Source organism: Microbacterium sp. GXF0217, from assembly GCF_054798195.1.
Genome location: NZ_JBSJZG010000010.1, coordinates 1 through 42,971, shown reverse-complemented (window position 1 = coordinate 42,971; position 42,971 = coordinate 1). Strand labels below are relative to the sequence as shown.

48 protein-coding genes, 1 tRNA gene, 1 rRNA gene and 1 pseudogene are annotated in these 42,971 nt (G+C 66.6%); 30 read left to right on the top strand and 21 right to left on the bottom strand.

The annotated features are described in order from the left end of the window. Positions 1-72 (top strand): 5S ribosomal RNA (rrf, locus tag ACWAT3_RS16500); the annotation flags it as partial. 160 nt (positions 73-232) lie between these two features. Here rrf and ACWAT3_RS16495 read toward each other — a convergent pair. After that, positions 233-1,204 carry a hypothetical protein gene (locus tag ACWAT3_RS16495; RefSeq protein WP_460800153.1) on the bottom strand — a complete coding sequence of 324 codons (972 nt, stop codon included), beginning with the start codon at positions 1,202-1,204 and terminating at the stop codon, positions 233-235. Between ACWAT3_RS16495 and ACWAT3_RS16490 the strand changes: the two genes are divergently transcribed. From ACWAT3_RS16490 to ACWAT3_RS16410, 17 genes are all read left to right on the top strand, one after another. Continuing rightward, complete coding sequence (locus ACWAT3_RS16490; RefSeq protein WP_460800152.1) at positions 1,193-2,098, top strand: hypothetical protein; 906 nt, start codon at positions 1,193-1,195, stop codon at positions 2,096-2,098. The two genes, ACWAT3_RS16495 and ACWAT3_RS16490, sit on opposite strands and share 12 nt — an antisense overlap. Next, positions 2,098-3,129, top strand: coding sequence for an HAD-IIA family hydrolase (locus ACWAT3_RS16485; RefSeq protein ID WP_460800151.1), 1,032 nt, complete (start codon positions 2,098-2,100; stop codon positions 3,127-3,129). Before ACWAT3_RS16490 ends, ACWAT3_RS16485 begins: the two co-directional genes overlap by 1 nt. Before the next feature lie 9 nt (positions 3,130-3,138). Further along, positions 3,139-3,315, top strand: coding sequence for a hypothetical protein (locus tag ACWAT3_RS16480; RefSeq protein ID WP_460800149.1), 177 nt, complete (start codon positions 3,139-3,141; stop codon positions 3,313-3,315). Beyond that, entirely contained in the window at positions 3,312-4,109 is a 798-nt protein-coding gene (locus ACWAT3_RS16475) for a TlyA family RNA methyltransferase (RefSeq protein ID WP_460800147.1), read from the top strand. Before ACWAT3_RS16480 ends, ACWAT3_RS16475 begins: the two co-directional genes overlap by 4 nt. Continuing rightward, positions 4,106-5,026, top strand: a complete 921-nt coding sequence (locus ACWAT3_RS16470; protein WP_460800145.1) for an NAD kinase — start codon at positions 4,106-4,108, stop codon at positions 5,024-5,026. The genes ACWAT3_RS16475 and ACWAT3_RS16470 overlap by 4 nt, the downstream gene beginning before the upstream one ends. Next, positions 5,023-6,717, top strand: a complete 1,695-nt coding sequence (gene recN, locus ACWAT3_RS16465) for a DNA repair protein RecN (protein WP_460800144.1) — start codon at positions 5,023-5,025, stop codon at positions 6,715-6,717. Before ACWAT3_RS16470 ends, recN begins: the two co-directional genes overlap by 4 nt. Positions 6,718-6,731: 14 nt before the next feature. Then, positions 6,732-8,426, top strand: coding sequence for a CTP synthase (locus ACWAT3_RS16460; RefSeq protein ID WP_460800143.1), 1,695 nt, complete (start codon positions 6,732-6,734; stop codon positions 8,424-8,426). 1 nt (position 8,427) lies between these two features. After that, positions 8,428-9,015: an NUDIX domain-containing protein gene (locus ACWAT3_RS16455; protein WP_460800141.1), complete on the top strand. Its 588-nt coding sequence runs from the start codon at positions 8,428-8,430 to the stop codon at positions 9,013-9,015. 2 nt (positions 9,016-9,017) lie between these two features. Beyond that, positions 9,018-9,920 (top strand): site-specific tyrosine recombinase XerD, encoded by a 903-nt coding sequence (gene xerD / locus ACWAT3_RS16450; RefSeq protein WP_460800139.1) that lies wholly within the window; start codon positions 9,018-9,020, stop codon positions 9,918-9,920. Positions 9,921-10,019: 99 nt separating this feature from the next. After that, entirely contained in the window at positions 10,020-10,910 is an 891-nt protein-coding gene (locus ACWAT3_RS16445) for a ParA family protein (protein WP_460800138.1), read from the top strand. Continuing rightward, the gene (locus ACWAT3_RS16440) at positions 10,894-11,709 is read left to right on the top strand and encodes a segregation and condensation protein A (RefSeq protein ID WP_460800136.1); all 816 of its coding nucleotides are present in this window, start codon (positions 10,894-10,896) and stop codon (positions 11,707-11,709) included. The genes ACWAT3_RS16445 and ACWAT3_RS16440 overlap by 17 nt, the downstream gene beginning before the upstream one ends. Beyond that, entirely contained in the window at positions 11,699-12,304 is a 606-nt protein-coding gene (gene scpB / locus ACWAT3_RS16435; protein ID WP_460800134.1) for an SMC-Scp complex subunit ScpB, read from the top strand. The genes ACWAT3_RS16440 and scpB overlap by 11 nt, the downstream gene beginning before the upstream one ends. 5 nt (positions 12,305-12,309) lie before the next feature. Continuing rightward, complete coding sequence (locus ACWAT3_RS16430) at positions 12,310-13,095, top strand: pseudouridine synthase (protein ID WP_460800132.1); 786 nt, start codon at positions 12,310-12,312, stop codon at positions 13,093-13,095. Next, entirely contained in the window at positions 13,092-14,210 is a 1,119-nt protein-coding gene (locus ACWAT3_RS16425; RefSeq protein WP_460800130.1) for a prephenate dehydrogenase, read from the top strand. The genes ACWAT3_RS16430 and ACWAT3_RS16425 overlap by 4 nt, the downstream gene beginning before the upstream one ends. Beyond that, positions 14,203-14,889: a (d)CMP kinase gene (gene cmk / locus ACWAT3_RS16420; protein WP_460800129.1), complete on the top strand. Its 687-nt coding sequence runs from the start codon at positions 14,203-14,205 to the stop codon at positions 14,887-14,889. The genes ACWAT3_RS16425 and cmk overlap by 8 nt, the downstream gene beginning before the upstream one ends. Next, on the top strand, positions 14,879-16,402 hold the full coding sequence (gene der, locus ACWAT3_RS16415; RefSeq protein WP_460800127.1) for a ribosome biogenesis GTPase Der: 1,524 nt from the start codon (positions 14,879-14,881) through the stop codon (positions 16,400-16,402). The genes cmk and der overlap by 11 nt, the downstream gene beginning before the upstream one ends. Positions 16,403-16,488: 86 nt before the next feature. Next, positions 16,489-17,565, top strand: coding sequence for a Glu/Leu/Phe/Val dehydrogenase family protein (locus ACWAT3_RS16410; protein WP_460800126.1), 1,077 nt, complete (start codon positions 16,489-16,491; stop codon positions 17,563-17,565). A gap of 53 nt (positions 17,566-17,618) precedes the next feature. Here ACWAT3_RS16410 and ACWAT3_RS16405 read toward each other — a convergent pair whose 3' ends face one another. Beyond that, complete coding sequence (locus ACWAT3_RS16405) at positions 17,619-19,112, bottom strand: hypothetical protein (RefSeq protein WP_460800124.1); 1,494 nt, start codon at positions 19,110-19,112, stop codon at positions 17,619-17,621. A gap of 83 nt (positions 19,113-19,195) precedes the next feature. Here ACWAT3_RS16405 and ACWAT3_RS16400 point away from each other — a divergent pair, with 83 nt between their 5' ends. Further along, a complete protein-coding gene (locus tag ACWAT3_RS16400) occupies positions 19,196-19,798 on the top strand; it encodes a TetR/AcrR family transcriptional regulator (protein WP_460800122.1) in 603 nt (200 codons plus the stop codon). A gap of 50 nt (positions 19,799-19,848) precedes the next feature. On the opposite strand, the gene ACWAT3_RS16395 is transcribed toward ACWAT3_RS16400, so the two are convergent. Then, on the bottom strand, positions 19,849-20,406 hold the full coding sequence (locus tag ACWAT3_RS16395; RefSeq protein WP_460800120.1) for a phosphorylase family protein: 558 nt from the start codon (positions 20,404-20,406) through the stop codon (positions 19,849-19,851). Between the two features lie 77 nt (positions 20,407-20,483). Between ACWAT3_RS16395 and ACWAT3_RS16390 the strand changes: the two genes are divergently transcribed. Then, positions 20,484-21,383 (top strand): NUDIX domain-containing protein, encoded by a 900-nt coding sequence (locus tag ACWAT3_RS16390; protein ID WP_460800118.1) that lies wholly within the window; start codon positions 20,484-20,486, stop codon positions 21,381-21,383. 32 nt (positions 21,384-21,415) lie between these two features. Here ACWAT3_RS16390 and ACWAT3_RS16385 read toward each other — a convergent pair whose 3' ends face one another. The 3 genes from ACWAT3_RS16385 to ACWAT3_RS16375 are packed head-to-tail and all read right to left on the bottom strand — an operon-like array spanning position 21,416 to position 23,107. Then, positions 21,416-21,802 carry an RNA-binding S4 domain-containing protein gene (locus tag ACWAT3_RS16385; RefSeq protein ID WP_460800117.1) on the bottom strand — a complete coding sequence of 129 codons (387 nt, stop codon included), beginning with the start codon at positions 21,800-21,802 and terminating at the stop codon, positions 21,416-21,418. Next, a complete protein-coding gene (locus tag ACWAT3_RS16380; RefSeq protein WP_460800115.1) occupies positions 21,799-22,473 on the bottom strand; it encodes a lysoplasmalogenase family protein in 675 nt (224 codons plus the stop codon). Before ACWAT3_RS16380 ends, ACWAT3_RS16385 begins: the two co-directional genes overlap by 4 nt. 55 nt (positions 22,474-22,528) lie before the next feature. Next, the gene (locus ACWAT3_RS16375; protein WP_460800113.1) at positions 22,529-23,107 is read right to left on the bottom strand and encodes a GNAT family N-acetyltransferase; all 579 of its coding nucleotides are present in this window, start codon (positions 23,105-23,107) and stop codon (positions 22,529-22,531) included. A 106-nt stretch (positions 23,108-23,213) separates the two neighbouring features. Here ACWAT3_RS16375 and ACWAT3_RS16370 point away from each other — a divergent pair. Beyond that, positions 23,214-23,290, top strand: a tRNA-Pro gene (locus tag ACWAT3_RS16370). Positions 23,291-23,533: 243 nt separating this feature from the next. Here the strand turns inward: ACWAT3_RS16370 and ACWAT3_RS16365 are convergent. From ACWAT3_RS16365 to ACWAT3_RS16350, 4 genes are read right to left on the bottom strand one after another with little or no spacing between them, the layout of a single operon-like run. After that, the gene (locus ACWAT3_RS16365; protein ID WP_460800111.1) at positions 23,534-25,480 is read right to left on the bottom strand and encodes a hypothetical protein; all 1,947 of its coding nucleotides are present in this window, start codon (positions 25,478-25,480) and stop codon (positions 23,534-23,536) included. Then, positions 25,477-26,532 carry a tyrosine-type recombinase/integrase gene (locus ACWAT3_RS16360; protein ID WP_460800109.1) on the bottom strand — a complete coding sequence of 352 codons (1,056 nt, stop codon included), beginning with the start codon at positions 26,530-26,532 and terminating at the stop codon, positions 25,477-25,479. Before ACWAT3_RS16360 ends, ACWAT3_RS16365 begins: the two co-directional genes overlap by 4 nt. 11 nt (positions 26,533-26,543) lie before the next feature. Further along, entirely contained in the window at positions 26,544-27,464 is a 921-nt protein-coding gene (locus tag ACWAT3_RS16355) for a hypothetical protein (RefSeq protein WP_460800107.1), read from the bottom strand. 13 nt (positions 27,465-27,477) lie between these two features. After that, complete coding sequence (locus tag ACWAT3_RS16350) at positions 27,478-27,795, bottom strand: hypothetical protein (protein WP_460800106.1); 318 nt, start codon at positions 27,793-27,795, stop codon at positions 27,478-27,480. A gap of 158 nt (positions 27,796-27,953) precedes the next feature. Here ACWAT3_RS16350 and ACWAT3_RS16345 point away from each other — a divergent pair, with 158 nt between their 5' ends. Then, positions 27,954-28,517, top strand: a complete 564-nt coding sequence (locus ACWAT3_RS16345; RefSeq protein ID WP_460800104.1) for a hypothetical protein — start codon at positions 27,954-27,956, stop codon at positions 28,515-28,517. A gap of 42 nt (positions 28,518-28,559) precedes the next feature. Here the strand turns inward: ACWAT3_RS16345 and ACWAT3_RS16340 are convergent, their stop codons facing one another. Then, complete coding sequence (locus ACWAT3_RS16340) at positions 28,560-28,781, bottom strand: hypothetical protein (protein WP_460800102.1); 222 nt, start codon at positions 28,779-28,781, stop codon at positions 28,560-28,562. Positions 28,782-28,886: 105 nt separating this feature from the next. On the opposite strand from ACWAT3_RS16340, the gene ACWAT3_RS16335 reads away from it, so the two are divergent. The 3 genes from ACWAT3_RS16335 to ACWAT3_RS16325 all read left to right on the top strand — a co-directional run bounded on the left by ACWAT3_RS16335 (position 28,887) and on the right by ACWAT3_RS16325 (position 30,998). Beyond that, on the top strand, positions 28,887-29,201 hold the full coding sequence (locus tag ACWAT3_RS16335) for a hypothetical protein (protein ID WP_460800100.1): 315 nt from the start codon (positions 28,887-28,889) through the stop codon (positions 29,199-29,201). A gap of 79 nt (positions 29,202-29,280) precedes the next feature. Beyond that, entirely contained in the window at positions 29,281-30,039 is a 759-nt protein-coding gene (locus ACWAT3_RS16330) for a lysostaphin resistance A-like protein (protein ID WP_460800098.1), read from the top strand. Positions 30,040-30,056: 17 nt separating this feature from the next. Next, positions 30,057-30,998 carry a lysostaphin resistance A-like protein gene (locus tag ACWAT3_RS16325; RefSeq protein WP_460800097.1) on the top strand — a complete coding sequence of 314 codons (942 nt, stop codon included), beginning with the start codon at positions 30,057-30,059 and terminating at the stop codon, positions 30,996-30,998. Between the two features lie 22 nt (positions 30,999-31,020). Here ACWAT3_RS16325 and ACWAT3_RS16320 read toward each other — a convergent pair whose 3' ends face one another. Further along, positions 31,021-31,737: a TIGR00266 family protein gene (locus ACWAT3_RS16320; RefSeq protein WP_460800095.1), complete on the bottom strand. Its 717-nt coding sequence runs from the start codon at positions 31,735-31,737 to the stop codon at positions 31,021-31,023. A 114-nt stretch (positions 31,738-31,851) separates the two neighbouring features. Here ACWAT3_RS16320 and ACWAT3_RS16315 point away from each other — a divergent pair, with 114 nt between their 5' ends. Next, the gene (locus ACWAT3_RS16315) at positions 31,852-32,586 is read left to right on the top strand and encodes a lysostaphin resistance A-like protein (RefSeq protein WP_460800093.1); all 735 of its coding nucleotides are present in this window, start codon (positions 31,852-31,854) and stop codon (positions 32,584-32,586) included. A gap of 177 nt (positions 32,587-32,763) precedes the next feature. Here the strand turns inward: ACWAT3_RS16315 and ACWAT3_RS16310 are convergent, their stop codons facing one another. Together ACWAT3_RS16310 and ACWAT3_RS16305 are read right to left on the bottom strand one after the other, a co-directional pair. Next, a complete protein-coding gene (locus ACWAT3_RS16310; protein ID WP_460800091.1) occupies positions 32,764-33,141 on the bottom strand; it encodes a hypothetical protein in 378 nt (125 codons plus the stop codon). Then, on the bottom strand, positions 33,138-34,088 hold the full coding sequence (locus tag ACWAT3_RS16305; RefSeq protein WP_460800090.1) for an antitoxin VbhA family protein: 951 nt from the start codon (positions 34,086-34,088) through the stop codon (positions 33,138-33,140). The genes ACWAT3_RS16310 and ACWAT3_RS16305 overlap by 4 nt, the downstream gene beginning before the upstream one ends. Before the next feature lie 347 nt (positions 34,089-34,435). Between ACWAT3_RS16305 and ACWAT3_RS16300 the strand changes: the two genes are divergently transcribed. Beyond that, positions 34,436-35,005 (top strand): hypothetical protein, encoded by a 570-nt coding sequence (locus ACWAT3_RS16300; protein WP_460800088.1) that lies wholly within the window; start codon positions 34,436-34,438, stop codon positions 35,003-35,005. 169 nt (positions 35,006-35,174) lie between these two features. On the opposite strand, the gene ACWAT3_RS16295 is transcribed toward ACWAT3_RS16300, so the two are convergent. Both ACWAT3_RS16295 and ACWAT3_RS16290 read right to left on the bottom strand, forming a co-directional pair. Then, complete coding sequence (locus tag ACWAT3_RS16295) at positions 35,175-35,957, bottom strand: tetratricopeptide repeat protein (RefSeq protein WP_460800154.1); 783 nt, start codon at positions 35,955-35,957, stop codon at positions 35,175-35,177. A 75-nt stretch (positions 35,958-36,032) separates the two neighbouring features. Further along, positions 36,033-36,188, bottom strand: a pseudogene (locus ACWAT3_RS16290) (DUF4236 domain-containing protein); the annotation flags it as partial. 87 nt (positions 36,189-36,275) lie between these two features. Between ACWAT3_RS16290 and ACWAT3_RS16285 the strand changes: the two are divergent. Beyond that, on the top strand, positions 36,276-36,809 hold the full coding sequence (locus ACWAT3_RS16285; protein ID WP_460800086.1) for a hypothetical protein: 534 nt from the start codon (positions 36,276-36,278) through the stop codon (positions 36,807-36,809). A 55-nt stretch (positions 36,810-36,864) separates the two neighbouring features. Here ACWAT3_RS16285 and ACWAT3_RS16280 read toward each other — a convergent pair whose 3' ends face one another. The 4 genes from ACWAT3_RS16280 to ACWAT3_RS16265 all read right to left on the bottom strand — a co-directional run bounded on the left by ACWAT3_RS16280 (position 36,865) and on the right by ACWAT3_RS16265 (position 40,946). Continuing rightward, positions 36,865-38,136 (bottom strand): hypothetical protein, encoded by a 1,272-nt coding sequence (locus tag ACWAT3_RS16280; protein ID WP_460800084.1) that lies wholly within the window; start codon positions 38,134-38,136, stop codon positions 36,865-36,867. 9 nt (positions 38,137-38,145) lie between these two features. Then, complete coding sequence (locus tag ACWAT3_RS16275) at positions 38,146-39,084, bottom strand: AbiTii domain-containing protein (protein ID WP_460800082.1); 939 nt, start codon at positions 39,082-39,084, stop codon at positions 38,146-38,148. Positions 39,085-39,148: 64 nt separating this feature from the next. Further along, complete coding sequence (locus ACWAT3_RS16270; protein WP_460800080.1) at positions 39,149-40,141, bottom strand: TIR domain-containing protein; 993 nt, start codon at positions 40,139-40,141, stop codon at positions 39,149-39,151. 52 nt (positions 40,142-40,193) lie between these two features. Continuing rightward, positions 40,194-40,946 (bottom strand): hypothetical protein, encoded by a 753-nt coding sequence (locus tag ACWAT3_RS16265; RefSeq protein WP_460800079.1) that lies wholly within the window; start codon positions 40,944-40,946, stop codon positions 40,194-40,196. Between the two features lie 61 nt (positions 40,947-41,007). Here ACWAT3_RS16265 and ACWAT3_RS16260 point away from each other — a divergent pair, with 61 nt between their 5' ends. Next, positions 41,008-41,634: a hypothetical protein gene (locus ACWAT3_RS16260; protein WP_460800077.1), complete on the top strand. Its 627-nt coding sequence runs from the start codon at positions 41,008-41,010 to the stop codon at positions 41,632-41,634. A gap of 21 nt (positions 41,635-41,655) precedes the next feature. Continuing rightward, positions 41,656-41,859, top strand: a complete 204-nt coding sequence (locus tag ACWAT3_RS16255; protein ID WP_460800075.1) for a hypothetical protein — start codon at positions 41,656-41,658, stop codon at positions 41,857-41,859. 346 nt (positions 41,860-42,205) lie between these two features. Here the strand turns inward: ACWAT3_RS16255 and ACWAT3_RS16250 are convergent, their stop codons facing one another. Further along, entirely contained in the window at positions 42,206-42,805 is a 600-nt protein-coding gene (locus ACWAT3_RS16250) for a hypothetical protein (RefSeq protein ID WP_460800074.1), read from the bottom strand. Positions 42,806-42,971 lie beyond the last annotated feature (166 nt).

Here is a 42,971-nt window from a genome sequence, read left to right as displayed (position 1 = left end):
CCGGAAGCTAAGCCTCACAGCGCCGATGGTACTGCAGGGGGGACCCTGTGGGAGAGTAGGACACCGCCGGACTTCTTCTGTGAAATGGCCACCCAAGGTTGGGTGGCCATTTTGCGTTAACAGGAAGTTGAAGAGAGCAGGGATCATGCCGGATGAGGAAGAGCGTCGCCCGCGACGCAGCAACGACGACCGTTCCACGAACTCCGGGGGCGGCCGCAACGATCATTCGCGCTCAGATCGCTCCTCTTCTCGACCGACCTATCGTGAGGGCAGCAGCTCGTCGCGTGACCGCGCTCCGCGCCGTGATGGAGATCGCCCCTCGGGCGGTTACCAGCGCCGCGACGCTGCGCCGCGCCGTGACGGCGACCGACCCAGCGGTGGACAGGGCCGCGACGGTGGCTACCAGCGCCGCGACTCGGCTCCTCGTCGTGATGGCGAGCGTCCGTCCGGTAGGTATCAGAACGGTGACCGCCGTGAGGGTGGCTACCCGCGCCGTGACGGAGACCGTCCCGGCGGAGGTCAGGGCCGTGATGGCGGATATCAGCGCCGCGATTCCGCGCCGCGTCGTGACGGAGATCGCCCATCGGGCGGGTACCAAAAGCGTGATGGTGATCGTCGCGAAGGCGGTTACCAGCGTCGCGACGGAGACCGTCCCGGCGGAGGCCAGAGCCGTGATGGCGGGTACCAGCGTCGGGATTCCGCACCGCGTCGTGATGGGGACCGTCCGTCTGCCGGTTACCAACGTCGTGATGGTGACCGTCCTTCCGGTGGGTACCAGAAGCGTGACGGCGACCGTCGTGACGGTGGTGGTTACCAGCGTCGTGATGGCGATCGTCCTTCTGGTGGGTACCAGAAGCGTGACGGCGATCGCCGTGACGGTGGTGGTTACCAGCGTCGTGATGGCGATCGTCCTTCTGGTGGGTACCAGAAGCGTGACGGGGAACGTCCTTCCGGTGGCTACCAGAAGCGTGACGGCGATCGCCGCGAAGGCGGATACAAGCGCCGCGACGACCTTGGTCGCAGCCCACGGCCGACCCGCGGTGGCGCTGAGCGTCCGCGCAGCGACCGCCCCTACGACGACCGTCCGCGTCCCGAGCGGGGTCCTGACATTCCCGACGAGGTCACTGCACGCGATCTCCCGGCGGCCGCGCGCAACGAGCTCAAGACCCTGAGCAAGGAGAATGCCGAGCAGGTGGCTCGTCATCTCGCGATGGCGGCGAAGCTGATCGACGAGGACTCCGTGCTCGCCCACGAGCACGCCCTTGCGGCATCTCGCCGCGCCGGCCGCATCGCGATCGTTCGCGAGACGCTGGGCATCACGGCGTATGCAACCGGCGACTTCGCGCTGGCGCTGCGTGAGCTGCGCACCTTCCGTCGGATCTCCGGCAAGGAAGACCAGATCGCACTCATGGTCGACAGCGAACGTGGTGTCGGTCGCCCCGACCGTGCGCTCGAGGCCGGTCGCGCTGTCGATCGATCGTCTCTGCCGGTCGAGGTCCGCGTCGCGCTGGCGATCGCGATGTCGGGCGCACGACTCGACCGCGGCGAGACCGAACTCGCGCTCGGCGAACTCGAGATCCCCGAACTCGATCCGGACCGTGCATTCAGCTGGAGTCCTGCGCTCTTCGCCGCGCGTGCTGCGGTGCTCGAGGACCTCGGGCGCAATGAAGAGGCCGAGTTCTGGGCGCAGCGCGCCGAGGTCGCCCTCGAAGCGCTCGGGCTCGATGAGGAGGGCGACGAGGAGCTGATCGTCGAGGACAGCCTGATCGAAGGCGAGTTCCCCGAGGAATCGGAGGACGAGTCCGCTGCATCCGAGGATGCCGCGCCGGCAGAGGAACCGTCGGATGACGAGGCTCCGGAGCATGTGTCGGCTGAGGCTGAGACTCTGGTTCGGACTGAGGTCGAGGTCGAGGATGAGACGCCGGTCGAGACTGCAGGCGCGACTGAGACCGAGGGTGACGCTGAGATAGAGACCTCGGATGCTCCCGTCGAGTCCGCTGCTACCGAGCGCGAACTGATCGAGCAGGAGGTCGCCGAGCTCCTCGGCGAGACCGGCGACCACTCCGAGACGAGCGAGGACGAAGAGGGCCGCGCCTGATGGGCCTGTTCGCCAAGAAGCATCCCACTCCTCTCAACGGAATCGATGTCGTGCTGGCCGACCTGGACGGTGTCGTGTACGCCGGTCCTTCTGCGCTTCCGCATGCGGTCGACAGTCTGAACGCGGTCGCCGGCGAGCGGCGCCTCGGCTACATCACGAACAATGCCTCTCGCACCGACGCATCCGTCGCCGAGCACCTCACCGAGCTGGGGCTCACCGTGGCACCCCAAGAGGTCGTCACCAGCCCGCAGGCGGCGATGCGCCTGCTGTCGACCATCGTTCCCGCGCCGGCGACGCTCCTCATCGTGGGTGGCGAGGGACTCGTGGTCGAAGCGGAGAAGGCCGGCTACACCGTCACACGCAGCGCCGCGGATGCGCCGGATGCCGTCGTGCAGGGCTTCGCGCCCGATGTCGCGTGGACAGACCTCGCCGAGGCCGCGTTCGCGCTCAAGGTGCCGGAGGACGAGGGCGGGATTCCCTGGATCGCGACGAACAACGACTGGACGATCCCGCGCGAACGCGGCATCGCCCCCGGCAACGGAACCCTCGTCTCGGCCGTGCACACCGCGGTCGGTCGCCTCGCCACGGTCGCCGGAAAGCCAGAGGTCCCGATCTTCGAAGAGGCGATCGCGCGCTTCGGCGGCCAGCGCACGCTGTTCATCGGCGACCGCCTGGACACCGACATCCTCGGCGCGAACCGTGCGGGGATCGACTCGGTCCTCGTCCTCACGGGCATCGATCGTCCGAAGCACGTGCTCGCCGCACCGGAGGGGTCACGGCCGACCTTCGTGCTGTCGGATCTGCGCGAGCTGCACGAGCCGTACCCGCAGGCCGTTCGCAAGGACGGCGCCGTGACGGTCGGTGACTCGACGGTGCGCGTGAACGGCGGAGACGTCGAGATCCTCGCCGACGGCACGAGCCAGATCGACCTGCTGCGCGCCGGTGCTCTGGCGATCTGGGAATCCGGCACGCCGATCTTCGTCCTGCGGGTGCCAGAGCGCCTCTACGAGGATCCGTTCCATCGGCCGTAGGCTGATGGGGTGAGCGACGACAGCACGGCAGGTCCGACCGACGGTCTCTGGAGCCGCCTGCGCCTGATCGAGGGTCAGCCGCTCGCGGCCCGCGCCGACGCCTATGCGGGCCTGCACGACGAACTGTCGCGCCGGCTCGACTCCGGCGCGCGGATCGACCAGCGCGAGAAGTCGTCGGAACGGTGACGCGCCTGGACGCAGCCCTCGCGGCACGTGGTCTCGCCCGTTCCCGCACGCACGCGGCATCCCTCATCGCGGACGGACTCGTCCAGGTGGCAGGACGCACGGTGATCAAGGCATCCACCGCGGTCGACGACAGCGCGGAGATCACCGTCGCCGGCGCCGACCACTACGTCAGCCGCGCGGCGCACAAGCTGATCGCCGCGCTCGACGGCTTCGACGTCCCCGTCGCCGGGCGCCTCGCTCTCGACATGGGCGCGTCCACCGGCGGGTTCACCCAGGTGCTGCGCGAGCGCGGCGCGGAGCGCGTTCTGGCGGTCGACGTCGGTCACGACCAGCTGGCGCCCGTCATCGCGGCCGACCCCGGCGTCACGGCCGTCGAAGGCTACAACGTTCGGCACATGACGCCCGAGAATCTAGCCGCAGCGACGGGGGAGACCCGCGCCCCTGACCTCATCGTCGGCGACCTGTCCTTCATCTCGCTCGAGCTCGTGTTCGGAGCGGTCGCGCAGGTCGCGGCATCCGCTTCCGATGTGATCCTGCTCATCAAGCCGCAGTTCGAGGTCGGCCGCACCGCTGTGCGCGGCGGCCTCGTCACGAATCCGGTCATCAGGGCGGATGCCGTGGCGCGCACGCTCTGGCGCGCATGGGACGCCGGATTCGGCGTGCACGGAATCCTGCCCTCGCCGCTCCTCGGCACCCACGGCAACGCCGAGTACCTTGTCCACATCGCGCCCGGCCGCGGGGCGTCTCCGGCAGAATGGACGAAGCAGATCGACGAACTGGCTGGAGGACGATGAACGAGCGCTACATCCTGGTCGTCGCGCACGCCGGCCGGGAGGACACGGTCGCTGCAGCTCGTCGAGTCGTCGAATCCCTGCGCGGCGCGGGCGCGCGCCCTGTCCTCGCAGCCGATGACCGCGCAGAGCTGGCCGCTGTCGATCCGGTGTTCTCTGATGTCGAGGTCCTCGGCGACGGCATCGCGGTCGACGACCTCGAACTCGCGATCGTGCTCGGCGGCGACGGGACCATCCTGCGTGCGGCCGAACTGGTCCGCGACAGCGGTGCGCCGGTGCTCGGCATCAACATGGGCCACGTCGGCTTCCTCGCCGAGATCGAGCGCGACGACATGGACGATGCGGTCAGACGCGTCATCGCGCGCGACTACGAGGTCGAGGAGCGCATGGCGCTGGCCGTCCGCGTGAAGGACGTCGCCGGCGATGTCGTCTACGAGACCTGGGCGCTCAACGAGGCGACCGTCGAGAAGGCCAGTCGCGAGCGCATGATCGAGGTCGTCGTCGAGATCGACGGACGTCCCCTCACCAGTTACGGCTGCGACGGAATGGTGATCTCGACGCCCACCGGATCGACCGCCTACAACTTCTCCGCCGGGGGGCCGGTGATCTGGCCCGGCGTCGAGACGATCGCGGTCGTGCCGCTGTCGGCGCACGCGCTGTTCGCCAAGCCCCTCGTCGTCAGCCCACAGGCGTCCGTCGCGATCGAGATGCTCGAGAGCACGAGCGGCACGGGCATCCTGTGGTGCGACGGTCGCCGTTCGCACGAACTGCCCCCTGGCGCGCGCGTGGTCGTGCGCCGCTCGTCGCGACCCGTCCGGCTGGCGCGCCTGCACCCGGCCGCGTTCACCGACCGACTCGTCCGCAAGTTCCGCCTCCCGGTCGCGGGGTGGCGAGGCAACGGCACGGAGGCTCCCGCATGATCGAGGAGATCCGGATGCAGCACCTCGGCGTCATCGCCGACGCCGTGCTGCCGCTCGGCATGGGCTTCACCGCGATCACCGGCGAGACCGGCGCTGGCAAGACGATGGTCGTCACCGGCCTCGGCCTGCTGCTCGGGCAACGCGCCGACTCGGGCGCCGTCCGCGCCGGAGCGGCGCAGGCCTCGGTCGCCGGGGTCTGGGTCGTCCCCGAGCAGGGCGCCGTCGCCGACATCGTGACGGATGCCGGGGGAGAGCTCGAACCCGTCGGAGCTGGCCAGTCCGAGCTGTACGTCTCGCGCACGCTCAGCTCCGAGGGACGCAGCCGCGCGAGTGTCGGCGGGCGTGCGGCCCCCGCTGGCGTTCTGTCCGCCCTGGCCGAGCAGCTCGTCGTCGTCCACGGGCAGTCGGAGCAGCTGCGGCTGAAGTCCGCCGCCGCTCAGCGAAACGCCCTCGATCGCTTCGCCGGCGAACCCGTGTCCGCAGCGCTGCACGCCTACACCGAGGCGTGGGAGACCTGGCGCGCCTCGGATGCCGATCTTCGCGACCTCACCGAGAACCGCGACCGGCGGGCCGAAGAGGCATCGCGCCTGCGCGAAGCACTGGCCCTGATCGAGGCGACGTCGCCGGAGGCAGGCGAGGATGAGGCTCTCGCCGAGCGGGCCGAACGACTCGCGAACGCCGAGGAGCTGAGGCAGGCGGCTGCCCTCGCGCACGGCGCACTCTCCAGCGAGGACGATGAACCCGATGCGGCCGGCCTCGTGGCCGATGCCCGCCGGCTTCTCGAGCGGGTCTCCGACCCCGTGCTGTCCGCCGTCGCCGAGTCGCTCGCCGATGTCGGCTATCGCCTGACGGATCTCGCCGGCCAGCTGGCCGGCTATCTCGCCGACCTGGACGAGGCAGGACCGCACGAGCTGGCAGCCGTGGAAGAGCGCCGCGCGGCACTCGGCGCACTGGTGCGCGCGCACGGCTCGCTCGACGACGCGCTGACGCTCTGGGAGACGGGTTCCGCTCGCCTCGCCGAGCTGGAGGACGACAGCAGCCGCGTCGAACGGCTCGAAGCCGAGCGCACCGCCGCGCGGACGGCGCTCGATGCGGCGGCCGAGGGACTCACCGCTGCGCGCGCGGAGGCCGCTGGACGTCTGGGGGCTGCGGTGTCCGAGGAGCTCCACGCGTTGGCCATGCCCGATGCCAGACTCGAGGTCGCCGTCACGCCTGGCGCGGAGAGCGCTCATGGGCGCGACGACGTCGCGATCCTGCTCGCGCCGCACCCCGGCGCCGAACCCCGCCCCGTCGCACGCGGAGCGTCCGGCGGCGAGCTGTCCCGCGTGATGCTGGCGATCGAGGTCGTGATCGCCGGCACGGATCCGGTTCCGACGTTCGTCTTCGACGAGGTGGATGCCGGCATCGGGGGAGCCGCGGCGATCGAAGTCGGGCGGCGACTCGCCCGACTGTCCGAACGATCTCAAGTCATCGCCGTCACGCATCTCGCCCAGGTCGCGGCCTTCGCCGGAAACCATCTGTCGGTCGTGAAATCCAGCGATGGCGCGGTCACGGCATCCAGTGTGCGCCGTCTGGAGGGCGCAGATCGCGAGGCCGAGATGGCCAGACTCCTGTCCGGATTGACCGATTCGGATGCCGCACTCACCCACGCCCGAGAACTTCTCAGTCTCGGCACCGCCGCTGCCTGTTAGGATAGAAGCCCGTGATGAACTCTTCTTCTGCGGGGCCCAAGAACGACACCACCAAGCACATCTTCGTGACCGGCGGTGTCGTTTCGTCTTTGGGCAAGGGGCTTACCGCCGCAAGCCTCGGCAACCTTCTCACCGCTCGCGGAATGCGTGTCGTCATGCAGAAGCTCGACCCGTATCTGAACGTCGATCCCGGCACGATGAACCCGTTCCAGCACGGTGAGGTCTTCGTGACCGACGACGGTGCGGAGACCGACCTCGACATCGGTCACTACGAACGCTTCCTCGACATCAATCTGTCCGAGGCCGCGAACGTCACCACCGGCCAGATCTACTCGCAGGTGATCGCGCGCGAGCGCCGCGGCGAGTACCTCGGCGACACCGTGCAGGTCATCCCGCACATCACCGACGAGATCAAGCGCCGCATGCGTCTGCAGGCCGACGAATCGCCCAAGCCCGATGTGATCATCACCGAGGTCGGCGGCACGGTCGGCGACATCGAGTCGCAGCCGTTCCTCGAAGCCGCGCGTCAGCTGCGCCACGAGCTCGGCCGCGACAGCGTGTTCTTCGTCCACGTCTCGCTCGTGCCGTTCATGGGGGCGTCGGGGGAGCAGAAGACCAAGCCGACGCAGCACTCTGTGGCTGCTCTGCGCCAGGTCGGCATCCAGCCGGACGCCCTCGTGCTGCGCAGCGACCGGCCGGTGAGCGAGTCGAACCGCAACAAGATCGCTCTCATGTGCGACGTCGACGCCGAAGGCGTCATCAATACGGTCGACCTGCCGAGCATCTACGACATCCCTTCCACGCTCAACGAACAGGGACTCGACTCCTACATCGTGCGTCGTCTCGGGCTCGCCGAGAAGGCGGCCGATGTGGACTGGACGCGCTGGAACAAGGTCCTGCACGCGGTCCACAACCCGAAGCACGAGGTGACCATCGGCCTGGTCGGCAAGTACATCGACCTCCCCGACGCGTACCTGTCCGTCACCGAGGCGCTCAAGGCCGGCGGATTCGCGCAGGAGACCAAGGTCAACATCCGCTGGATCCCCTCCGACCTGTGCGAGACGCCGGAGGGCGCCAAGGAGCAGCTCGGCGCGCTCGACGGCATCTGCGTCCCGGGCGGCTTCGGCATCCGCGGCATCGAGGGCAAGCTCGGCGCGCTGAAGTTCGCGCGCGAGCAGGGCATCCCCACGCTTGGCCTGTGCCTTGGCCTGCAGTGCATGGTCATCGAGTACTCGCGCAACGTCGCGGGCATCGACGGCGCCTCCTCGAGCGAGTTCGACCCGCAGACCCCCGCGCCTGTCATCGCAACCATGGCCGAGCAGGTCGACATCATCGACCGCGGCGACCTGGGCGGCACCATGCGGCTCGGACTCTACCCTGCGCGCCTGGCCGAGGGATCGATCGCCGCCGAGGTGTACGGCTCCACCGAGGTGCAGGAACGCCACAGGCACCGCTACGAGGTCAACAACACGTACCGCGATCGCATCGCCGAGGCGGGCATGCTGTTCTCCGGGCTGAACCCCGAGCTGGACCTCGTCGAGTTCGTCGAGCTGCCGCGGGATGTGCACCCGTACTACATCGCCACGCAGGCGCACCCCGAGCTGCGTTCGCGTCCGACCGCGCCGCACCCGCTGTTCCGGGGCCTCGTGGGCGCCGCCATCGATCGGCACCGCTCGAGTGAGCTCTTCGACGTCGAATCCGAGGCGTGACGTGCACGACGCGTCCGCGCTGAAGGACGAGCCGTTCGCGCCGGAGGTGCTGCAGAGCGACCTCGTCTACAAGGGCTGGGTCTGGGATGTCCGCTCCGACCGCGTCGCCTACGGTGAGGGCGAGATCGTGCGCGAGTACGTCGCCCACACCGGCGCCGTGGCGGTCGTCGCGATCGACGCGGACGGCCGGGTCCTGCTGATCCAGCAGTACCGGCATCCGATCCGGCATCGCGACTGGGAGCTCCCGGCCGGGCTGCTCGATGTGCCCGGCGAGGAGCCTCTGCTCGCCGCGCAGCGCGAGCTCGCCGAGGAGGCCGACCTCGTGGCCGAGAGCTGGGAACCGCTGATCTCGGTGTGGACGACGCCGGGCGGCAACGACGAGATGATCCACGTGTTCCTCGCGACGGGTGTCTCGGCGGCTTCCGAGGCGCACGCGCGCGAGGACGAGGAAGCGGACATCCGCATCGAGTGGGTTCCGCTGTCGGATGCTGTGGACGCGGCGCTCCAGGGGCGCATGCGCAACGGCATCCTGTCGGTCGGCGTGCTCGCAGCCGAGCGACGGCTCCGGGGCGCAGGCACAGGGCAGTAGTCGTGCAGGTCGCACGTGCGGTCGACGCCTATCTCCGGCACGTGTCGATCGAGCGCGGTCTGTCGACGCACACGGCGGCGGCGTACCGTAGGGACCTCGAGAACTACGCGCAGTGGCTCGCGGATGCCGGGATCGACGACACCTCGGCGATCACCGGATCGATCGTGAGCCGCTTCATCGCGGATCGCTCCGCCGCCGTGCCGGCACCGGCGGCGACGAGTCTCGCCCGACTGCAGTCCTCGGTGCGCGGCCTGCACCGCTACCTGGTGCGCGAGGGCGTCGAGCCGGAGGACCCCACCGGGCGTCTTCGCCCGCCCAAGACGCCGCAGCGCCTGCCCAAGGCGCTCACGATCGATCAGGTCGAGCGGCTGCTGGATGCACCGTCGCCGGAAGAACCACTGGGGATCAGGGACCGCGCACTGCTGGAGCTGCTGTACGCCACCGGCGCGCGGGTGTCCGAGGCGATCGGTCTCGACGTCGACGACCTGTCCTACGGCGAGGTGCTGCGGCTGAGGGGGAAGGGCTCCAAGGAACGGATCGTTCCGGTCGGGTCGTATGCGCGTGCCGCGGTCGATGCGTACCTGACCCGGGTGCGCCCGGGACTCGCGGCCAAAGGGCGCGCCACGGCGAAGCTGTTCCTCGGTGCACGGGGGGCGCCGCTGTCGCGGCAGAGCGCCTGGCTGATCATCCGCGCCGCCGCGGATGGCGCAGGGATCACCTCAGAGGTGTCGCCGCACACGCTGCGTCACTCGTTCGCCACGCACCTGCTGCAGGGTGGCGCCGATGTCCGCGTCGTGCAGGAACTGCTCGGGCATGCGTCGGTCGCGACCACGCAGATCTACACCCACGTCTCGGTCGACGCGCTGCGCGACATCTACGCGACATCGCATCCGCGCGCGCGGTAGCCGCTGCGCCAGCCGATTCGGCGGGATCGCCGGGGTCGGGCCGCGTGATCCGCCCGGCGTTGACTAGAATCGAGCGAGCACAAGGGAGCAGGAGAACCGGTGGCTGACAAAGCAGCGAAGTCCAAGGGAAAGACGTCGAAGGCGGACGAACCCCCGATCGGACCCACTGGTCGTCCCTATCACGGCTTCGCGACGCCCGCGCCTCTCGATTCGCACGGACCGGCGCGCATCATCGCGCTCTGCAACCAGAAGGGCGGTGTCGGCAAGACGACGACGTCCATCAACCTCGCGGCCGCTCTCGCCGAGTACGGGCGCAAGGTCCTCGCCATCGACTTCGATCCGCAGGGGGCGCTGTCCGCCGGTCTCGGCATCAACACGCACGACATGCTGACGATCTACGATCTACTGCTGGACACCAAGCGCGACGCGCATGACGCGATCGTGCCGACGTCGGTCGAGGGCCTCGACGTGATCCCCGCGAACATCGACCTGTCGGCGGCGGAGGTCCACCTCGTCAACGAGGTCGCGCGCGAGACGATCCTGTCCCGCGTCCTGCGTCAGGTCGCCGGCGAGTACGACGTCATCCTGATCGACTGCCAGCCGTCGCTCGGCCTGCTGACCGTGAACGCGCTCACCGCGAGCCACGGAGTGCTCATCCCGCTGGAGTGCGAGTTCTTCGCTCTGCGCGGCGTCGCGCTGCTCATCGAGACGATCGACAAGGTGCGCGACCGGCTGAACCCCGCGATCCAGCTCGACGGCCTCCTCGCCACCATGTACGACCCGCGCACCCTGCACTCCCGCGAGGTGCTGGAGCGCGTCGTGGAAGCGTTCGGCGACGACGTCCTCGAGACGGTCATCGGCCGTACCGTGAAGTTCCCGGATGCATCGGTGTCCGGCGTCCCCATCACCGAGTTCGCGCCGGAGCACGCCGCCGCCCAGGCGTACCTGCGGCTGGCGCGGGAGCTGGTCGCCCGTGGCGCCGTCGCCTGACATCGAATCCACGGAGGACTCCGGATTCCGGGTCTCCCTCGGCAACTTCGACGGCCCGTTCGATCTGCTGCTGAACCTCATCTCCAAGCATGAGCTGGACATCACCGAGGTCTCGCTGAGCAGGGTCACCGATGAGTTCATCGCGTACCTGAAGGACCTCGATCCCGAAGAGGAGCTCGACCAGGCATCCGAGTTCCTCGTCGTCGCAGTGACGCTGCTCGACATGAAGGTCGCTGGGCTCCTGCCGCAGGGCGAGCTCGTCGACGCCGAGGCCGTCGCGCTGCTCGAGGCGCGCGACCTGCTGTTCGCGCGCCTGCTGCAGTACCGCGCGTTCAAGGAGGTCTCGGCGTGGTTCGCGCGGAGCCTGCAGCGCGAGGACCGCCGGCACGTCCGCGCGGTGCGCCTCGACGAGAAGCACCGCAGACAGACCCCCGAGCTGGTGTGGACTCTCAGCGCGTCCGACTTCGCCGCTCTGGCACTGCTCGCGTTCGCGCCGAAGGAGATCCCGCACGTCGGACTCGATCACCTGCACGCACCGCTCGTGAGCATCCGCGAGCAGGCCGCGATCGTGGTGACGCTGCTGCGCAACACCGAATCGCTGACGTTCCGCGAGTTGGTCTCCGGAGTGGCCGAGCCGGGCATCGTCGTGGCGCGGTTCATCTCGGTGCTCGAGCTGTACCGGCACGCGGCGCTGTCCTTCGAACAATGGGAACCGCTCGGCGAGCTGACGCTCCGCTGGGCAGCCGACACCTGGTCGGATGAGATGCTCGCGACCCTGGGAGCCGACTATGACCGATGACGTGACCGAATCCGGCTCGCTCCCCGAGCAGTCCGAAGCGGCACCGCTGACCGAGAAGCTCGAGGCGATCCTCCTCATCCTCGAGGAGCCGCTCGGCCTCGTCGCTCTCGCCGCAGCCGTCGGCGCGCCGGTCCCGGCCGTCCGACAGGCGATCGAGACGCTCGTCGACGACTACGACGGTCGGGGCGGCGGTCCGCGGCGCGGCTTCGAGCTCCGCGAGGTCGGCGGCGGCTGGCGGTTGTACGTTCGGGACGACCACGACGGTCTCGTCGCCGAGTTCGTCGGCGGTCAGGCACCGGCGCGGCTCTCGCAGGCGGCGCTCGAGACACTCGCCGTGATCGCCTACAAGCAACCCGTCACGCGCGGCCAGGTCGCGTCCATCAGAGCCGTGAACGTCGACTCCGTCGTGCGCACGCTGCTCGCCCGTGGCCTGATCACCGAACTGTTCGCCGACTCCGAAACAGGGGCGATCAACTACGGCACCACCGAGGCTCTGCTCCAGAACCTCGGCATCAACTCGCTCGACGAGCTCCCCCCGATTTCCCCGCTGCTCGACGACGGGTCGAACGGCTTCGAAGAAAGCAGTATCCGATGACGCCCATGACCGAGCCAGCCGCCGACGGCATCCGACTGCAGAAGGTCCTCGCGAATGCGGGCGTCGCGTCGAGGCGGGTGATCGAGGACTACATCGTCGAGGGACGCATCCGTGTGAACGGCGAGGTCGTCACCGAGCTCGGCCGCCGGATCCACCCCGACACCGACCTGGTCGACGTCGACGGCACGGCAGTGCAGCTCGACGTGTCCAAGCGCTACGTCATGCTGAACAAGCCGGTCGGGGTCGTCAGCACGATGCGCGACGAGAACGGTCGGCCGGACCTGCGCCGCTTCACGAAGGACTACGACGAGAGGCTTTACAACGTCGGACGCCTGGATGCCGAGACGAGCGGCCTCCTCATCCTCACCAACGACGGAGAACTGGCGCACGTGCTCGCGCATCCGTCCTTCGGCGTGACCAAGGTGTACATCGCGAAGGTCGAAGGCGAGGTGACTGCGCAGACGATCGCGAAGCTCACGAAGGGCATCGAGCTGGAAGACGGACCGATCGCGGCCGACAAGGCGCGGCTGCTCGACACGTCCCGCGGATCCAGCCTCGTCGAGCTCACCCTGCACTCCGGGCGCAATCGGATCGTGCGCCGGATGATGGCGGCGGTGGGGCATCCGGTCACCGAGCTGGTGCGCCGGCAGTTCGGCCCGCTCCACCTGGGAACCCTCCCGGCGGGGAAGTCCCGCGAACTGAGTAAAATCGAACTCGGCGCGCTGCTGACTCTGTCGCGCCAGGATTCCCCTGCGGATGCGACGCCGGGAGACGTGCAGGAGACGCAGTGACCGAACAGTTCCGTGGTGCCGTGGTGCCCCCACGGCTGTCGGGGACCGTCCGCATCGTCGGATCCGGTCTGCTCGGTGCGAGCATCGGCCATGCGCTGCGTGCCAAAGGCGTCGATGTCGTCCTCGACGACGCGTCCCCGGCGCAGCTCCGCCTCGCCATCGACTACGGTGCCGGTCGTGAAGCGCGCGACGACGATCGCCCGTCGCTCGTCGTCGTCGCCGTCCCGCCGGATGTCACGGCCGACGTGATCCAGGTCGAGCTCGATCGCTACCAGGATGCCGTCGTCACCGACGTCGCCAGCGTGAAGCTCGAGCCGTTCCGCGCGCTGCAGGAACGCGGCGTCGATCTCACGCGCTACATCGGATCGCACCCGCTCGCCGGGCGCGAACGCGGCGGCGCCATCTCCGCCAGGGCCGACCTGTTCGTCGGCCGCCCGTGGGTGGTGTGCCGCGACGAGGAGACGCGTCCCGCCGATCTCGCGCTCGTCGAGGCGCTCGCACTCGACGTCGGTGCGATGCCGCTGGAGATGACCCCGGAGGAGCACGATCGCTCGGTCGCGCTGACCTCGCACGTGCCGCAGGTCGTGGCGAGCCTGCTCGCCGGACGCTTCACCTCCGCCGACGAGGACGCCCTCCGGCTGGCGGGCCAGGGTGTGCGCGACACCACGCGCATCGCGGCATCTGCTCCGGAGCTGTGGGTCCAGATTCTCGGTGCCAACGCGCAACCGGTGGTCGAGATCCTCGACCAGCTGGCCGACGATCTCCGCGATGTCTCCGATGCGTTGCGGGAGCCGGCAGCACCCGGCGCGCGCCGCGCCGTGGCTGATGCGATTCGCAAGGGCAACGAGGGCGTGGAGCGCCTGCCGGGAAAGCACGGTCAGAACCGACGCTTCGAGCAGCTGGTCGTCATGGTCGACGACACCGCCGGACAGCTCGGTCGACTCTTCGGCGAGCTCGGCGAGCTCGGCGTCAACGTGGAGGACCTGCGCCTGGAGCACTCGCCGGGCGCACAGTTCGGCCTCGCCGAGATCAGCGTCGCTCCGGCCGCGCTGCATGGCGCGATCACCGGATTGCAGGAGCGCGGGTGGCGGATTGCAGGGACGACCAATGACTAGTGCACTCAAGTTCATCGCGATCGACGGCCCGGCAGGCTCGGGCAAGTCCAGCGTCTCCAAAGCGGTGGCCCGCTCACGCGGCTACGGCTACCTCGACACGGGGGCTGCGTACCGTGCGCTCGCGTGGCACGTCCTCGACCGAGACGCCGACACGGCGGATGTCGAGGCTGTGCGCGCCGCGGCATCCGATTTCCCCCTGGTGATCGGGCTCGACCCGGATGACCGCTCCGTGCGCGTCGGCGACGTCGACGTGACCGACGCGATCCGCGAACCGCGCGTCTCCGGTGCGGTCAGCGGCGTCGCGCGCGTTCCCGAGGTGCGCGACCAGGTCAACGAGCTGTTCCGATCGCTCGTCGCCGATGCCGCCTTCGACGCCGTGGTCGTCGAAGGCCGCGACATCACCACCGTCGTCGCCCCTGATGCCCCCGTGCGCATCCTCCTCACCGCTGCCCCCGAGGTGCGCGCCGCACGCCGGGCCGGCGAGCTCGCCGGCGAGAACGCTGCGGCGGTCGCCGATGCGCTGCACCGTCGCGACGCCGCCGACAGCACGGTCGTCGACTTCCTCAACGCCGCGGACGGCGTCGAGGTCGTCGACTCGACCGCCCTCGATTTCCCCCAGACCATCGACGCCGTGCTCGCGGTGATCGACCGAAAGCAAGGAGCGGAACATGCCCGCTGAGGACGAGTACGAAGGCGGCCCTGACCGTCTCGAAGAGAAGATGAACGACCTGGACGAGGTGCTCGCGGAACAGCGGGCTGAGGCGCTGCGCGCCGGCCTCGCCGAGTACGACCTGGACGAGGACGACGCCGCTCTCCTCGCGGGTCTCGCCGGTGAAGAGGGCGGCATCGAGTTCCTGCCCGCGCTGCCGGTCGTGGCGATCGTCGGCCGACCGAACGTCGGCAAGTCCGCGCTCGTGAACCGCATCCTCGGTCGCCGCGAGGCGGTCGTCGAGGACACCCCTGGTGTCACGCGCGACCGGGTGACGTACAAGGCCGAATGGCTGGACCGTCGCTTCTCCGTGGTGGACACCGGCGGGTGGGAGCCGGACGCCAAGGGCATCGACCGCTCCGTCGCCGCACAGTCCGAGATCGCGATCGACCTGTCGGACGTGATCCTCTTCGTCGTCGACGCGAAGGTCGGCGCCACCTCCACAGACGAGCACGTCGTGAAGCTGCTCCGCAAGAGCGGCAAGCCGGTCTTCCTCGTCGCGAACAAGATCGACGACGCTCGCCAGGAGCCCGAAGCCGCCGTGCTGTGGAACCTGGGGCTCGGGGAGCCGTACCCGGTCTCCGCGATCCACGGGCGCGGTGTGGCCGACCTGCTGGACGCCGTGATGAAGAAGCTCCCGAGTGTCTCGGCCGTCGCCAAGGCCGAGATCGGCGGACCGCGCCGCGTCGCGATCCTCGGTCGCCCGAACGTCGGCAAGTCCTCGCTGCTGAACAAGGCGGCGGGGGAGGAGCGCGTGGTCGTCAACGACCTCGCCGGCACCACTCGCGACCCGGTGGACGAGGTCGTCGAACTCGGCGGCAAGCTGTGGCGTCTCGTCGACACCGCCGGCATCCGTCGTCGGGTCCACCTGCAGCAGGGCGCGGACTTCTACGCCTCGCTTCGGACATCGGCCGCGCTGGAGAAGGCGGAGGTCGCCGTCGTCGTGCTGGACGTGTCCGAGTCGATCAGCGAGCAGGACATCCGCATCATCGACCTGGTGCTCGAGTCCGGGCGCTCGCTCGTGCTGGCGTTCAACAAGTGGGATCGCCTGAACGACATCGATCTGGAGAACCAGGATCGTCGCCGCTACCTCGAGCGCGAGATCGAGCAGGACCTCGCGCACGTGGCGTGGGCGCCGCGCGTGAACATCTCGGCGAAGACGGGCCGTCACCTCGACAAGCTCGTGCCTGCGCTCGAGACCGCACTCGAGAACTGGGACCGTCGCATCCCGACCGGCAAGTTCAATGCCTTCCTGTCCGAACTCGTCGCCGAGCACCCGCATCCGCTTCGCGGCGGCAAGCAGCCCCGCATCCTGTTCGGGACGCAGGCGTCGACGCGTCCGCCGACATTCGTGCTGTTCACGACCGGGTTCCTCGACCCGGGCTACCGGCGCTTCATCCAGCGCCGTCTGCGCGAGATCTACGACTTCGAGGGGACGCCGATCGTCATCAACATGCGCGTCAGGGAGCGCCGCCAGCGCTGATCCTCCGGGGCTAGTATGGGCGGTGGATGCCGCAGATCAGCGGCATCCACCGAGCACGCCCACAAGGCCAGCCGAAAGAGGATGCGATGACGCACACCCTGCCCCTGCCCGACTTCACCCACGAGCGCGTGGAGGTGATCACGGGACGGCGCAGCGGTCTGTTCATCGCCGTCGCGTTGCACTCCTCGGCGCTCGGATCTGCCCTCGGCGGTGCCCGTCTGTGGACGTACCCGCACTGGAGCGATGCTCTCGGCGACGCGCTGCGGCTGTCGGCCGCCATGACGCTGAAGAACGCGGCGGCCGGTCTCGACGCCGGCGGCGGCAAGTCCGTCATCGGTCTCTCCGAAGGGACGGTGCTGGATTCCGAGCGTCGTCGTGCCGCGTTCCTCGATCTCGGCGACGCCGTCGAGTCGCTCGGCGGTCTCTACCGCACGGCGGAGGATGTCGGGTCGACGACGGAAGACATGCTCACGGTCAGCGAGCGCACCACGCACGTGGTCGGGCTTCCGGATGCCGTGGGCGGCTCCGGTGAGCCGGCTGGGCCGACGAGCCTGGGCGTCTACGAGTCGCTGCGCACAGTCCTCGAGCGTCTGACCGGGTCGTCGGATGTCGCGGGCCGACGGATCACGATCTCGGGTCTCGGCCAGGTCGGTGGGCGTCTCGCCGTTCGGCTGTCGGCCGAAGGGGCCGTCCTGACGGCGACGGACGTCAACCCGGCGCGTCGCCAGTTGGCGGCGGACCTCGGCATCGCCTGGGTCGAGCCGGGCACTGAGCACCTCGTCCCCGCCGATGTCTTCGTGCCGGCCGGCATCGGCGGACTGCTGACGGATGACGTGATCGAGACGCTCGACGTGCGCGCGGTGTGCGGTCCGGCGAACAACCCGCTCGCGGCGCACGACGGCGCGCAGCGCCTGGCCGACCGCGGCATCCTGTACGCACCCGACTTCGTGGTGAACGCGGGCGGCGTGATCTATCTGGATCTCGAGGCGAAGCACATCGGCACGCGTGCCGAGATCATGGAGCGCGTCTCCGGGATCGGCGACACCGTCCGCGGCATCCTCGACGACGCGGCCGAACGCGGGATCACACCCCTGCAGGCGGCCGAGGAACTCGCCGAAGCGCGTCTGCGCGCGGCACGCACCGCGCAGAGCGTGCTGTCGTAGGCGGGTGCCGGCGCCGTCGCGTCCCTGTGGACGGCGCCGGCAACGCCCGAACGTCAGCCTCGGGAGAGCACAGCAGTCGCATAAGGCGCGAGGGTGAACGTGCCACCGACCATGCGCTCACCGCGCGGCGGGAGATTCCCGGTCGTCACATCGACGGAGCGGAGGGTCGAAGGCTCACTCCAGCTGTCGACCGCGACATCGATGGGTACACCGCGCTTGTTCACGAGCACCACAGTGCGTGACGTGCCGCTCCCCATGAAGGCCTGCGCATAGACTCGCGCATCGGGAAATCCGGGGTACCCGGTCGTGGTCGGTGCAATCGCGTCGCCGAGACGCACGCTCTCCGTCAGGAGCTTCAGCGCGTGGTATCGGGCGTTCGGTTCACCGGTCTGCCAATCGACGAGCGACGTTCCCGGGATCATGCCCGGGTAGCCGTTGAACTCGGCGATACCGAAGAGGTCAGCGCCGATCTCGAGGCTGCGGCCCCAGAGATACGACTGCACCGCCGCGCTGAGTGCCCAGTACTCCGCCGGAATCGAGGGACTCGGATTCATCACGTCCGACGGATAGGTGCCGATCTCGTTCAGCAGCATGCGCGTGTTGGGCGAGAGCCGGTCCACGATCGACCGGATATAGCGCAACTGCTCGATGAACCCCTCGGCCTGCGTAAAGAATGCGGTTTCCCATTGTGCGGCGGGCGGATTCCCCTCCGGGCCGAAGGGGTTCACGATGTCGGGGGACGCGTAGAAGTGCACGGAGAACGCGTCGAGTGGAATGCCCGCGGCGTGATGGGACGGATCGAGGAAGTGCCAGAAGTACTCGGGGTTGTGGTGGACATGGCTGAGCGACAGGCCGACGAACTCCATCTCGGGATCCAGCGTGCGCACGCGCGCTACGACGGCGTCGTAGAGACGGGTATATGTCTCGGGTGACATGCGGCGGTTCAGATCCGGCTCGCACAGCACCTCCCACTGGGCAAACCGGTACCGGTGTCCGGAATCATGGCGGACCCCGAGTTCGTCGACGAAACCACCGGCGATGTACCAACTCGCAATGCGATAGAAGTAGTCGGCGACCTCCGCAAGGCTCTCGTCACGGAATTGCACGCCCTGTTCGTAATCCCAATGGATGTGGTCGCGATCCGGACCGATCTCGATCTGGTCGCCTCCCACGAACATCCAGTGGGGAATGGTGGCGAAGTTCGCCACCACCGGTCGTCCCTCTGCCGCGTTCATGAAATCCTCGACGTACGGGTCGAGTCGCGAGAAGTCCCACGACGTGCTCGTCGCTGTCGGCGCCGACAGTGCTGGCACCGAGACCAGCGGGTTCGAGAACCAGGGGAGGAAGCGCGCGTAGTCGACCTTGAGGTCGCGGAGGGCGCGGAATGCGCGATCATGCGCAGGTGCGTCGCGTTCGAGGGGCGGAGCCGCCCACAGGTGGGTCGTGAGGACCGTCGTGAGTGTACGGGATCGGTCCTCCCAGTCGATCGTGATCGGGATCGCAGGCGCATGCTCCGGCGGTGCAAGCAGCGAGTGGTCTTCGGCCATGGTGCACTCCTTCGGGAATATATACATATGTACAAAACACATGTATAGCACGCTTGTACATGAGCTGCCATAGGATCGAGTTCATGGGACAGCGAGATCAGTTGCTCGAAGGAGCGCGAATCTGCCTCGTGGAGCGCGGGTTCGCACACACCACGGCGCGCGACATCGTCGCCGCGTCGCCTGGCGCCAACCTCGCCTCGATCGGCTATCACTTCGGCTCGAAAGAAGCGCTGATGAACGCCGCGGTGATCCAGCTCATCGAAGGCTGGGGTGATCGCATTGCCGAAGCTGCCGACCACGTCGGCCAGGGAACGCCCGCAGATCGGATGGAACACTTCCTCGCCGCTGTGCTGGCGGCCGATACGGACGAGCGCCGTGTGGTCGCGGCGAGTGTCCAGGCCTATGCGCAAGCCGAGTTCTCGGACGAGGTGCGCGAACAGTATCGCGCCACCTATGAACGCGCGCGAGTGGACCTCGCGGGGATCGCCCTCGGCATCGACCGTGACCGGGTGACCGAATCCGACGCGGCGATGGTCGGATCAGTGTGTCTCGCCCTGCTGAACGGAGCCGTTCTCCAGTGGCTCATCGATCCGTCGGCGAGAGACGGTTTCGAGTCTCTCTCGACGACTCTGGCCGTCCTCGCGCGGCATGCGGGCGGCCACCACACGTTGGAACCTGTGGACTGAACGCCCTCCTCGATCACACGCGTCGCAGGAGTGGTGTCGCTGGTGGCTGATCAGGCGTCGATCTCAGCCTGCAGCCGCTTCCACAGGTCGCGGCTGCAGGCCGCGACAGTGGCTTCCCAAGTCTGGTTCGCTCCGCCCTGGGCGGTGTCGGAGACCGCCTTCCAGATCCGGATCGGGACGCCGAACTGCTGGGCGACCCAGGTGTAGACGTACGCCTCCATGTCGACGAGGTGCCCGCCGAGGGCGTGGATCGCGCGCACGGTGTCCGCATCGTCGACGAAGCTGTCGCCCGTGGCGATGACCACGTCGCCGTCGCCGAGCGTCAGGCTCTGCGGCATCGACACGTGGTGGCCGGCGACGCCGTTGTCGTCGATGACGTCGTACTGGAACGCGCGGTCGATGGAGTGCACACCCGGGGCGATCTCCTGGTCGATCGCCCCGGCGGTCCCGACCACGAGCACCTCGTCGTAGTCGCCGTTGTCGAGCGCGCGGGTCAGGGCGTACGCGGCCTTGATCTTGCCGGGTCCGGTCACCAGGCGTTCGTAGCCGGGCACCTGATCGGGGAAGGCGCTGAGTTCGGAGGCGAGGGCGGCGACGAGAAGCTTCACACGTCAATCTTCGCAGAGGCGTTACGCCGCTGGTCGCGCCGGGTGCCCCGATCGGGATGCTGTGACAGGCTGGACGGGTGACGATCGTTCCTCCGCAGCCAGGCGAACCGCGCAGACCACAGGGTCCGCGAGACCCGGGAGACGCCTGGGTCGTCGCCGACACCGGCGAGCGGTACTGGGGGCGCTTCGGTGCCGCAGGACTGCTCGCGCGGGATGCCGAGCGCGGCGTGCTGTTGCAGCACCGGGTCTCATGGAGCCACTTCGGCGGGACGTGGGGTCTGCCCGGCGGTGCCCTGCACGAAGGCGAGTCGGCGATCGACGGCGCGCAGCGCGAAGCGACCGAGGAAGCGGGCGTGCCGGATGGCGCGCTGGCGCCGCGGTTCACGAGTGTGCTCGACCTCGACATCTGGACCTATACGACCCTGGTCGCCGATGTGGTCACGCCGTTCGAACCGGTGATCAGCGACCCCGAGAGCGTGGCTCTGGAATGGGTGCCGCTGAACGAGGTCGCGGGCCGACCGCTGCATCCGGGCTTCGCGGAGGCGTGGCCGCGGCTGCGCTCTCTGCTCGAGGTGCGGCCGGCCGTCGTCGTGGACGCCGCGAATGTCGTCGGCAGCGTGCCGGACGGATGGTGGCGCGATCGGGCCGGCGCTGCGGCACGGCTGCACGCCGCGCTGATCGGGCTGGCCGTTCCGGCTGCGGATCTCGGTCTCGAGGGAGATGAGTGGTTCCCCGCCGTCAGCTTCGTCGTCGAAGGTCAGGCCAAAGCGTTCGCGCCGGATGCCGAGGACGATGCGCTGCGGGTCGTGCGCGCGCCGGGCGAGGGCGACGATGAGATCGTCGCCGAGGCGTCGCGGCTGATCGACGCAGGGCGTGCGGTCACGGTCGTCACCAGCGATCGCGAACTGCAGGCGCGTGTGGAAAGAGCCGGAGCGCGCGTGCAGGGAGCGGGCTGGCTGCGTGGACTGATCGGCTGAGCGGGGTGGACGGCCCGGGGTCCGTCGGGGCTCTAGTCGTCGCGACCGCGCAGGCGGTCGATGTCTCGTCGCTCTCGCTTGGTCGGGCGCCCGGCACCGCGGTCGCGGACGCCGAGGGCGGCGACGGGATCACGCGGCGGCGTGCGGTCCTCGTAGGCGAGCGCTGCCACGGGCGCTCCGACGCGCTTGACCAGCGTCTGACGGACGACGAGGATGCGGTCGAAGCCGCTGATGCGCACACGCAGCTCGTCACCCGGCTTCACGGTCTGCGCCGCTTTCACCTTGTCGCCGTTGACGCGCACATGCCCGGCGCGGCAGGCGGTGGTCGCGGCTGAGCGCGTCTTGTAGACGCGGATCGCCCACAGCCAGCTGTCGACACGGACCGGCTTCGAGAGCGCCGGGTTGGCGGCATCCGTCATCGTTGGATCTTCCCTTCACGCAGGGTCGTGAGGGCCCCCGCCACGATGAGTCCCTGACCGAGCGCGTACGTCGCCATGACGACCGGGCTGGTCCAGTCCGGCATCGCATCGGGCAGAAAGAGCCGGAACGCGAGGACCGTGTCACTGATGAGGAAGAACACTCCGCCCACCATCACCAGAGGGTGGCAGCGGGTGGCCAGGGCGGCGGTGGCGCCGAGCACGAGTCCGTAGCCGCCGACGGCGATCAGCAGATTCCCGGTGTGCGGTCCGAGGAAGACGATCATCGCCGCCCACCAGGCGGCGTACACGAGCGCCCACCACGGCATCCGTCGGCGACGGAGCACGCGCAGGAACAGCACGATGTACGCGACGTGCGCGATGCCGAAGAAGCCGAGCATGAGGGGGAGTTCCGGCGCTGACGGGAAGAAAGCGCCTGCACCGTCGCCGAGCCACGAGAACAGCAGCGCGGCGAGGAGCAGGATGATCGCGAGGAGCGGGCGGAGCCGGGCCGACACCAGAACCGGGATCGCGAGCAGCGGCATGAGCCAGAGCTTGGTCGGGGGAGCGAGGTCGCTGCCGACGGCGAGGGCACCGACGTGCAGGACGGACATCAGCGCGTAGGGGAGGAACGTCCACCAGATGGTGGGCCGACCGAAGACGCTGCGTTGCATCCTCTCATCGTATGTTCGCTCGCGTGCGGTTGCGCGTCTTTGCGCGGTTCGCGAGTCACAGCTCCAGGGCGACGATCGCGCGCCCTGGCTTGTGTTCGGCCGTCCGGGTGAATCCGGCGGCCAGGAACGTCGACAGCGCGCCGTGGTACAGGTCGTTCGGCGGGACCTTTCCGGCGGACGTGTCGATCGGGTACGCCTCGACCGTGCGCGCTCCGGATGCTCGGGCGAGGTCGACCGCTGACCGCAGCAGCTCGGCGTTCAGGCCGAGCCCGCGGTGCTCCTTGCGGACGACGAAGCAGGTGATCGCCCAGACCGATTCATCATCGAGGGGTTCCGGGGTGCTGGTGACGATCATGCGGGTACGGGCGATGCGCCGCTGGGCGGGACGCGGACCGACGCGCACCCAGCCGGCGGGCGCGCCGTCGACGTACGCGACGAGGCCGGGCGGCGGCGAAGCGTCGACCTCGTCGTGCAGCAGTTCGCGGCGCTCATCGACGGTCGTGCGGTCGAACTCAGCGTTGGTCAGCGTGAACCAGGCGCACTGGCAGCTGCGTCCGTCGCCGCCTCCGGAGAGGGCGTGCTGCACATCGTCCCAGCGTTCGGCCGTGGCGGGTTCAGTGGTGATTGCGGGCATGACGGCACCGTACGCCTCGCCTCCGACACGGACAAGGGATGCTGGTTCGCGAACGCCAGTTCGTGCGGCTAAGATAGGGGAGTTGCCTGCGCGAGAGCGAAGACAACGGGCTGTGGCGCAGCTTGGTAGCGCACTTGACTGGGGGTCAAGGGGTCGCAGGTTCAAATCCTGTCAGCCCGACCATTGGGCTGTTGGCAATACTGATTGCAGAACAGCTAAAGAAAAGGGAAGGGCACCTGCTTCGAGCAGGTGCCCTTCCCTTTTCTGCGTCTGCGAGACCGATTCTGGGTTCAGATGGTCAAGTCCGAACGATTCTGGGGACGAAAACAAGAACGCGCCCGGTTTTCGGGCGCGTTCGATTGTCCTGGTGTAGCGGGGAGCGTGCCGGGTGTGCCGCCGGCGGGCGTCGTCAGTGAACGGAGCCGTTCAGGTGCGCATTGGTGTCAGCGCGAGCTGGTCCCGTTGGTCAGGCGGTGTGTTCGTCGGCGACGAGGCTCGACCGCCTCGAGGGATGCTGAGGTCGCCGTTGCCTGTGGTCTTCGTGTAGCGGTTGGCCCAGACTCGGTCTCGTCGGCGGATGGTGTGGACACGTGGAGTCGTGCGCGCTCGTTCGATCTCTTGGTCGCTGAGGAACGCCGCGATCTTCCGGATGTTGTGGGCCACGATGAGGAGTGTGACTAGGATCTGTGCGGCGGCGATTCCGCGGACGCGGCGGCGACCGGCGGTTTCGATGTCTGCGTCGCCTGATGCCTTGAGCTGATGGTTTCCGGACTCGACAGTGTTGCGGGCGTGGTCGTGAAAGGTCTCCCACTCTTCGGTGCCGTAGTCGAAAGCCTGCTGTGGGGCCTGCATCTCAGTGAGGTCGAACGCGGCCGAGTGCTTCTTGCAGATGGTGTCGAGGAACTCTTCTTCCAGCGTCTCGGGCTCGACCTCGGGGCGGGCCTTCTTGGCCGCGCTGAGCATCATCTCGCGGAGAGGGCAGACGACGGTCGGACTGGGGCCGAGGGCTGGGCAGCGCAGCATTACCTTTCCGTCAGGCGTCTTCGCCTTGTCCTTGACGTGCAGCTGGAAGGCCTTCCGCTCTTCGATGCGGGCTCGATGCGTTGCGACGTCGATCACGTCGCCGAGACGATCCGGCGTGGCGTTCAGCAGGGGCTTTGGCGTGCTCGGGCAGTACGCGTCGCCTTCGACGAACAAGGCGCCGTGCTGGCCACCCTTGACTCCGACGCGGTCGGATCGGTAGTCCGTGGACGGAGTGAACCCGGTCTTCAACGCCGGCTTCAGGAGTCGGAAGGGCTTGGCGTTGGCCCAGTACTGCTTGTCCGCGTCGGCGACACCAGGGGCGAGGTCGAGCATCGCTGCGGCTTCAAGGAGGTGCGCGGCTTCTTCGGCGACCTCCATGTTCGGGATGCTGAGCGACGCGGCGACCACGAGGCTCGGGAACCGCTTTGAGCTGGGCTGTTCGGCATCGACGCGGACGGCCAGGTTCGCCACCCACCCCCAGTCATAGTCCGCCGACTTCCCACGTTCGGGCGAGGTCTGGTCGACCTCGCCCTTCTGGTTGTCGACCCGCTCAGCTCTTCCGCTCTTCACATGCCACCCCGCGAAGGCATCCACGGGCCCCGGCGAGAGCTCGCCGAAGTTGGCTCCCTGCTCAGCCTTGACCTTGCTTTCGAGGTGCTTGCGGCTGTACCCCTTGGTCGTGGGGGTGCCGATGTAGGTCTGGTCGAAGGAGAGATCCAACTGCTTCGAGGCCCGACGCACATCTCGCGACTGGAGCATGAACGTCATGCGAATGAACAGTCGGGTGTACTCGTCCAGACGCGCCTTGTACTTCTCCGCGCGCTCCGCGTCGTGATTGCGAAGGATCTCCTGGATCTGAGTGTGGGTCTTGGCGGTGTAGAGCTCCTGCGGGTACGGGTCCATCAACGCCTTCATCCGGTGGAACGCGCGAATCGTGTTCGTGTACCAGCGCTTCGTTGAGGCGACATGGGTAGCGAAGCTCGTCGGCGTCTCGGGCAGGTCGAGCAGCTCACTGGACTTCGTTGAGAGCCTGTGCTGCAGCACGTACGCGGCCCGCCTGATGTGCAGAGGCGCCCCCTCCTGGGCAAGAAGGAGAAGCGCGGTGAGCAGCGCGCGGTATGAGATCCTCGCGGGTCGGCCGCCCATTCCGTCGCGGTTGGCATCCTCGGCGGCCCAGCGGTCGAGCTGCTCGAGGATGCCGGACTGCCGCACGCGGGTTTCTGCCAAGGTCACAGTGGCGTCGTCGAACTGCTGAAGGTCGCGGCCGCGGCCGAGGACCTCACGCTCGGTGATGCCGCATTCGTCGTTGTCGTCGAAGGCGCGGTAGTAGTCGATGTCGATGGAGGTCATCGGGTGACCTCCGCTCCGACGAGCTGGCCGGTGAAGTCAGCGACATTGAGAACGTTCGCGTGCTCGTAGTACCGAACGAGGGTCGAGTAATGCTCGAAGCCCGCCACCTCGCGAAGAACGGGCAGCGGCACGTGGTTGTTGATGTGGTGCAGCAGCCATGCCGCACGAAGCGCTGCCGGGGTAGGACGGACGGGCGCGGGATGGTCGGTGAGGAAAGACTGGATGATGCGGGGCGGGTACTCGGCGATCCACGGGCCACGGAACACCCGCGCACTGGCATCGACGCGGCCGTCGATGCTACGCAGCAGTACGCGAGCCCAGGCATGCCGCACGGGGACCCGTCGAGCCCTCTTGCCGACAACATCTACGAAGACGACATCACCATCCCTGTGGATATCGCAGACGCGGACCTCGACGATCTCGGCCGCAGTCAGCCCGGCACCGCCGGCCAACCCAAGAAGCGCCTGAGCGTTCTGACGCTTCTTCAAGGTGGTGAGCGAGTTCGCCCAGCTGTGCATCGACGCGATCTGCTTCGTCGTGAACGGCGAGCGGACCATCCCGTGTGGTGCTGCGATGGTAATGAGATCGGCATCGGCGAGCTCGCGGCCGATCTTCACGAGCTGGCGAGACACGCCCCACCGGTGACCCTCGGAGCGGTTCTTGTGAACCGTCGCGAGGAACCGGTCGATGTTGCTCTGGGTGTAGACGCGAGGGATAGTCAGCTCGCTGCCTGTGCGCGCCCAGACCCACATGTGGAAGGAGGCGGACATCGTCATCAGGCGACGGGTCACATCGAACGAGTGCGGCAACATCAATGCGGCGGTCTCGACGGTGAAGGACCGTGTGGCCGCCCAGGCGCCAGCCATCGTCGCGCTGTTCGGGCGGAATTTGACGATGATGGGCGCTGCCAGCTCGGGCAGCTGCGGGTTAGCGGCGAGCAGCTCTGCAGTCTCGGCGACGATGTCGCTGAGTCGGTGGTTTGGATTCATGACCACCCTGTACGCGGCCAGTCGCCAGAGTGTGCGTACGGCGTGTCGCACTTCCCACAGCACGGCGCACCGGCCTAGTCCCGTGGGTGCGTGAAGCCCGGCTTCGATGGTGGAAGCGGTGCCCGTGACGGAAGGAACTGCCGGATCCTGTCCAGCGCCGCGAGGTGCTCAAGGCCAGCGATACGGAGAAGGTCGCGCGGCGGTGTGCCGGCCTGCAGGTGGGCAAGGAGCCAGGTGGTTCGCATCCGCGCCGGCCGAACATCCAGCTTCGTCGTATGCCCCCGATGCAGGAAGTCGGTGACCTGTGCCGGCCGCACACCAGCGCGTCCGACACGGAACACCCACTGGTCGTCGCCGAGTTCTCCCATCGCTGCGCGGAGTCCGGGTTGCCACGCAGGGAGCACCGGGACGAGCCGTGGTCGCCCCGACCACACCAGAATGTGGATCTTATCTCCGCGCACGTCGATGTCCCCGGTGCGCACGGACAACAACTCCCGGGTCGCGAGGCCTGCTCCGAATCCCATCGCAAGGAGGACGGCAGCGTCACGACGGCGGACATTCGACCCCTGAGCGCTGGCCCAGCTTCGGAGGGCGGCGATCTCGGCTGCCGTGTATGGCGGGGTGGGACCGGACCGAGGGATAGGGAAGGGAAGCTCCGACGGTGGGGTCACGGCGTCGACGATGGCGAGGAGGACGGACCGATAGGTGGCGCGGCTTCCGCGGGTGAACGACTCCATTCCTCGGTGGACATACTCTTCGACCACTCGACGCCGGAACATCCGTGCGACGTCGAGTTCCAGGCCCTTGGTCTGCCACGCCCACAGCGCGAACGCCGTCGCGACCGGATACAGCGAGCGTGGCTCTCGACCGGTCCTGCGTGCGGTCTTGTTCACCGCGGCCGTCACTACCGGCTCGAGCGTCGTCCAGTACCGCGCCGCCTTCTTCGGCGCGAAGGTTCCGTTGCCTGCTTCGTGTCCGTCGCCGGGATGAGTCATCGTCAGGACGCTCCTACTGCGGCAGTGGAGTTCGTGACACCTGGTCAATGACCAACACCGTGGCGGAGGTGCGGCGAGTGAACAACACTCCAGGAACGTCTCGGTCGATGAGGAGAACCATCGGGGCGCCGACTCGGCAGGTCGCGACGGCGACCAGCGCGGCGGACTCCGGATCGAGCACCGCACGGACCCCTGCGCCCACCTCTACCGTGCGGGTGACCTGACGCTTGCTCATGTCGAGACGATAGGCGACACCGTCCTCCGTGGTCACGACGAAGATGCCGTCCATCTCGTCGAGCACCCGGCTCTGTGGCTCGTCGTCGATCTGCACGATGGCGCCTCCCTTCAGATGCCAGCAACCCTACGAAGCCGTCGACGGCGACTCCGCCGACTCAGCGACACTGCCGCGTGCACTCGGCGTGGTCTGACAGCAGGGGCACACCGCGCATAGGTGCATTGGGCGAGCCGTCTCGCCCATGAAAGGACCCTGTGCGCGCGTCGACCCCTGCAGAACTCCACGCTGAAGCCGAACGACTACAACGGGCCGAGGGGCCCATCGATCCCGTGGCCAACCGGTTCGCCGCGGTCGTTACCCTGGTCCTCGACGACCAGGTGGTAACTCAGCGTCGCGCCGCGAACTGGATCAGCTCACTCCACGCGTACGAAGATCACTGGCGAGACCTCGGCCGCGCGCCCCGCGAGAACACCCGGGCCAGGACGACCCTCACGGATGAGGAACGCCACCTCGGCGAGTGGGCTCGATACCAGCGCCGCTTCGAAGGCGGCCTCAACGCATACCAGCGTGCTCGGCTCGATGTCTCACCCGCGTTCGAGTGGGATCCCCTGGAGCGCGGGTGGTATCAACGGTTCCAGGAGTGCGAACGGTTTCTGGCTGTGCACGGCGCACTGCCTCGACTGCATGCGGCGAACCCGTCGGAGTTCGTCCTCGCGCGCTGGCTTGGCCGTCAGCTTTCACGGCTACAAGGTGGACGTCTCGAGAGTAACCGCGCCGAGGAACTGCACCGACTACTCAATCGCGCCCGCCGGTTCTAATGACGCGCTCGAGTAGTGGAACATATCCAGAAACACGCGTTGCTAGTCGTAACGCCGGTGCACATGCCAGCCGTCCTCGTCCTTGAAGACATCGAAAATCAGCGACACGCCGTCGTCGTCCGTGCCCTGGAAGCGCCATCCGTAGAGTCCGTGAATCTGATCCGGCGACGCGGACCAGATCGAGCGACGCAGGCGCGTGGGCGTGTCGGACACTCTCCAGCGCCGCCCAGCGAACAGCATGCGCGAGGGAATGTCGTCGACCATCCATAGGGTCGTGGGGAGGTGATCGGTCGCCGGTCGCATGATTCCAGAATAGAACATAGATTCGAATGTTGCTACCCTGGGTCGAGGGCGGAGAAGGGAGCCGGCATGGGCACGAGCAGGCGCTTGGCAGACCACTACGACATGCGCTCACAGCATCAGGCGATCCTCACGGCCGCCCGATCCGGACCGCTCCAGTCACTCACCGACCGCGAACTCGCCCTCCGAGAACAACCCATCACCATCTACCCGCAGCCCTACCGAATGGTGCGGGCGTGGGTGCGGTTCGGGCCGGAAGCGATCCGCGTGGATGCCAGGCTCGCCCGCTCCACACCGTCGGCCGCAGGTATCGAGTTCCGCGCCGGCGACACCATCTTCCGATGCTGGGTCTGGGGTAACGCCGTGTCAGCCGACGATGTCTAGCCGTGTTCAGTAGCGCGTAACTAGAACGCCGCCACCTCCCCCCGACCGCTGAGATGCTCGAGTCTGCCAATATGTCGGCATGACGGAAACTCTGAAGGTCCGCCCGCGGGTGTGGATCGGTCTCGCCATCTACTTCGGATACGTGGCTGTCGTGTTCCTGGTGCAGCAGCTCACCGGGATTCCCTACACGGCGCTCGGCGAGAGTGGGGGCAATCTGTTCCTGGGCGCCGGTCTCTCGCTGATCGTCGCCGCGGTTCTGCTGGCGATCACGACCACTCTCCTCGGGTGGTGGCGGCCTGCGCTGCGCGAGCACAAGCGCAGCGTCCGCTGGCCGATCATCGCGCCGATCCTCATGACGGTCGCACTCCTCATCAATCTCGCCTCGACCGATTGGACTTCGTACGACGGGGCGTTCTTCGCGGCATCCGTCGTGCTGATCCTCGTGGGCTTCACCGAGGAGCTCACCACCCGAGGCCTGCTCCTCACCGCACTGCGGGGCAGACTGAGCGAGGGGTGGGTGTGGTTCCTCACTTCCGCGCTGTTCGCCCTCATGCATCTCATCAATGCGGCCTCCGGTCAGGAACTCCTGCCGACGCTGCAGCAGGTCGGGGCGGCGTTCCTCGGCGGCACGATCTTCTACATCGTGCGTCGCGTCACCGGCACGCTGATCTGGGCGATGGTCCTGCACGGTCTCTGGGACTTCTCCACTTTCGCCGTCGCCCACGGGACGCCGGGGCCGTTCGCCGGTTTCGGGTTCATCGTCTATCTCGTCGCGGGAGTGATCGCTCTCGCCTCTGTCGCGTTCGTCATCCGCGGCGCCAACGAACGTACCCGCTAGACCGCAGAGGAGATCTCATGTCAGTTCGCGATACCCCGTTCATCCAGGATGCGCTGTCCGGCAAGCGGGTCACGCGCTGGTGGCTCTCGTACATCCTCGTCCTGGGTGTCTTCATCCTCGGCATCCCGGGGATCGTCGGGGCGGTCTTCCAGCAGACGTGGAAGACGGCGGCGGGCACGCCTGAGGCGCAGTTCCAAGAGGCGGTGACGTTCGGTGCGGGGCTTCTCGGGCTGTTTCTTTGGGTGTGGCTCTTCGAGCGCCGCTCGCTCGCGTCCTTGGGGTTCCGCCGTCCGGGGTGGGGGATCCTGACCCTGATCCTCGGCGTCTTGGTGGGCATCGTGCTCAATGCGATCCCCACCCTGTTCCTCTGGGGTGTCGGCGCCTACAAGGTCGCACCGGCACCGGAGAACGCGGCCAGCGGATTCTCCGCGCTCCCGACACTCCTTCTTCTGGTGGTCTTCGTCCTGATCCAGAGCGGCACGGAAGAGACCCTCACTCGCGGCTTCATGCTGCAAAGCAGTGGCGTCGCGCTCCCCGGCTGGCTCGCGGTGCTGATCCCCGCCGTCGTGTTCACGTTGTTCCACGGCGTCACGACGAAACCGTTCGCGTTCGCGAGCATCTTCCTCTTCGCGCTCCTGGTCACCTTCGTGGTGCTGCGCCAGGGCGGACTGTGGATCGCCATCGGCATCCACACGGGCTGGAACTATGCGATGGGCAACATCTTCGGGATCCCGGTGAGCGGGCTACCCCCGCACTCGGCGTCGGCGATGTTCCTCGCGCCGAGCGCGGGAGCGCCCGACTGGCTCACCGGTGGCGAGTTCGGCACCGAGGCGAGCCTTCCCGCGGACATCGTGCTCGGCCTTGCGGCGCTCGTGGCGTTCCTGATCTACCGCAAATGGAGCCGGAAACGCCTGACAGGGACCATCGACACCGTCGGCGGCGCCGACACGGCCCGCTGAACGGGACCGAAGCGGAGCGGCTCTAGGAGTTGCTGGACGAGTTCGAGGAGCGGTCGGGGAGGTACGGTTCGATTGCTGCGGCGAGCTTCGCCGGGGTCATCGACTGCAGCCAGATACGCCCGGGGCCGTGAATCTCTGCGAGGAATAGCGAGTCGCCGAAGAACTTGTTCTTGATGCCCTTCACCGAGGTGAACTGCAGGTCCATCTGCGACTCGAACATGGCGAGGTGGCCCGGGTGGATCAGCAGCGACTGGCCGGCGGCCAGGTCGTACTCGGTGATCTCGCCTGCCAGCTGCACCCACGCCGTGCCGTTGCCCGCCAGCTTCTGGAAGACGACTCCTGCGCCGCCGAAGATCCCCGCGCCGAGCTTCTTCTGCAGACCGACCGAGACCTCCACTCCGGTGGTGCTCGCCGAGTACGCGCCCTGTTGCACCATAAACGAGTCTGCCTGATCGATCTCGAGCTGCTTGATCGTACCCGGCAGCTGCGCGGCGAAGGCAACCAGGCCCCCCTGCGCCGGAGCGGTGTACTCCGTCAGGAAGAGCTGCGCCCCACCCAGCACACGCTTGAGTCCGCTCAGGAAACCTCCCTGACCGCCCGTGCCGTGCACGGTCGAGGTGTCGAGGGCGAACCCCGGTGACATCCACGCGACGTCACCGCCCTCGGCGACGATCTTCTCTCCCGCCTCCAGTGTCACCTCGAGGATCGGCATGGTCGTGCCCGCGATAGTCGACTTCATACGCCTCAAGATAGACGCGCGATATGCCGATACGCCACACTGATTCCGAACTCACGTCCCCATCGCCGCCCCGGAGGCCCCGTGAACGCCGAAACGTCCCCATCGAACCTCCGCATGGCCCCGCGCGTCTGGCTCGGCGTCGTCGCGTATCTGCTGTACCTGGCCGTGTTCTACGGTGTCTGGATCGTCAACGGCATCGACTACCCCCGCATCGGCGAGAGTGAAGACACGCTCTTGAAGTGGTACGTCCTGCCCCTCGCTGCGGGAACCGTCGTGATCGCGATCATCGTCAGCGTCTACGGCTGGTGGAGGCCCGCGCTGGTGGAGACCCGCAAGCGCCTTCCGGCGTGGGTGTGGATCCTCCCGGGCATCACTGCGCTGCTGGCCATCGGTAACCTTCTTCTCGGTGATATCTCTGGCAAGTCCGCCACCATGTGGATCTACCTGATTGTGGGGAGTCTCCTCGTCGGATTCAACGAAGAGCTCGTCACCCGAGGACAGCTCATTGTCGCTCTCCGCTCCCGCTTCGGCGAACTTGGTGTCTGGTTCTTCAGCACGCTCTTGTTCGCCGCGCTGCACCTGCCGAACACGCTGTTCGGTACCGGACTGTTCGGGCTCACGCAGGTGCTGTTCACCTTCCTCGCTGGAACGACCTTCTATCTTCTGCGGCGTGTGAGTGGGAGCCTCGTCCTCGCTATGCTTCTGCACGCGCTGTGGGACTTCTCCGCGTTCGCAACGACAACGGCGTTGGTCGGGTTCAGCCCCCTCATCGGTGTCGTAGCGGTCATCGTCGCCATCATCCTCCTCCGCAAAGAAAGCAAGACGACACACCGCCAGCCGGCGCTGTGAGATTGATACGGGCCGATTCTGGGACGTTTCGGTCGCAACGCAACGTCGACCGGACGCCGGTCCCCACGCGTGTTCGGCGAGCTGATCACAAGGAACCGAGTCGCATAGCCGACGCCTCCAAGGAGCGGCGAGCTCGACTAGGTCGCACCACGTGGTCACTCATCGCGGAAGGTCTCCTCAGGAACTCCACGACCACGCGTCGTGCCTCGCCTCCAGAAGAACTTCGTCGAGCCGACCGGCGAGTATCTTCTCGATGGCGGTGCGTTCACCGTCAGGGTAGGGCGCGTTCAACCACTGCGCCCAGGTCCAGCGGCCCTGAGTCCCGGTCTGGAGAACGCGAAGAACGTTAGTCAGCCCTTCGATGACCCTGCCGTCGCGTAGCTGGAACGCAGGGAAGAGGTAGACGTCGTCGTCTGTGAGCAGCATTAGAAGTCGGAGCGTGTGTCCGGCTTCTACAACCTCGGCCTCTGTCCATCGGAGGGTGCGGGCCATGCTCGCCGCGGTGTAGCAGGGGCCGATGATCCGAGCCCAGGGGTTCGGTTCATCTTCGGTCACTTCTCATCCTTGGGGTTTCGAGTGTGGCGCTGGCGGACGTCCTCGATGATCTCCTCGAGGCTGCGGAGTCCGTCGATGTAGTCCTGGGCATCACGAAGCGCTTGAGCGGAGGGCCTCAATCCGTCTAAGGCTCCCGAGTGCAGGGACTCGGCTACGCTCTTCATCCGCTGCTCCCGCGCTTTACGAGAACCGTCGTCGTCGGCAAGTCCGCGGAGGATGGCCAGGCTCGGCGTCGCCATCCTGAGGTTCGTCATGTCGAGGATTCCGAGGTTCCACTCGTGACCTTCGCGTCCGAGACTCGCCACGCGACGACCATCTGAAGTCTGTCCGCCCGCCCCGACATGCAGGTGCCCATGAGCGAGGAGCTCAGGACGCACAGCATCCCAGACCTCGCTGACCCGCGCGCGCGACGCCGCGGACGCCTCCAACGCCGCCTTCGGGAACCGATGCGGGTTCGTGCGGAGGATCTCACGGACAGGGCGGACAGGGGTGTTGGCGGGTGACTCGTGGGTGAGCAGCAGGTCGGCAGGGCCGCCGGCGATGGCCTCGGCGACACTCTGGTCACTGATTGCCTCCTGGGGCCACCAGGTCAGCCCTTCGATTCTCGACTCGCGGTCGACAGACGCGGCGCCACCCAGTGACAGCACGGAACGCCCACCGATGGTGAGGCGCGCAGGCCGCGGGAGCAGCCACACGAGCTTAGAGACCCGCACGGCTTCACCGGGGTACTTGTTCATGAGTGGGGTGATCTCACCCCACGGCTCATGATTCCCCCCGGTCACGTAGATGCCTGTGATGCCCGTCTCAGTGAGCGCCTCGTCGACCTCCTCCGGGGGCATCCACCAGTCGCCGAGCTGCAAGATGGTCGTCACGTCCGGCGCGAGGTGCGGGAGTGCCCTCGCCAGCATCCGGATCCAACCGACGTTGCCGTGAACGTCCCCCAACACTGCGACTCGCTGGTCTGGCAGCGTGATGTTGGCTGCGTGTTCTAGAGCGTCCACGGGTCTCCCATCGAGATGACGACGCGCTAGCGCGCACGTTGATGATCAGCGTCCCAGGTGGGTGAGTGCAGGCACAGAGCCGTCACGTGATCTGTCGTTGGGTCGGCGAAACGTGCGCGGCACCTAGGCGCCTGAATCGCTCGGTCGGTCGCGAAAGGGTTACGGCGGCGTGGCCCTCCCGTTCCCACGGCGGACGATTTCATGTGACCCCGTGTGCTAGATCGATTAATCGAGGCCGTGTTGCAACATTCTGAGAAGATCGGGTTGTGAAGCGACCACTTGGATCCTGGCTGGTGCTCTCCGGGCCGAACAAGGACGGATCGCGCCACATCGGCATCCGCGTTCTCCCAGATGCCGCACGCCAACTCGAGGACCGAGGCTACATCGTCGCGAACAGGATGTACGAGCGCTCCGTCGACCGGGGGGCGATCTCGAACGCACGCATCGGCGATGTCTTCGATGTGCGGTTCGATGGAGCCAAAGGCTGGTGGGTCTGGCGAGACGATGTCCGGCTTGGACGCCTAACTTGGTCGTTGAGCAACTTCGAAACCAGGGAGTGGCGCGAGGGAATGCCACGCATCGACGAGGGGACATTGCAGGTCATTCGCCTCGTCGTCGACGCGGCCGGGCTCGTGGTGAATGCTGGTGGGATCGTGCGACCGCTCGGCGACTCGATCCCGCCGGTCGAGAAAGCGGTGCCCGAAGCTCTGGAGTACGTGCCGACCCTGCGCGCTGTCGTTGGGATTGAAGGCGACGTTCGTGTCAATAAGGAGAACGTAGACGGTTCTCCGCGAGTGGGCGGCAACCCTGTCCCACTCCCGCCTTCACGCGAGAACATCTGGGATCGTTTGACTGGGCACTGACGACGGGGTGCTCATCGGCGCCGCGCACCGCGTAGTCGGGGCCGAATCTCGATGTCAGCGCGCGCACTGATGGTCGAGTGGCTGCTCCCGCATAGCGCGCGCGGTCGCGAACGTCTGCAGGGGTCTCGCCTTCGGCCTTGCCGGCAGATGGGTCGCCTTCTCTGGTTGACTACGGCGCGACCGATGCGAGCATCTTGTCGAGGTCGGGGTACGCCGCATCCTCCGCGAGTACGCGCTCGAAATCCTTTCGCGCCATCGCCTTCTTGCCCTCGAGAAGGTACGTCTGGCCTCGAGAGACCCAAGCGAGGTGGCGGAGTTCTGCGGGGCGCGACCGTACGCGGAGTGCTTCCTTGAGCGACTCGCGGGCGGCTTCGAAGTATCCCTGTTCGCGGAAGGCAGTGCCGCGTTGAATGAGGAGGAAGGTCGCAGCGACGTCGTCATTGGTGAGGCCGTTGGTCAAGTCGATGACATCGGACCATCGCTCGGCCTCGGCGTAGAGCTCAGCAAGGGACACGGCGGCGACCGTCGTGGGTTCGAGCGCTTCGACGACCGCGGTGGCGCGGGGATGGTTGCTGGCGGCTTGCTCGAGTTCGGCGACCATCAGACCAAGGGCCTGGCGGTCCCATGTCATGACCGCGGTGATGCCGGTGGCGACCGGAATGTTGATCTCTGATGCCTCCAGGTACTTCGTGATGAAGGGATCCGCAGCGGGGTCGTAGCCGGAATCGAACAGCCAACCGAGAAGCACACGGGCGCGTTCGCTGTCGCGGCTCGGGCCGGCCACACGGAGGACTTCGACCATCGCGGCGGTCGGCGCGACCGAAGGGGTCTGCTGGCCGATGGCGTGGATGGCTGCGGCGTCCGGTTGCCCATCGATCTGCTTGAACAGTTGCTTCTCCCACGCAGGGGCGGTGAGGCCAGGCTTGACCTTCTTTGGACGCGCCGCATGCACCGGCTGAGCTGTCTGCTGGGGGCGCGGAGCTGGGCGTCGGTTGCCCGTCGAGGTTGAGCTTGTGTGAGAGATTCCGGTGCCCGGGATGCCGACTGTTCGTGTCGTGCGGCCGTTCGTGTTGACGCTGACGCGCGCGCCGCGAACACCGGCCGATAGGCCGATGTTCTTACTGGAGACGTTGAGTCGCACGCCTGGCGCGATCTTGATGGACTTGCGGACCTTGAACCCCATGAATGTTGCCTCCTGTAGCCAGTTGAAAGCAGTCTATGGAGATGCAGCGAGTGCGATGAAGGTCATGCGCTGAGCCAGAATCGATAGATGAGCCTCAACGAGCCGTACGAGCATTATTCGTCGACCATGCGCGACGGCGTGAACGTCGACGCGTACGGGGTGCCTCTCGATCTGTTTGGGGAGAGCGTCCCCGAGGAGTTCTTCGCGATCCTCGGTCGGCTGGTAGCTACTAACGGACAGATCGAGTATCTATACGACCGCCTCAATCACCTGCCGGAGCACGAGCGAGTGGGCATTCGAAAGGTCGAGCAGTTCTTCGGACGATTCGTCGCGGGCCGTGACGAGCGCAACGCCGTTATCCACTCTCGGTGGGTGTTCGGGGCACATGAGGATCCGGAGGTCATCGTTGGAATCCGCTACAAGATCAACAAGAAGTCATCGGGTCTAGTCGCGGTGTTGTCCATCGCGGACGTTGAGGATAGCGAACGTGAGCATGTACTGGTCGAGCACACCGTCGAGTCTCTTCGACGGTTGCTTCGTCGAGACCTAATCACCGCGAACATCGGTGCGCAAGCATTGGTAGAGACGATGCTCAACGGCGCATCCCGGGAGAGTACCTGAGCGCCTGGTCGCCGAAGGGGCTCGATAATTTGCTGTTCCGCTTAGACCACGGGCATCAGATCGGGTAGTCCTTCATTCCGGACATAGGGTCCGTCCATCCGCGGTTTGCTGGATGGCTCGCCAGCCATTGGCGGATGTTTATCAGCACTTCGTCGACGTCGTGCATGAGCTGCTTCTGCTTGTGCACGAAGGTCCGGTCAGTGATGTTGGTTCGCAGAGCGTGTGCGGGCTTCTGGCGTGCCTTCCGAACCTCTTTCAGCGGCGCAAGCGCCCACTTCGCCTGGTCGGCTCCGACGTGGTTATCCGTCATGAACAGCTCGAGTCGCGCCAGCGTGCCCAGATGTTGACCTGAAGTGTTCTTCTTCACTACGCCAGCCTCGTCGAGCGCAGAGGCATCGATATTGTCCGACAAGAGCTTGTCGAGTGAGTGGATGAAGTGATCCCACTCGCGCTGGTCGGCGCGGAGGATCCAGCCGAAGTCGTCCGGAGCTTCGTGGGTCCTGAATAGTCGTGTTCCCCATACGTGCTCGAACAGGTCGCCGATGTTCTGCAGCTCTTGCGTGAACCGTTGGAAGGGGCCGATGCCGTCGGGCCAGTTGCCCATCTGTGATGCGAACCAGACTGGATGTGGTTCGACACCTTGGGCGTCAACCTGGTAGCTCGCCCATCGTTGCTGGTGTTCAGGGGTGAGATCGTCCAAGTCGCCGTAGAACGCCGCGACGCGACGCAGTATCACAGCCTCGGGATCCTTCGCGTCGTACTTGCCTAAGTCGTACGCGAACCCGAGATGGATCAGCGAGACGCTGTCCTTGCCCGGATGGTCGTCCTGCTCGTGCGCTTCATCGGTCAACCAGAAGTTGATGCCGAAGTCGCTCATGCGGAATTCGAATCGGGCGTCATTACGGTAGCTCTCGAGCACGTCGGGGCTGAAGAACGCGGCTTCTAGCGTCGAACGGCCACGCGCCATCGCTCGGGAGAAGGGCGCGTCATCATACTTCGCGGGCAGCTTGACGTTCTTCATCGCCTTCGCCAGGGGATACAGCGCCACGCCATAGTCGTCCTTCGACAGGTCGCGCAGTTCCTCGATCTGCATCTCGGGTGTCCTGCGGGAGGGCCAAGGGCGGATATGGATGTTCATGTAGTCGGCAGGGCCCACAACTTGTACGAGGCCGGCTTCGACCAGATCGACTGCGGCCTGGACCTCGTCCGTCGACCCGCGGTTGGCGCGGATGTGCAGGCCGTTGAAGTCGCGTGACTTCAGGTACTGCCGCTTCACGGCTTTCAGCAGGTCCCGCGCGGACGGGCTCAGATCAGACTTCTTCGCCATATCGAGGCCTCAGCCGAACGCCCCGGACATGACCATAGTCGTCAGTCCCTCGACCGCACCGGCGACGGCCGCACTCAGACCTGCGCCCCCGATTCGCGCGGCGACTTCTTTGAGGCTTCCGACTTTCCCCACGACTTCTGTCGTCGACGGTGCGGTTACACGCAACGCGTTCTGGAGATCATCCAGCACCCCCAGGATCTCCGCTCTGGCGGTTTCGTCCTCGACCTCCCGAGTCGACTCTCGAACAGCATCGAGCAACCGGATCGCGTCATCGACGCTGAGCCCCTCTGTCTTCGCCACCGCGTTGTTGCCGACAGCCGTGGGGCCGCTGGTGTTTTGGATGGTGGTGTTGTACTGCACGCCGATATGCGTGCCGACCGCTGCGTCCACAGCTTCCTTCCGGGGCAGCTGTTCGAGAGGAGTGGTGGACGTTAGGTCCGCGATGAGATCCACGAGCTGTGTTCGAATTTGTCCGACGACACCCGCGAACATCGATCCGGAGGCGATAAACCTAAGGTTCATGACTTCTTGGTATGGCCCCAACTCCTCGTTCCACAATTGCTGGGCATAGGTGAGACGGCCGTTGGCGAACGACAGCGACTGCTGGGTCGCAACTTGTTCCAGTTCCTCGACGGGCTGATACAGCGGGAACTCGTCTCCGAGAAACTCGCGTGCCTTCGTCGGCAGTTGGAGGACGCTGTAGGTCATGTTCGTCGCCCAAGAGTTTCCACTCACTGTGTCCGCGGCGAGTGGGGGCAGGGGGAGCTTCCTGTAGCTCGGGAGCTCATCGTCAGTGCCGTAGCCGTTGAGTTCCTTGCGGGCCCACTGTCGGAGGGAGTTCGATCCCGTCTCGGCACCGAGCATCAGGCACTTGCGAAGAAGTCCTGCCAGGGGTTCGCCCTCATCCAGCATGTGATCGCGCAGCGAAGACAGCAAGCTGTCCGTCATAGTGGGTCCCCTCGTCCTCAGTCGCTCTCAGCGTACTGAGCGCTACAGATATCCCGAGTCTTTCTCAGCGGACTTCGAACTGACCAGAAGATGCATCCATTAGGTCATAGTCGCCACGGCGTACAGCAGCACCGGCCGACTCCAGACGGTTCTTCAGATCCTTTCGGCTGTCCCATCGGCCATCGAGCTTCACCCAGTTGAAGCCTGCGATATCGGAGATATCACGAGTGGGGGCGCTCTTCACGAAGATGGTTCGCCGCCGCTCCGTTGCGAACGCCATGCCTGCTTCGAGGAGCACGTTTTGGCGTGCTTGGCCCTGAACGTGGCGGTCGGGGTCGTCATCGCTGGCGAACTCAGGCTTCACTCGTGCCTCATCGTCAGGCGAAAAGATGACGATGACGGCTGCGGCCCCATCCATTCCCGCCTTGACCACGTCGTACGTGTGGGGCTGTGATTCACCGGTCAGTCTCACCGCTTCGGACCACGGCATCATGTGCAGGCCGAGATAGAGCAGGTACTGCTTGATGACGTCCACGGGGCGCAAGTCACGGCCATGCACGACGAAGACTTTGGTGGCGTCTCTGATGAGGTTGGCGGATGGGGGTGCGGATGCTGAGGTGGCGGCGAACGGCTGCGATGATAGCGAGCCATCCCACGGATCACTCGTTACGGTCGGCGGCGCAGGAACGGGGCGTACGATGCGCTCCATCGATGACGAATCTCGCCCGTCAGGCAACACGAATCCCTCGTCGGTGAGAGTGACGCCGCGCGCGTCCAGCACGCTCGTCTTTAGGCGCTGATAGGTGCCGCGAGGAGAGTCAGTGTCTGCGTAGGCGTTCTCCACAAACAAGTAGTTCAATAGGTCGATGAATAGTGCGTCCGCGTCGGGCTGATTGAGAATGTGGCGAACGACAGCCGATGCGCGCTCCTGCTTGTTCCCTTCCGTCACCAAGTTCAGCGTCAACTCGAACGAGGTGATTCCGGAATGCGTAGTGCCATCGGCGAGAGCAGCAGCGAGATGGCGTGCATCCCCACGCTTGAACGTATCGGTGGTCACACCTCGATATTAGGTGAGTGTCAGTGAGTCGCTCGCGCTGCCGCGCGCTGAATTAGATCGTGTTCCAAGCGGTGAACAGGATCGGTTCCACCGCCTTCTGTGGCAGTCCAGCCTCCTTCAAAAGCTCGGTGGCCAGCGTTCCGACGAGGAGTGTCACCATGTGGTGCGTGTCGAGGTCGCCATGCTGCGAGGGCGGCACGTCCCGCCCGATCCTGTCATCGTCCGTCCTCGGAGCGTACGCGACCGCCAGGTGGCCGGTCGCGTGGGTGTACTGAGTCTCCTCGCGCCAGGCCGAAAACAAACCGAGCGTGACGGGTGCCGCCTTCGCGGCGTCCGTCACCGCCTTCACCTGCTGCCGCAGGTCTCTGTCCTCCAAGATCTCCGCAACGACCTCATCCATGGCGCTGAGGTCAACGTCGTGCTCGTAGCCCATCTCCTTCAGAGTGTCGTAGAACCCGGTCGTGAGGTTCTTCTCTCTGACGACAAATCCTTCGAGAACCGGACCTCGTTGTTCCACGTCCAGTGTTCGAAGCCAGAGCAGCCGGAACGCAATTTCGACGAATGCGCGACGGTTCGGGGCGGCCGCATGCGCCAGGCCCTGAGCTGTGAGCGTAGCGATGACCTTCGACTGTTCGTAGGCCGCGCGCATCCAGCCGATGATGAACTGCGAGTCGTAAGCCGCCGGGATATACGACAGGTCCAGAGCCAGCATCCGGTCAGCCGTCGCCACGATGCGCCGTGCCTGTTCCTGCACCGGACTCAGCGCCGCGGCCCGTCGCTCTGCCTTCGCTCGTCGCCCACTCATACATCAACGCTACATGTGGGGATTTTCCCGGGACGCATTGCTCATCTGCCACGATGTGAGCATGCGGGCGCATCTGAACTGGTTAGTGGTGGGGGCTGTCGCTGGCACCGTCCTCGGTCTCGTCATCGGATGGTCGATGGGCGCGTGGACAACGTGTGGCAACTCCTGCAGCTTCGACGTTGCGCTCTTCGAGGCAATCGGTACGTGGGTTGGCGGTGTTGGCGTAGCAGCGGTCGCCGGTGGGTACGTCGGGTTTCGTGCGCGCCGCGACCGGCAGGCTGCGCTGATCGCGGCTGAGAACGAGGCGCTAGCACTGGCAAGGGACTGCGCGATTCGGCTCACTCCGCTCGGGGACGAACACAACGGCTATCATCGGGTGAATATCGAGTTCGAGAACAAGCTAGCCGAGCGGGTCTACGCAGTCGGCCTTCGAACGATAGAGAATGAGGAGTTGCGCTCCGACGCACAAGTGGGAGCTGGGCGCACCTGGGGCACCGCTGCCCTGCTCCCCACCCTGGGGTTAGAGGAGCACTACGCGACCGAGCTGGAGGCCCGTCAGGCGTTGCGGCGTCGCGGAAAGAGTCGGGTCATCTTCACCTGCACGATTCGCGGCTTCGTGTTCGAACGGGTCGGCAACATCGTCAGCGTCGTCCTCAGACCCGACCGCCCACACAAACCAGGCGAATAGAAGTCTCAGAGCACCCCTGAGGTGAGCAGCGTGCACGGCCTCGAGACCGATGCCATGGTGCTGGCGTTCTTCGGGGAGCAGGTGACCGAGCTTCGGCGCCTAGTGATGCATGCCGGCGAGGGTTTCATGCTCGACGACTGTGGCTCGCGGTCGGACTGCACGCTGACCTTCCGACGTCTCATTCAGCGCGCGGGCAGAGAGGCAAGGGCAGTGACGCGTGACTAGCCGGCCTGTCCGCGCGACAGGAAAATCATCCTTCTGCTACAGGAAAGCACTCTAGACAGCGCGATGTCTCGCGCACCACAACAGGTTCTGCCAACAGCCCACCATTTGGGCTGTTGGCAAAACTATTTGCAGAACAGCTAGAGAAAAGGGAAGGTCACCTGCTTCGAGCGGGTGACCTTTCCTTTTTCGTGTCTGAGGATCCAGATTCTGATTCGCGTATGCCCCGTTGAGCGATTCTGGCCGTGGAAACGCGAACGCGCCCGGTTTTCGGGCGTTCGATTGTTCTGGTGTAGCGGGGAGCGTGCCGGGTGTGTCGCCGGCGGGCGTCGTCAGTGAGCGGGGCCGCTCAGGTGCGCATTGGTGTCAGCGCGAGCTGGTTTCGTTGATCGGGCGGCGTGGTCGTTGATGATGATGTCCGACCGCTTCGGGGGATGCTGAGGTCGCCGTTGCCTGTGGTCTTCGTGTATCGGTTGGCCCAGACTCGGTCTCGTCGGCGGATGGTGTGCACTCGTGGGGTCGTGCGTGCTCGCTCGATCTCCTGGTCGCTGAGGAACGCGGCGATCTTGCGTAGGTTGTGGGTGACGATGAGGAGTGTGACGAGGATCTGTGCGGCGGCGATGCCGCGGACGCGACGTCGCCCAGCAGTGGCGATGTCCTCGTCGCCGGACGCCTTGAGCTGCTGGTTCTCGGACTCGACGGTGTTGCGGGCGTGGTCGTGGAAGGTTTCCCATTCCTCGGTGCCGTAGTCGAAGGCCTGCTGTGGGGCTTGCATCTCGGTGAGGTCGAATGCGGCGGAGTGCTTCTTGCAGATGGTGTCGAGGAACTCTTCTTCAAGAGTTTCGGGCTCGACCTCGGGGCGTGCCTTCCTGGCTGCGCCGAGCATCATCTCGCGAAGGGGGCAGGTGACGGTCGGGCTGGGGCCGAGGGCGGGGTAGCGCAGCATCACCTTTCCATCCGCGACCTTCGACTTCTCTTTGATTCGCCCTGAGTTTCGTTCCTATCGGGCGGTTTGGGAGACGGGTGTTCCCAAGGGTCTGTCGAGGCCAGCGTAGTAGTCGGCTTCGACCTCGGCGGGGGTGCGCATGTCGAGTTCTCCGTGGAGGCGCTGGTTG

Excerpts from the sequence above, each read along its gene's own strand:
- ACWAT3_RS16315 (WP_460800093.1), top strand. The coding sequence starts at position 31,852 with ATGGCCCCGCGCGTCTGGCTCGGCGTCGTCGCGTATCTGCTGTACCTG.
- ACWAT3_RS16405 (WP_460800124.1), bottom strand. The coding sequence starts at position 19,112 with ATGGCCGAAGACCACTCGCTGCTTGCACCGCCGGAGCATGCGCCTGCG.
- ACWAT3_RS16355 (WP_460800107.1), bottom strand. The coding sequence starts at position 27,464 with ATGACTCATCCCGGCGACGGACACGAAGCAGGCAACGGAACCTTCGCG.
- ACWAT3_RS16400 (WP_460800122.1), top strand. The coding sequence starts at position 19,196 with ATGGGACAGCGAGATCAGTTGCTCGAAGGAGCGCGAATCTGCCTCGTG.
- ACWAT3_RS16265 (WP_460800079.1), bottom strand. The coding sequence starts at position 40,946 with ATGAGTGGGCGACGAGCGAAGGCAGAGCGACGGGCCGCGGCGCTGAGT.
- ACWAT3_RS16470 (WP_460800145.1), top strand. The coding sequence starts at position 4,106 with ATGAACGAGCGCTACATCCTGGTCGTCGCGCACGCCGGCCGGGAGGAC.
- ACWAT3_RS16330 (WP_460800098.1), top strand. The coding sequence starts at position 29,281 with ATGACGGAAACTCTGAAGGTCCGCCCGCGGGTGTGGATCGGTCTCGCC.
- ACWAT3_RS16385 (WP_460800117.1), bottom strand. The coding sequence starts at position 21,802 with ATGACGGATGCCGCCAACCCGGCGCTCTCGAAGCCGGTCCGTGTCGAC.
- ACWAT3_RS16285 (WP_460800086.1), top strand. The coding sequence starts at position 36,276 with ATGAGCCTCAACGAGCCGTACGAGCATTATTCGTCGACCATGCGCGAC.
- ACWAT3_RS16280 (WP_460800084.1), bottom strand. The coding sequence starts at position 38,136 with ATGGCGAAGAAGTCTGATCTGAGCCCGTCCGCGCGGGACCTGCTGAAA.
- ACWAT3_RS16495 (WP_460800153.1), bottom strand. The coding sequence starts at position 1,204 with ATGACGAGCCACCTGCTCGGCATTCTCCTTGCTCAGGGTCTTGAGCTC.
- ACWAT3_RS16260 (WP_460800077.1), top strand. The coding sequence starts at position 41,008 with ATGCGGGCGCATCTGAACTGGTTAGTGGTGGGGGCTGTCGCTGGCACC.
- ACWAT3_RS16325 (WP_460800097.1), top strand. The coding sequence starts at position 30,057 with ATGTCAGTTCGCGATACCCCGTTCATCCAGGATGCGCTGTCCGGCAAG.
- ACWAT3_RS16275 (WP_460800082.1), bottom strand. The coding sequence starts at position 39,084 with ATGACGGACAGCTTGCTGTCTTCGCTGCGCGATCACATGCTGGATGAG.
- ACWAT3_RS16410 (WP_460800126.1), top strand. The coding sequence starts at position 16,489 with ATGACGCACACCCTGCCCCTGCCCGACTTCACCCACGAGCGCGTGGAG.
- der (WP_460800127.1), top strand. The coding sequence starts at position 14,879 with ATGCCCGCTGAGGACGAGTACGAAGGCGGCCCTGACCGTCTCGAAGAG.
- ACWAT3_RS16340 (WP_460800102.1), bottom strand. The coding sequence starts at position 28,781 with ATGGTCGACGACATTCCCTCGCGCATGCTGTTCGCTGGGCGGCGCTGG.
- ACWAT3_RS16485 (WP_460800151.1), top strand. The coding sequence starts at position 2,098 with ATGGGCCTGTTCGCCAAGAAGCATCCCACTCCTCTCAACGGAATCGAT.
- ACWAT3_RS16335 (WP_460800100.1), top strand. The coding sequence starts at position 28,887 with ATGGGCACGAGCAGGCGCTTGGCAGACCACTACGACATGCGCTCACAG.
- cmk (WP_460800129.1), top strand. The coding sequence starts at position 14,203 with ATGACTAGTGCACTCAAGTTCATCGCGATCGACGGCCCGGCAGGCTCG.
- recN (WP_460800144.1), top strand. The coding sequence starts at position 5,023 with ATGATCGAGGAGATCCGGATGCAGCACCTCGGCGTCATCGCCGACGCC.
- ACWAT3_RS16365 (WP_460800111.1), bottom strand. The coding sequence starts at position 25,480 with ATGACCTCCATCGACATCGACTACTACCGCGCCTTCGACGACAACGAC.
- ACWAT3_RS16375 (WP_460800113.1), bottom strand. The coding sequence starts at position 23,107 with ATGCCCGCAATCACCACTGAACCCGCCACGGCCGAACGCTGGGACGAT.
- scpB (WP_460800134.1), top strand. The coding sequence starts at position 11,699 with ATGACCGATGACGTGACCGAATCCGGCTCGCTCCCCGAGCAGTCCGAA.
- ACWAT3_RS16460 (WP_460800143.1), top strand. The coding sequence starts at position 6,732 with ATGAACTCTTCTTCTGCGGGGCCCAAGAACGACACCACCAAGCACATC.
- ACWAT3_RS16380 (WP_460800115.1), bottom strand. The coding sequence starts at position 22,473 with ATGCAACGCAGCGTCTTCGGTCGGCCCACCATCTGGTGGACGTTCCTC.
- ACWAT3_RS16430 (WP_460800132.1), top strand. The coding sequence starts at position 12,310 with ATGACCGAGCCAGCCGCCGACGGCATCCGACTGCAGAAGGTCCTCGCG.
- ACWAT3_RS16320 (WP_460800095.1), bottom strand. The coding sequence starts at position 31,737 with ATGAAGTCGACTATCGCGGGCACGACCATGCCGATCCTCGAGGTGACA.